The sequence below is a fragment of the Streptomyces sp. NPDC051677 genome, from assembly GCF_044453465.1.
GTDB lineage: Bacteria > Actinomycetota > Actinomycetes > Streptomycetales > Streptomycetaceae > Streptomyces.
Map to the genome: position 1 here is coordinate 66,409 of NZ_JBITCT010000025.1, position 56,267 is coordinate 122,675.

General features: G+C 69.7%; 54 protein-coding genes and 3 tRNA genes (2 of these 57 only partly in view). 26 read left to right on the top strand and 31 right to left on the bottom strand.

What is annotated here, in order from left to right; genetic code table 11:
- Positions 1 to 1,297, bottom strand: partial view of a 3-hydroxyacyl-CoA dehydrogenase gene (locus ACIBAF_RS27300; RefSeq protein ID WP_399466462.1) — the 5' portion only. The gene continues 218 nt to the left of window position 1, outside the view; 1,297 of the gene's 1,515 nt are visible here — the first part of the coding sequence; its start codon is at positions 1,295 to 1,297; its stop codon lies beyond the left edge, outside the window.
- Positions 1,298 to 1,456: 159 nt separating this feature from the next.
- Here ACIBAF_RS27300 and paaN point away from each other — a divergent pair, with 159 nt between their 5' ends.
- Positions 1,457 to 3,151 carry a phenylacetic acid degradation protein PaaN gene (gene paaN, locus ACIBAF_RS27305; RefSeq protein WP_399466463.1) on the top strand — a complete coding sequence of 565 codons (1,695 nt, stop codon included), beginning with the start codon at positions 1,457 to 1,459 and terminating at the stop codon, positions 3,149 to 3,151.
- Between the two features lie 32 nt (positions 3,152 to 3,183).
- On the opposite strand, the gene ACIBAF_RS27310 is transcribed toward paaN, so the two are convergent.
- From ACIBAF_RS27310 to ACIBAF_RS27320, 3 genes are read right to left on the bottom strand one after another with little or no spacing between them, the layout of a single operon-like run.
- Positions 3,184 to 3,972: a TrmH family RNA methyltransferase gene (locus tag ACIBAF_RS27310; protein ID WP_399466465.1), complete on the bottom strand. Its 789-nt coding sequence runs from the start codon at positions 3,970 to 3,972 to the stop codon at positions 3,184 to 3,186.
- Complete coding sequence (locus tag ACIBAF_RS27315; protein WP_399466467.1) at positions 3,969 to 5,180, bottom strand: HTTM domain-containing protein; 1,212 nt, start codon at positions 5,178 to 5,180, stop codon at positions 3,969 to 3,971. The genes ACIBAF_RS27310 and ACIBAF_RS27315 overlap by 4 nt, the downstream gene beginning before the upstream one ends.
- Positions 5,177 to 6,166, bottom strand: a complete 990-nt coding sequence (locus ACIBAF_RS27320; protein ID WP_399466469.1) for a DUF5819 family protein — start codon at positions 6,164 to 6,166, stop codon at positions 5,177 to 5,179. The genes ACIBAF_RS27315 and ACIBAF_RS27320 overlap by 4 nt, the downstream gene beginning before the upstream one ends.
- A 289-nt stretch (positions 6,167 to 6,455) precedes the next feature.
- Here ACIBAF_RS27320 and paaA point away from each other — a divergent pair, with 289 nt between their 5' ends.
- From paaA to ACIBAF_RS27350, 6 genes are all read left to right on the top strand, one after another.
- Positions 6,456 to 7,484, top strand: coding sequence for a 1,2-phenylacetyl-CoA epoxidase subunit PaaA (paaA, locus tag ACIBAF_RS27325; protein WP_399466471.1), 1,029 nt, complete (start codon positions 6,456 to 6,458; stop codon positions 7,482 to 7,484).
- Positions 7,481 to 7,768 (top strand): 1,2-phenylacetyl-CoA epoxidase subunit PaaB, encoded by a 288-nt coding sequence (gene paaB, locus ACIBAF_RS27330; protein WP_319337667.1) that lies wholly within the window; start codon positions 7,481 to 7,483, stop codon positions 7,766 to 7,768. Before paaA ends, paaB begins: the two co-directional genes overlap by 4 nt.
- Positions 7,765 to 8,493, top strand: a complete 729-nt coding sequence (gene paaC, locus ACIBAF_RS27335; RefSeq protein WP_399466473.1) for a 1,2-phenylacetyl-CoA epoxidase subunit PaaC — start codon at positions 7,765 to 7,767, stop codon at positions 8,491 to 8,493. The genes paaB and paaC overlap by 4 nt, the downstream gene beginning before the upstream one ends.
- A complete protein-coding gene (paaD, locus tag ACIBAF_RS27340) occupies positions 8,487 to 9,032 on the top strand; it encodes a 1,2-phenylacetyl-CoA epoxidase subunit PaaD (protein WP_399466475.1) in 546 nt (181 codons plus the stop codon). The genes paaC and paaD overlap by 7 nt, the downstream gene beginning before the upstream one ends.
- Positions 9,032 to 10,093 (top strand): 2Fe-2S iron-sulfur cluster-binding protein, encoded by a 1,062-nt coding sequence (locus ACIBAF_RS27345; RefSeq protein WP_399466477.1) that lies wholly within the window; start codon positions 9,032 to 9,034, stop codon positions 10,091 to 10,093. The genes paaD and ACIBAF_RS27345 overlap by 1 nt, the downstream gene beginning before the upstream one ends.
- Positions 10,094 to 10,184: 91 nt before the next feature.
- Positions 10,185 to 11,351, top strand: coding sequence for an acyl-CoA dehydrogenase family protein (locus ACIBAF_RS27350; protein ID WP_399466478.1), 1,167 nt, complete (start codon positions 10,185 to 10,187; stop codon positions 11,349 to 11,351).
- 54 nt (positions 11,352 to 11,405) lie between these two features.
- Here ACIBAF_RS27350 and ACIBAF_RS27355 read toward each other — a convergent pair whose 3' ends face one another.
- The 4 genes from ACIBAF_RS27355 to ACIBAF_RS27370 form a co-directional block, all read right to left on the bottom strand.
- On the bottom strand, positions 11,406 to 11,735 hold the full coding sequence (locus tag ACIBAF_RS27355) for a rhodanese-like domain-containing protein (RefSeq protein WP_399466559.1): 330 nt from the start codon (positions 11,733 to 11,735) through the stop codon (positions 11,406 to 11,408).
- 112 nt (positions 11,736 to 11,847) lie between these two features.
- Positions 11,848 to 12,645, bottom strand: a complete 798-nt coding sequence (locus ACIBAF_RS27360; protein WP_399466480.1) for a hypothetical protein — start codon at positions 12,643 to 12,645, stop codon at positions 11,848 to 11,850.
- A 325-nt stretch (positions 12,646 to 12,970) separates the two neighbouring features.
- Positions 12,971 to 14,491, bottom strand: coding sequence for a DUF2252 domain-containing protein (locus tag ACIBAF_RS27365; RefSeq protein ID WP_399466482.1), 1,521 nt, complete (start codon positions 14,489 to 14,491; stop codon positions 12,971 to 12,973).
- Between the two features lie 441 nt (positions 14,492 to 14,932).
- A tRNA-Leu gene (locus ACIBAF_RS27370) sits at positions 14,933 to 15,019 on the bottom strand.
- Between the two features lie 447 nt (positions 15,020 to 15,466).
- Here ACIBAF_RS27370 and ACIBAF_RS27375 point away from each other — a divergent pair.
- The 6 genes from ACIBAF_RS27375 to pknB all read left to right on the top strand — a co-directional run bounded on the left by ACIBAF_RS27375 (position 15,467) and on the right by pknB (position 23,629).
- Entirely contained in the window at positions 15,467 to 16,360 is an 894-nt protein-coding gene (locus tag ACIBAF_RS27375; protein ID WP_399466483.1) for an FhaA domain-containing protein, read from the top strand.
- Between the two features lie 10 nt (positions 16,361 to 16,370).
- A complete protein-coding gene (locus ACIBAF_RS27380; RefSeq protein ID WP_069769333.1) occupies positions 16,371 to 16,889 on the top strand; it encodes an FHA domain-containing protein in 519 nt (172 codons plus the stop codon).
- 140 nt (positions 16,890 to 17,029) lie between these two features.
- Positions 17,030 to 18,553 carry a Stp1/IreP family PP2C-type Ser/Thr phosphatase gene (locus ACIBAF_RS27385; protein ID WP_399466486.1) on the top strand — a complete coding sequence of 508 codons (1,524 nt, stop codon included), beginning with the start codon at positions 17,030 to 17,032 and terminating at the stop codon, positions 18,551 to 18,553.
- Positions 18,554 to 18,580: 27 nt separating this feature from the next.
- Positions 18,581 to 20,020: an FtsW/RodA/SpoVE family cell cycle protein gene (locus ACIBAF_RS27390; protein ID WP_399466487.1), complete on the top strand. Its 1,440-nt coding sequence runs from the start codon at positions 18,581 to 18,583 to the stop codon at positions 20,018 to 20,020.
- On the top strand, positions 20,017 to 21,486 hold the full coding sequence (locus ACIBAF_RS27395) for a penicillin-binding transpeptidase domain-containing protein (protein WP_399466489.1): 1,470 nt from the start codon (positions 20,017 to 20,019) through the stop codon (positions 21,484 to 21,486). The genes ACIBAF_RS27390 and ACIBAF_RS27395 overlap by 4 nt, the downstream gene beginning before the upstream one ends.
- A gap of 169 nt (positions 21,487 to 21,655) precedes the next feature.
- Positions 21,656 to 23,629, top strand: a complete 1,974-nt coding sequence (gene pknB / locus ACIBAF_RS27400; RefSeq protein WP_399466491.1) for a Stk1 family PASTA domain-containing Ser/Thr kinase — start codon at positions 21,656 to 21,658, stop codon at positions 23,627 to 23,629.
- 95 nt (positions 23,630 to 23,724) lie between these two features.
- On the opposite strand, the gene ACIBAF_RS27405 is transcribed toward pknB, so the two are convergent.
- Genes ACIBAF_RS27405 through ACIBAF_RS27430 form a run of 6 tightly spaced genes read right to left on the bottom strand, consistent with a single transcriptional unit; the run spans position 23,725 to position 27,969 of the window.
- The gene (locus ACIBAF_RS27405) at positions 23,725 to 24,480 is read right to left on the bottom strand and encodes a class E sortase (protein WP_399466493.1); all 756 of its coding nucleotides are present in this window, start codon (positions 24,478 to 24,480) and stop codon (positions 23,725 to 23,727) included.
- Positions 24,481 to 24,525: 45 nt separating this feature from the next.
- A complete protein-coding gene (locus ACIBAF_RS27410; RefSeq protein WP_399466494.1) occupies positions 24,526 to 25,593 on the bottom strand; it encodes a class E sortase in 1,068 nt (355 codons plus the stop codon).
- Positions 25,590 to 26,228, bottom strand: a complete 639-nt coding sequence (locus tag ACIBAF_RS27415; protein WP_399466495.1) for an aminodeoxychorismate/anthranilate synthase component II — start codon at positions 26,226 to 26,228, stop codon at positions 25,590 to 25,592. Before ACIBAF_RS27415 ends, ACIBAF_RS27410 begins: the two co-directional genes overlap by 4 nt.
- A complete protein-coding gene (locus ACIBAF_RS27420; protein WP_319676302.1) occupies positions 26,225 to 26,422 on the bottom strand; it encodes a hypothetical protein in 198 nt (65 codons plus the stop codon). The genes ACIBAF_RS27415 and ACIBAF_RS27420 overlap by 4 nt, the downstream gene beginning before the upstream one ends.
- A gap of 16 nt (positions 26,423 to 26,438) precedes the next feature.
- Positions 26,439 to 27,122, bottom strand: a complete 684-nt coding sequence (locus ACIBAF_RS27425; protein WP_399466561.1) for a class E sortase — start codon at positions 27,120 to 27,122, stop codon at positions 26,439 to 26,441.
- 22 nt (positions 27,123 to 27,144) lie between these two features.
- The gene (locus ACIBAF_RS27430) at positions 27,145 to 27,969 is read right to left on the bottom strand and encodes a DUF881 domain-containing protein (protein ID WP_399466497.1); all 825 of its coding nucleotides are present in this window, start codon (positions 27,967 to 27,969) and stop codon (positions 27,145 to 27,147) included.
- 140 nt (positions 27,970 to 28,109) lie between these two features.
- Between ACIBAF_RS27430 and crgA the strand changes: the two genes are divergently transcribed.
- Positions 28,110 to 28,364 carry a cell division protein CrgA gene (gene crgA, locus ACIBAF_RS27435; RefSeq protein WP_079661149.1) on the top strand — a complete coding sequence of 85 codons (255 nt, stop codon included), beginning with the start codon at positions 28,110 to 28,112 and terminating at the stop codon, positions 28,362 to 28,364.
- 256 nt (positions 28,365 to 28,620) lie between these two features.
- On the opposite strand, the gene ACIBAF_RS27440 is transcribed toward crgA, so the two are convergent.
- Together ACIBAF_RS27440 and ACIBAF_RS27445 are read right to left on the bottom strand one after the other, a co-directional pair.
- Positions 28,621 to 29,520: a rhomboid family intramembrane serine protease gene (locus ACIBAF_RS27440; protein ID WP_399466499.1), complete on the bottom strand. Its 900-nt coding sequence runs from the start codon at positions 29,518 to 29,520 to the stop codon at positions 28,621 to 28,623.
- Between the two features lie 171 nt (positions 29,521 to 29,691).
- Positions 29,692 to 30,225 carry a peptidylprolyl isomerase gene (locus tag ACIBAF_RS27445; protein WP_399466500.1) on the bottom strand — a complete coding sequence of 178 codons (534 nt, stop codon included), beginning with the start codon at positions 30,223 to 30,225 and terminating at the stop codon, positions 29,692 to 29,694.
- A gap of 296 nt (positions 30,226 to 30,521) precedes the next feature.
- Between ACIBAF_RS27445 and ACIBAF_RS27450 the strand changes: the two genes are divergently transcribed.
- Positions 30,522 to 31,250: a DUF5324 family protein gene (locus tag ACIBAF_RS27450; RefSeq protein WP_399466501.1), complete on the top strand. Its 729-nt coding sequence runs from the start codon at positions 30,522 to 30,524 to the stop codon at positions 31,248 to 31,250.
- Positions 31,251 to 31,320: 70 nt separating this feature from the next.
- Here ACIBAF_RS27450 and ACIBAF_RS27455 read toward each other — a convergent pair.
- Positions 31,321 to 31,393: transfer RNA gene (locus ACIBAF_RS27455), tRNA-Ala, on the bottom strand.
- A gap of 181 nt (positions 31,394 to 31,574) precedes the next feature.
- Between ACIBAF_RS27455 and ACIBAF_RS27460 the strand changes: the two genes are divergently transcribed.
- Together ACIBAF_RS27460 and ACIBAF_RS27465 are read left to right on the top strand one after the other, a co-directional pair.
- Positions 31,575 to 32,123, top strand: a complete 549-nt coding sequence (locus ACIBAF_RS27460) for a DNA-binding protein (RefSeq protein ID WP_319337508.1) — start codon at positions 31,575 to 31,577, stop codon at positions 32,121 to 32,123.
- Positions 32,124 to 32,288: 165 nt separating this feature from the next.
- On the top strand, positions 32,289 to 33,965 hold the full coding sequence (locus ACIBAF_RS27465; RefSeq protein ID WP_399466503.1) for a protein kinase: 1,677 nt from the start codon (positions 32,289 to 32,291) through the stop codon (positions 33,963 to 33,965).
- On the opposite strand, the gene ACIBAF_RS27470 is transcribed toward ACIBAF_RS27465, so the two are convergent.
- Both ACIBAF_RS27470 and ACIBAF_RS27475 read right to left on the bottom strand, forming a co-directional pair.
- Positions 33,929 to 35,320, bottom strand: coding sequence for a hypothetical protein (locus ACIBAF_RS27470; RefSeq protein WP_399466504.1), 1,392 nt, complete (start codon positions 35,318 to 35,320; stop codon positions 33,929 to 33,931). The two genes, ACIBAF_RS27465 and ACIBAF_RS27470, sit on opposite strands and share 37 nt — an antisense overlap.
- A 251-nt stretch (positions 35,321 to 35,571) precedes the next feature.
- Positions 35,572 to 35,700, bottom strand: coding sequence for a DLW-39 family protein (locus ACIBAF_RS27475; RefSeq protein ID WP_003999697.1), 129 nt, complete (start codon positions 35,698 to 35,700; stop codon positions 35,572 to 35,574).
- A gap of 359 nt (positions 35,701 to 36,059) precedes the next feature.
- Between ACIBAF_RS27475 and ACIBAF_RS27480 the strand changes: the two genes are divergently transcribed.
- Positions 36,060 to 36,434 (top strand): DUF6344 domain-containing protein, encoded by a 375-nt coding sequence (locus tag ACIBAF_RS27480; RefSeq protein WP_399466506.1) that lies wholly within the window; start codon positions 36,060 to 36,062, stop codon positions 36,432 to 36,434.
- A gap of 234 nt (positions 36,435 to 36,668) precedes the next feature.
- Here the strand turns inward: ACIBAF_RS27480 and ACIBAF_RS27485 are convergent, their stop codons facing one another.
- The 3 genes from ACIBAF_RS27485 to ACIBAF_RS27495 all read right to left on the bottom strand — a co-directional run bounded on the left by ACIBAF_RS27485 (position 36,669) and on the right by ACIBAF_RS27495 (position 38,290).
- Positions 36,669 to 36,932 carry a helix-turn-helix domain-containing protein gene (locus tag ACIBAF_RS27485; RefSeq protein ID WP_399466508.1) on the bottom strand — a complete coding sequence of 88 codons (264 nt, stop codon included), beginning with the start codon at positions 36,930 to 36,932 and terminating at the stop codon, positions 36,669 to 36,671.
- Positions 36,932 to 37,546, bottom strand: a complete 615-nt coding sequence (locus ACIBAF_RS27490) for a hypothetical protein (protein WP_399466509.1) — start codon at positions 37,544 to 37,546, stop codon at positions 36,932 to 36,934. Before ACIBAF_RS27490 ends, ACIBAF_RS27485 begins: the two co-directional genes overlap by 1 nt.
- 174 nt (positions 37,547 to 37,720) lie before the next feature.
- Positions 37,721 to 38,290, bottom strand: coding sequence for a TetR/AcrR family transcriptional regulator (locus ACIBAF_RS27495; RefSeq protein ID WP_399466510.1), 570 nt, complete (start codon positions 38,288 to 38,290; stop codon positions 37,721 to 37,723).
- Between the two features lie 123 nt (positions 38,291 to 38,413).
- On the opposite strand from ACIBAF_RS27495, the gene ACIBAF_RS27500 reads away from it, so the two are divergent.
- Positions 38,414 to 39,121, top strand: a complete 708-nt coding sequence (locus tag ACIBAF_RS27500) for an alpha/beta fold hydrolase (protein WP_399466512.1) — start codon at positions 38,414 to 38,416, stop codon at positions 39,119 to 39,121.
- A gap of 143 nt (positions 39,122 to 39,264) precedes the next feature.
- Positions 39,265 to 39,408, top strand: a complete 144-nt coding sequence (locus ACIBAF_RS27505; RefSeq protein ID WP_399466513.1) for a hypothetical protein — start codon at positions 39,265 to 39,267, stop codon at positions 39,406 to 39,408.
- Between the two features lie 78 nt (positions 39,409 to 39,486).
- Here the strand turns inward: ACIBAF_RS27505 and ACIBAF_RS27510 are convergent.
- The 9 genes from ACIBAF_RS27510 to dnaA all read right to left on the bottom strand — a co-directional run bounded on the left by ACIBAF_RS27510 (position 39,487) and on the right by dnaA (position 52,448).
- A tRNA-Ile gene (locus ACIBAF_RS27510) sits at positions 39,487 to 39,563 on the bottom strand.
- A gap of 124 nt (positions 39,564 to 39,687) precedes the next feature.
- Positions 39,688 to 40,488 carry a DUF3566 domain-containing protein gene (locus ACIBAF_RS27515; RefSeq protein WP_399466515.1) on the bottom strand — a complete coding sequence of 267 codons (801 nt, stop codon included), beginning with the start codon at positions 40,486 to 40,488 and terminating at the stop codon, positions 39,688 to 39,690.
- Positions 40,489 to 40,507: 19 nt separating this feature from the next.
- Positions 40,508 to 43,102, bottom strand: a complete 2,595-nt coding sequence (gene gyrA, locus ACIBAF_RS27520; protein WP_399466516.1) for a DNA gyrase subunit A — start codon at positions 43,100 to 43,102, stop codon at positions 40,508 to 40,510.
- A 42-nt stretch (positions 43,103 to 43,144) separates the two neighbouring features.
- A complete protein-coding gene (gene gyrB / locus ACIBAF_RS27525; RefSeq protein ID WP_399466518.1) occupies positions 43,145 to 45,205 on the bottom strand; it encodes a DNA topoisomerase (ATP-hydrolyzing) subunit B in 2,061 nt (686 codons plus the stop codon).
- A gap of 397 nt (positions 45,206 to 45,602) precedes the next feature.
- Complete coding sequence (locus ACIBAF_RS27530) at positions 45,603 to 46,139, bottom strand: DUF721 domain-containing protein (protein WP_399466519.1); 537 nt, start codon at positions 46,137 to 46,139, stop codon at positions 45,603 to 45,605.
- Entirely contained in the window at positions 46,136 to 47,257 is a 1,122-nt protein-coding gene (recF, locus tag ACIBAF_RS27535) for a DNA replication/repair protein RecF (protein ID WP_399466521.1), read from the bottom strand. Before recF ends, ACIBAF_RS27530 begins: the two co-directional genes overlap by 4 nt.
- Positions 47,258 to 47,309: 52 nt before the next feature.
- Positions 47,310 to 48,185 carry a phosphogluconate dehydrogenase (NAD(+)-dependent, decarboxylating) gene (gene gnd / locus ACIBAF_RS27540; protein WP_399466523.1) on the bottom strand — a complete coding sequence of 292 codons (876 nt, stop codon included), beginning with the start codon at positions 48,183 to 48,185 and terminating at the stop codon, positions 47,310 to 47,312.
- A 201-nt stretch (positions 48,186 to 48,386) separates the two neighbouring features.
- Entirely contained in the window at positions 48,387 to 49,517 is a 1,131-nt protein-coding gene (gene dnaN / locus ACIBAF_RS27545) for a DNA polymerase III subunit beta (RefSeq protein ID WP_079661164.1), read from the bottom strand.
- A 924-nt stretch (positions 49,518 to 50,441) separates the two neighbouring features.
- A complete protein-coding gene (dnaA, locus tag ACIBAF_RS27550; protein ID WP_399466525.1) occupies positions 50,442 to 52,448 on the bottom strand; it encodes a chromosomal replication initiator protein DnaA in 2,007 nt (668 codons plus the stop codon).
- A 377-nt stretch (positions 52,449 to 52,825) separates the two neighbouring features.
- Here dnaA and rpmH point away from each other — a divergent pair, with 377 nt between their 5' ends.
- The 6 genes from rpmH to rsmG form a co-directional block, all read left to right on the top strand.
- On the top strand, positions 52,826 to 52,963 hold the full coding sequence (gene rpmH / locus ACIBAF_RS27555; protein ID WP_005482975.1) for a 50S ribosomal protein L34: 138 nt from the start codon (positions 52,826 to 52,828) through the stop codon (positions 52,961 to 52,963).
- 21 nt (positions 52,964 to 52,984) lie between these two features.
- Complete coding sequence (gene rnpA / locus ACIBAF_RS27560) at positions 52,985 to 53,356, top strand: ribonuclease P protein component (protein WP_078615780.1); 372 nt, start codon at positions 52,985 to 52,987, stop codon at positions 53,354 to 53,356.
- On the top strand, positions 53,353 to 53,706 hold the full coding sequence (gene yidD / locus ACIBAF_RS27565) for a membrane protein insertion efficiency factor YidD (RefSeq protein WP_399466526.1): 354 nt from the start codon (positions 53,353 to 53,355) through the stop codon (positions 53,704 to 53,706). The genes rnpA and yidD overlap by 4 nt, the downstream gene beginning before the upstream one ends.
- Positions 53,707 to 53,709: 3 nt before the next feature.
- Positions 53,710 to 54,987, top strand: coding sequence for a membrane protein insertase YidC (yidC, locus tag ACIBAF_RS27570; RefSeq protein ID WP_399466528.1), 1,278 nt, complete (start codon positions 53,710 to 53,712; stop codon positions 54,985 to 54,987).
- Positions 54,988 to 55,002: 15 nt separating this feature from the next.
- A complete protein-coding gene (locus ACIBAF_RS27575; RefSeq protein ID WP_319337478.1) occupies positions 55,003 to 55,515 on the top strand; it encodes a R3H domain-containing nucleic acid-binding protein in 513 nt (170 codons plus the stop codon).
- 119 nt (positions 55,516 to 55,634) lie between these two features.
- Positions 55,635 to 56,267 carry the 5' portion of a 16S rRNA (guanine(527)-N(7))-methyltransferase RsmG gene (gene rsmG / locus ACIBAF_RS27580; protein WP_399466530.1) on the top strand. Its footprint extends 84 nt past the window's final position, so 633 of the gene's 717 nt are visible here — the first part of the coding sequence; its start codon is at positions 55,635 to 55,637; its stop codon lies beyond the right edge, outside the window.

Consider the following 56,267-nt stretch of genomic DNA (forward strand, 5'->3'; position numbering starts at 1 on the left):
CGACGGCGTCGTGCGCGAGGTCGACGATCCGCGCGACCGTACGGGCGACGATCATGCCGGGGACGTCGCCGATGACGCTGACGTCCTTGCCGAGCGCCTGGAACAGGCCGATCGCCTCGGACATGGTCTGGGTGGAGGTGTCCTGGGAGGCGGACAGGGCGATGCGGGTGGCCTTGCGGTAGTCGAGGGCGAGGTCGAAGTAGACGACGTCCCGGAACTCCACGGAGGTCTGGCCGTCGGCGAGGGCGAGCTGACCGTCGCCGGGGAGCACCAGACGGCTGCCGTGGTCCTCTTCCTCCTCGCGGACCTGGATGCCCGCCTCGCGGATCAGCGCGAGCAGTTCGGAGGCGGGGCCCAGGTTGCCCTCGGCGACGACGTAGGCGGGCGGCTGGGCCTTCTCCGCGGTGTGCGGCTCGGCCGGCTCGGCGCCCTCCCGGTAGTCGTACCAGCCGTGGCCGCTCTTGCGGCCCAGCCGGCCCGACTCGACCAGGCGGCGCTGGGCGAGCGAGGGCGTGAAACGCACGTCCTGGAAGAAGGACTGCCACACGGAGTGGGTGACCGACTCGTTGACGTCCTGCCCGATCAGGTCGGTCAGCTCGAAGGCGCCCATCCTGAAGCCGCCCGACTCGCGCAGGACGGCGTCGATGGTGGCCGGGTCGGCGCCCTGGGCCTCGTAGACGGCGAACGCCTCGGCGTAGAAGGGCCGCGCGATGCGGTTGACGATGAAGCCGGGGGTGTCGGCGCAGGCGACCGGCGTCTTGCCCCAGGTGCGGGCGGTCTCGTACGCGCGCGTGGCCGACGTGACGTCGGTGGCGTACCCGGAGACGACCTCGACGAGCGGCAACAGCGGCGCGGGGTTGAAGAAGTGCAGTCCCACGAAGCGGCCGGGGTTGCGCAGGGCGCCGGCGATGGCGGTCACCGACAGGGAGGACGTGTTGGTGGCGAGGAGGCAGTCCTCGCCGACGACGTCCTCCAGCTGCCGCAGCAGCTCCTGCTTGACCTCCAGGCGCTCGACCACGGCCTCGACGACCAGGGAGCAGTCCGCGAGGTCGGCGAGGCTCTCCGCGGCCCGCAGACGGGCACGTGCCTCGTCCCGGTCGGCGGCGGCCAGGCGGTCCTTCTCGACGAGCCGGTCGAGGCGCGCGCCGATCGCGGCGGCCGCCTCCCGGGCCCGTCCGGGAACGGCGTCGTACAGCCGCACCGGGTGGCCGGCGACCAGCGCGACCTGGGCGATGCCCTGGCCCATGGTGCCGGCGCCGACGACGGCCACGGGGCTGCTGAGGTCGAGTGCTGTCATGTGCGCGATCCTCCCGCACGGAGTTTTCCACAGATGCGGCAGGCCCCCTTGTCCCGACCGATCGTTCGGTTACTCTAACCCTGACTGGCCGTTCCTGCCCAGGGTTCCGCCAGGTCATGGGCTCGAAGAAGAGTTCTCACGACGAGGAGTTGGTCCCGCATGGCCACCGCCGAACTGACCACGCACGATCTGATCGCCCAGCACCGGCCCACCCTCGACCAGGCCCTGGAAACGATCCGCACCCGGGCGTACTGGTCCCCGCACCCGGAACACCCCAAGGCCTACGGGGAGAACGGCAGCCTGGACGCGGCGGCGGGCAAGGCCGCCTTCGAAGCCGTGCTGAACACCCGCCTCGACCTCGGCCAGCCCGGCACCGACGACTGGGTGGGCAACGAGGTCTCGCCGTACGGCATCGAGCTGGGCGTGACCTACCCGCACCCGGACCTGGAGACGCTGCTGCCCGCCATGCGGGCCGGACAGCGCGCCTGGCGGGACGCCGGCCCGGAGCTGCGCGCGGTGGTCTGCCTGGAGATCCTCAAGCGGATCAGCGAACGCACGCACGAGTTCACCCACGCGGTCATGCACACCTCCGGCCAGGCCTTCATGATGGCGTTCCAGGCGGGCGGCCCGCACGCCCAGGACCGCGGCCTGGAGGCGGTCGCCTACGCATACGCCGAGCAGGTCCGCACCCCGGGGACGGCGGAGTGGACCAAGCCGCAGGGCAAGCGCGACCCGCTGTCGATGACCAAGAGCTTCACGCCGGTCCCGCGCGGCACCGCCCTGCTCATCGGCTGCAACACCTTCCCCACGTGGAACGGCTACCCCGGCCTGTTCGCCTCCCTGGCCACCGGCAACGCGGTCCTGGTCAAGCCCCACCCGCGCGCGGTGCTGCCGCTCGCGCTGACCGTGGGCATCGCGCGCGAGGCACTCGCCGCGGCCGGCTTCGACCCGAACCTGGTCGCCCTGGCCGCCGAGCGGCCCGGCGAGGGCATCGCCAAGACCCTGGCCACCCGCCCCGAGATCAGGATCATCGACTACACCGGCTCGACCGCCTTCGGCGACTGGCTGGAGGCCAACGCCCGCCAGGCGCAGGTCTTCACCGAGAAGGCCGGCGTCAACACCGTGGTCGTGGAGTCCACCGCGAACTACAAGGGCATGCTCGCCAACCTGGCGTTCTCGCTGTCCCTGTACAGCGGCCAGATGTGCACCACCCCGCAGAACCTGCTGATCCCCCGCGAGGGCATCCGCACCGACGAGGGCCCGAAGACCTTCGACGAGGTCGTCGCCGACCTCGCCCGCGCGGTCGACGGCCTCCTCGGCGACGACGCGCGCGCGAACGGCCTGCTCGGCGCGATCGTCAACCCGGACGTCAAGGCCCGCCTGGAGGCCGCGGCGGGCCTCGGCGAGGTCGCCCTCGCCTCCCGTGAGGTGAGCAACCCGGAATTCCCGGACGCGGTCGTACGCACCCCTGTCATCGTCAAGCTGGACGGGGCCAAGCCGGACGACGAGGCCGCCTACATGAGCGAGTGCTTCGGCCCGGTCTCCTTCGCCGTCGCCGTCGACTCCGCGGCCGACGCGGTCGCCCTGCTGCGGCGCACGGTGCGCGAGCAGGGTGCGATGACGGTCGGCGCGTACACCACCGACGAGGAAGTCGAGGAGGCGATCCAGGAGGTCTGCCTGGAGGAGTCCGCCCAGCTGTCCTTCAACCTCACCGGCGGGGTCTACGTCAACCAGACGGCCGCGTTCTCCGACTTCCACGGCTCGGGCGGCAACCCGGCGGCCAACGCGGCCCTCACCGACGGCGCGTTCGTCGCCAACCGGTTCCGGGTGGTGGAGGTCCGCAGGGACGTCTAGGGACGTCCAAGGGCGTCCAGAGCCGCCGCCGTCTAGGGGCTGGGCTGAGGGACGTGCGGTGCGCCCCCGGTGGCGCTCCAGTGGTACAGCGTCATGGCCACACTGGTCGCGAGGTTGTAGCTGGAGACCTGGGGGCGCATCGGCAGGGCGAGGAGATGATCGGCACGCGCGCGCAGCTCCGCGGACAGCCCGCTGCGCTCGGAGCCGAAAGCGAGGAGGGCGTCGTCCGGCAGCTTGACGCCCCGGATGTCGTCGCCCTCCGGGTCCAGCGCGAACACCGGACCGGCCGGCAGCTCGTCGACGGTCAGCCGCTCCACGGCGGTCGCGAAGTGCAGCCCCGCCCCGCCGCGCACGACCGTCGGATGCCAGGGATCGAGCGTGCCGGTAGTGACCACCCCGGTCACCCCGAACCCGGCGGCCAGCCGGATCACCGCCCCCGCGTTGCCCAGGTTGCGCGGGTTGTCGAGGACCACCACGGGGGCGCTGCGGGGCGCGTGCGCCAGCCGCTCCAGGTTGTCCTCCCGCAAGGGCCGCACGGCCAGGGCCGCGACCGCGGTGGGATGCGGCCGCGGCACCAGCGAGGCGTACGTCGCCTCCGGGACCTCCGTCAGGAGCCCCGCCAGCGTCTCGCGCACGTCGGGAGCGAGCTCGTCGGCGAGCGCGAGCGTCGCCCGCCGGTCGGCCGTGACCGCCACCGGCACCTCCGCCCCGAAACGCACGGCGTGCTTGAGGGCGTGGAAACCGTCGAGCAGGACGGAGGCGTCGGCGAGCCTGCGCCACCGGCTAAGCGGATCGCGGCCGGCGCTCCCGGGGTCGGTCATGCCGTGAACCCTACGCGCGCGTGCTCGGGTTCCTCCTGGGCCGGCGGCTTCGCCGTCGCCGTACGGCCGCCGCCGGAGAACAGCCGTCCACGCGCGCGTGCCGCCCAGCCGCCCAGCCGCTGCAGGAACGGCGTCGGCAGGAACACGGCGTCCGTCGCGATCATCGCCAGCGAGAAGAACGGCAGGCCCAGCACCACGGCGATCACCGCGTGCTCGACCATCATCAATGCCAGCAGGACGTTCTTCAGCCGCCGGTTGAACAGGGTGAACGGGAAGGCCACCTGCACGATGACGGTCCCGTACGTCGCGAGCAGGACCATCGTGCCGCTGCCGGCCAGCAGGTCGGCGAGCGCGGGCCAGGGCGAGAAGTAGTCCAGGTGCAGCGGGTAGTACACGGCGGTGCCGTCCTGCCAGCGCGAGCCCTGGATCTTGTACCAGCCGGCCGTCGCGTAGATCAGACAGGCCTCGGTCATGATCACGACCAAAGCGCCGTTGTGCAGGATGTTGCCGATCACGTCGAGCAGGATCCGGGGCTCCGTCGACTTCCGCAGACGGCCGACGGCCCACCACAGGCCCTGCGCGACCCACGCCGTCCACAGAAGCGCCGGAATGCTCCACTCACTGTGGAAGCGGCCTGCGACCGTCACCGTGACCAGCACGAACCCGGCCGCGGCCCACAGGACGGGACCGACCCGGTCCGGGACCCGCTCCCCACGCGCGCGTGCCGCCTGCTCGCGCCGCGCCCGCCGCGCGTCCAGCGACCACACCTGACCGCAGCGCATGAACACGAGGTAGATCGACATCAGGTGCAGGACGTTGTCGCCGCCGTCACCCATGAAGACGCTGCGGTTCTGCAGCGAGAGCACACCGACCATGAACAGCACCGACATCGCACGGGTGCGCCAGCCCAGCAGCAGCAGCGCGCTGGAGAGCAGCGCGAGCGCGTACACGGCCTCGAACCAGCCCCGGCCGTCCGACCACATCAGGGCCGTGAACGCGCCGTTGGAGTCGATCAGCTGCCGGGCCAGCTCCCAGTCCCACGGGCCGTCGGGACCGTAGAGCTCCAGGCGGTGAGGGAACTCGCGCACCAGGAACAGCAGCCAGGTGGCGCTGAAGCCGATCCGGACCACAGCACTCTGGTAGGGCCCGAGCGCCGACTCGGTGACGCGGGCGATGGCGGTGGACACCGACAAGGAGAACCGGTTCACCTCGCGCCTCCCTCGATGGCGCCGTCCGGCACCGACCACCAGGGCAGCTCGCGGTACACCGGGCTCATCGACACCTTCTCGTCGCTCCACTTCGGCGGGGTCACATTGGTGGTCTGCGAACGGAGCTGGACCCGCTCGACGACACCGCCGTCACCGGCCGCGCCGCCACGCTCCAGCCGCAGCACCACGATGCGGCGCAGATACGTCTCCGAGAGCGCGCCGCGTATGCCCACCGCGCCGTTGTCGCTGCCGTGCGTGGACGTGTAGAAGTCCCAGGCGCGGCGCAGCTCGTTCTGCTGGGTGTGGCTCGGCAGCAGGTTGCCGTCGATGGCCCGCCCGTCCTGCGCGGACAGGTCGTACCAGCCGGTCGTCCTCGACCCGCCGCCCGCGGTCCGGACCTCGGCGCGGACCTGGACGGCGATGTTCTGCTGCAACGGGTTCGGCGCGAACAGCTTCCAGTTCTGCTCGAACTCCGGGTAGATCCATTCGTCGATCGCCTTGCCGTGCGCCTTGGTGACCGTGTTCGACGGCGCGACGTGCAGGAACACCATCCCGACATGCACACACACGGCGACCGCGACGACGGCGAGCGCCAGCGCGGCGCCGATCTGATAGCGCGGGGAGAGCGCGGCCACACCGGTGCGGGGCTCCGGGCGAGGGGGCTCGGGGCGAGGGTGCTCGGCCACGAGACCGGTGGCGGGGACGACACCGGTGGACGGGACGACGGCAGGCCAGGCGACGGGGCCGGTCAGCTCGACTCCAGGGCCTGATGCGGCGCCGGTCTGAGGAGTGACGGACTCGGCCCGGGGGCCGGGAACGGCGCCCTCCGCGGGGGACGCCCCGGTCACGGCGCTTGTTTCCGCTGCCGTTTCCGATTCCGCTGCCGATTCCGCCGCCGTCTCCGTGCCGGCCGTCGACTCTTCGTCCGCCTCCCCTGACGTGTTCGTCCTCTGCGGAGCGCCAGAGCCTCCGTCGTACGCGTCCATTCCGCCCCGTTCCCCGATCCCGGTCGTCTTCGCGCTGCGTCGCGCAATCGCGAACGGTACTCAGCCTCACCCGTTCGGCGCAGCCCTCCCCCCGCGGCGCCCGGACCGGGGCGGGGCGGGGTGGGGTGGGTTGTCCACAGGGGACGCCCGCAGGTTATCCACAGCGGTTGACACCTTACGACGGCCGTCCCACCATGGAATCGCACGGACCGAACGATCGGTCGGGAGAAGGCTCGGGCAGAGCCGCGGCCAGGGCACTGAGCTCAGGCCCAAGGTGAAGGGGGACCGCATGGCGACAGCAGCCGCGCACCAGACGGCCCGCACACAGCCGCACACCGCACCCAACAGCGCAAGCGACGGAAGCGGCGCCGACGAGGCGTACGAGCGCGCCTTCGACGCCACCGTGGCCACCGACGAGCGCATCGAGCCACGCGACTGGATGCCCGACGCCTACCGCGCGACGCTGGTACGCCAGATCGCCCAGCACGCCCACTCCGAGATCATCGGCATGCAGCCGGAAGCCAACTGGATCACCCGCGCGCCCTCCCTGCGCCGCAAGGCCATCCTGATGGCCAAGGTCCAGGACGAAGCGGGCCACGGCCTCTACCTGTACAGCGCGGCCGAAACCCTCGGCACCGGACGCGAGGAACTCCTCGACAAGCTCCACACCGGCCGCCAGAAATACTCCTCCATCTTCAACTACCCCACGCTGACCTGGGCGGACGTCGGCGCGATCGGCTGGCTGGTCGACGGCGCCGCGATCACCAACCAGGTCCCCCTGTGCCGCTGCTCCTACGGCCCGTACGCGCGCGCGATGGTCCGCATCTGCAAGGAGGAGTCCTTCCACCAGCGCCAGGGCTACGAACTGCTGCTCGCCCTCAGCCGCGGCACCACGGAGCAGCACGCGATGGCGCAGGACGCGGTGAACCGCTGGTGGTGGCCGTCGCTGATGATGTTCGGCCCGCCCGACGACGAGTCCGCGCACTCCGCGCAGTCCATGGCCTGGAAGATCAAGCGCCACTCGAACGACGAACTACGCCGACGCTTCGTCGACATCTGCGTCCCCCAAGCGGAATCCCTCGGCCTCACCCTCCCCGACCCCGACCTGAAGTGGAACGAGGAGCAGGGCCACCACGACTTCGGCCCCATCGACTGGACCGAGTTCAAGGAAGTCCTCAAGGGCAACGGCCCCTGCAACGAACAGCGGATAACGCAACGCAGGCGCGCACACGACGAGGGCGCATGGGTACGAGAAGCGGCCGCGGCCCACGCGGCCAAGCGCACCAGCGGGACGAAAACGGAAATGGAGCAGGCATGACGAACACCGACTGGCCCCTGTGGGAGGTCTTCGTGCGCTCCCGGCGCGGCCTCTCCCACACCCACGCCGGCAGCCTGCACGCACCGGACGCCGAGTTCGCCCTGCGCAACGCCCGCGACCTCTACACCCGGCGCGGCGAAGGCGTCTCGATCTGGGTCGTGCCCTCCTCGGCGGTCACGGCCTCCTCGCCCGACGAGAAGGACCCGTTCTTCGAACCGGCCGCCGACAAGCCGTACCGACACCCGACGTTCTACGAGATCCCGGAGGGGGTGAAGCACCTGTGACCACGCCGACGAACACACACACCAACGCCGCCGCCCTCGCCCTCGGCGACGACGCCCTGGTGCTCTCCCACCGCCTGGGGGAATGGATGGGCCACGCGCCCGTCCTCGAGGAGGAGGTCGCGCTCGCCAACATCGCACTCGACCTCCTGGGCCAGGCCCGGATCCTGCTGTCGATGGCCGGCGACGAGGACGAGTTGGCCTACCTGCGCGAGGAACGCGCCTTCCGCAACCTCCAGTTGGTCGAACAGCCCAACGGCGACTTCGCCCACACCATCGCCCGCCAGCTGTACTTCTCCACCTACCAGCACCTGCTGTACGCACAACTGGCGACCGGCGCAGGCCTGTTCGCGGGGCTCGCGGCGAAGGCCGTCAAGGAGGTCGCCTACCACCGCGACCACGCCGAGCAGTGGACACTGCGGCTCGGCGACGGCACCGAGCTCAGCCACGAGCGGATGCAGCGCGCCTGCGACGCGCTGTGGCGGTTCACCGGAGAGATGTTCCGCCCAGTGCACGGCCTCGACCTCGACGGGACCGACCTGGGCTCGGCCTGGCTGGAGTCGGTGAAGGACGTACTGGGACGGGCCGGCCTCACGGTGCCCGAAGGGCCGCGCACCGGAGCCTGGAGCGCCGGCGCGGGCCGCGAAGGCCTGCACACCGAGTCGTTCGGCCGGATGCTCGCCGAGATGCAACACCTGCACCGCAGCCACCCGGGGGCGTCATGGTGACGCTCACCCCGCTGGAGGCGGAACTCCTCGCGGTCGCCGGCTCGGTGCCCGACCCCGAGCTGCCCGTGCTCACCCTGCAGGAACTCGGTGTGCTGCGCGCGGTGCACCTACGCGACACGGACACCGTCGAAGTCGAACTGACCCCCACCTACACCGGCTGCCCCGCGATCGAGGCGATGTCCGCGGACATCGAAAAGGCGCTGCACGAGCACGGGGTGCGGGACGTCACCGTGCGCACCGTGCTCACACCCGCCTGGTCGACCGACGACATCTCCGCCGAAGGACGCCGCAAACTACGGGACTTCGGCATCGCCCCACCACGCAGCACCCGGTCCGCTCCGGGCCCGGTGACCCTGACGCTGGGCCCGACGCACACCCTCCACAGCGAACCGGAAAACGTGCCGGACGAACCGGTCCGCTGCCCGCACTGCGGTTGCGCCGACACCGAACTGCTCAGCCGCTTCTCCTCCACCGCCTGCAAGGCACTACGGCGCTGCCTCGCCTGCCGAGAACCCTTCGACCACTTCAAGGAGTTGTGATGGCCCGCTTCCACCCGCTCCAGGTGGCCGCGGTGGACCGCCTCACGGACGACTCCGTCGCCCTCACCCTCATGGTCCCCGACGAGCTCCGCGAGGAGTACCGGCACACCCCAGGACAGCATCTCGCCCTGCGCCGCGTGGTCGACGGAACCGAGGTCCGGCGCACCTACTCCATCTGCTCGCCCGCACCCGACCCCGACAGCGAGGGACCCGGCACCCTGCGGGTGGGCGTGCGCCTGGTCGAGGACGGAGCCTTCTCGACGTACGCGCTCAAGGAGATCAACCCCGGCGACCAGCTGGAGGTGATGACTCCGGCCGGCCGGTTCACCCTCGACCCCGCCCCCGGGCTGTACGCGGCGATCGTCGGCGGCAGCGGCATCACCCCGGTGCTGTCGATCGCCTCGACACTGCTGGCCCGCGAGCCCGCAGCGCGGTTCTGCCTCATACGCAGCGACCGGACGGCCGCCTCGACGATGTTCTTGGAGGAGGTCGCCGACCTCAAGGACCGCTTCCCCGAGCGACTGCACCTGGTCACCGTGCTCTCCCGCGAGGAACAGCAGGCAGGGCTGCCCTCCGGGCGGCTGGACCAGGAACGGCTCACCGGGCTGCTCCCGTCGCTGCTGCCGGTGGAACACGTCGCAGGATGGTTCCTGTGCGGACCGTTCGGGCTCGTACAGGGCGCCGAGCGGGCACTGCGGGAGCTCGGGGTCGCGCGGTCCCGGATCCACGAGGAGATCTTCCACGTCGACGTCGCGACCCCGCCGGTGCGCACGGCCGCCCCCGCACACAGCACCGTGACCGCCCGGCTCGACGGCCGCGGCGGAAGCTGGCCCGTACGCGACGGGGAGTCGGTCCTCGAGACGGTGCTGCGCAACCGGCCCGACGCGCCCTACGCCTGCAAGGGCGGCGTGTGCGGAACCTGCCGGGCCTTCCTGGTCTCCGGCGAGGTCCGCATGGACCGCAACTTCGCGCTGGAGCCGGAGGAGACGGACTCCGGGTACGTGCTGGCGTGCCAGTCGCATCCGCTGACGGAGGCGGTGGAGGTGGACTTCGACCGGTGAGGAGCGGGGCCCCGGCTACTGTTCCCTTCTTCTAGAACCTGTTCTATCTTGACGCTCCGTCAGATCAGCTGACCCGTCGGGAGGACAGGCCGTGGACTTCACCTTCACCGAGGAGCAGCAGGCGGCAGCCGAGGCAGCGCGGGGAGTATTCGCCGCGGTCGCTCCCGACAGCGTGCCGAGCCCGGCGCTCACCAAGGGCGCCGTGGCCGACGGCTTCGACCGCGCACTGTGGTCCAGGCTCGCCGCGGCGGACCTGCTGAGCCTGCTCCTCGACGAGGAGTCCGGCGGATCGGGCCTCGATGCGATCGCGCTCTGCCTCGTCCTGCGCGAGTCGGCGAAAGTGCTGGCACGAACACCGCTACTGGAGAACAGCGCCGCCATGGCCGCCGTACAGGCCTACGGCAGCCCGGAGTTGAGGTCGACGCTCCTCACCCGCGCCGGGCGGGGCGAAGTCGTCCTGACCGTCGCCACGAACGGCCGCACGGGCCACGACCCGGCCGAACTAGCCGTCACCGCCCGCCAGGACGGCACCAACGCCATCAACGGCGCGGGAGACTCCGGCGGTCAGTGGCTGCTGGACGGGGTGCAGACGGCAGTGTCGTGGGCGCACGACGCCGACTTCGTCGTCGTACCGGCGCGCACCGGCGACGACCGGAGCATCCTCGCCGTCGTCCCCCGCGAACACGAAGGAGTCGAACTCGCCGAGCAGATCTCCACCACCGGCGAACGGCTCGGCGAACTACGCCTCGACTCGGCGCGGATCGCCGACCGGGACGTCATCACCGCCGACGGCGCCTGGGAGTGGCTGCGCACCCTGCTGACCACCGGCACCTGCGCCCTGGCACTCGGTCTGGGCGAACGCGTACTGGCGATGACCAGCGACTACGCCGGCAAGCGGGAACAGTTCGGGCACCCCATCGCCAGCTTCCAGGCCGTCGCCGTCCAGGCCGCCGACCGCTACATCGACCTGCGCGCAATGGAGGTCACCCTGTGGCAGGCCGCCTGGCGGATCACCTCCGGGGCGCCGGGAGCACTGCCCGCCTCGGGTGACGTCGCCGTGGCCAAGATCTGGGCCTCGGAGGGCGTACGGCGCATCGTGCAGACCGCTCAGCATCTGCACGGGGGCTTCGGCGCCGACGTCGACTACCCACTGCACCGCTACCACGCCTGGGCCAAGCACCTGGAACTGTCGCTCGGCCCCGCCGCGGCACACGAGGAGACACTCGGCGACCTACTGGCCGCCCACCCCCTCGGCTGACCGACGGCGACACACCCACACAGCACCCGCCGCCGGCCGCCACTCTCCAGCCGCCTACAGAACGAAGCCCGGCCGGCCCTCGTCCGTGACGACGAGACGGCCCGCGGCGGCCCAGATCTGCATGCCGCCGTCGACGTTCACGGCGTCCAGGCCCTGCTGGACGAGATACATCGTGACCTGGGCCGAACGACCGCCGGAACGGCAGATCACATGGACCCGCCCGTCCTGCGGAGCCGCCTCGGTCAGCTCGCCATAGCGGGCGACGAAGTCGCTGATGGGGATGTGCAGTGCCCCTTCGGCATGGCCCGCCTGCCACTCGTCGTCCTCACGGACGTCCAGCAGGAAGTCGCCGTCCTTGAGGTCTCCGACCTCGACCGTGGGCACACCAGCTCCGAAACTCATGCCCCCGACGCTACCCGACCGGGCACCGGCCACGACGGCCCCACCAGCCAGGCAGCACACCAGCCAGGCAGTCCGGCAGCACGGCAGCCCGGCACTAACCCACCAGCTCGGCCAGCTCCGCCTCGCGGGCGGCCACATCGGCGAGAAGTTTGTCGGCGATCTCGTCCAGGAGGCGATCGGGATCGTCCGGAGCCATCCGCAGCATCGAGCCGATCGCACTCTCCTCAAGTTCCCTGGCGACCAGCGTGAGCATCTCCTTGCGCTGAGCAAGCCACTCGAGGCGAGCGTAAAGCTCGTCACTCGGACTCGGGCTGCGCTCCGCGGGCACCGGACCAGCCGCCCACTCCTCGGCCAACTCACGTAGAAGCGCCTCGTCGCCGCGGGCATAGGCCGCGTTCACACGAGTGATGAACTCCTCGCGCCGGGCCCGCTCGGCGTCCTCCTGCGCCAGGTCGGGGTGGGCCTTGCGGGCCAGTTCGCGGTACAGCTTGCGGGCCTCCTCGCTGGGCCGCACCCGCTCCGGGGGCCTCACCGACTGCTCCGTGAGCATCGCCGCGGCCTCCGGAAACAGCCCCTCCCCGTCCATCCAGCCGTGGAACAGCTCCTCCACCCCGGGCATCGGCATCACCCGCGCCCGCGCCTCGGCGGCCTTGCGCAGGTCCTCGGGATCACCGGTGCGGGCGGCCCTGGCCTCGGCGATCTGCGCGTCCAGCTCGTCGAGCCGGGTGTACATCGGACCGAGTTTCTGGTGGTGGAGCCGCGAGAAGTTCTCGACCTCGACGCGGAAGGTCTCCACCGCGATCTCGAACTCGATCAACGCCTGCTCGGCGGCCCGCACGGCCTGCTCCAGCCGCGCCTCGGGCCGGGGCTGCTCAGCTTCGGGGGTCGTCACCCGACCAGCCTAGGCCAACGCCACCCCAACCACCGCTGCCAACCATCCACTACCGAGGGGGGCTCCCCCTCCCTCCCCCCTCCCCCTCCCCGCCCTCGCCCCCACCCCGCCCACCCCACACCCGCCCGCCCCGCCTCGCGATCTCGGCGGACCGCCACCGGTGTCATCTCGGCCCACCGTCACCGCCGCCGGTGTCATCTCGGCGAACCGCCACCGCCACCGCCACCGCCACCGGCGTCCCGGGGCGGCAGGCGGACTCGCGGGTCCGCCCGCCGAGGCCGATGTACTTCGATGAACTTCGGTGAACCCTCCTCACACCCCTGTCTCACACCCCCGTCTCGGCTGCGATCCGCCCTGCCCGGACCGCTGTCACAAGGTCCGTGTGGTCGGCTTCGGTGCGGTCGGCGTAGGTGACGGCGAACGTGGCGATCGCGTCGTCAAGTTCTTCGTTCTTGCCGCAGTAGCCGGCGATCAGGCGTGGGTCGGCGCTGTGGGAGTGGGCGCGGGCCAGGAGGGCGCCGGTCATGCGGCCGTAGTCGTCGACCTGGTCGGCGGCGAGCGCGGACGGGTCGACGCTGCCCTTGCGGTTGCGGAACTGTCGTACCTGGAAGGGGCGACCGTCGACGGTCGTCCAGCCCAGAAGTATGTCGCTGACGACCTGCATGCGCTTCTGCCCGATCACCACCCGGCGACCTTCGTGGTCCACCTCCGGCGCCTCGAAGCCGGCCGTCAGCAGGTGCGGGACCAGGGCCGACGCGCGGGCCTCCTTCACCTGGAGGATCAGCGGTTCGCCCCGGTGGTCGAGCAGCAGCACCACGTACGACCTGGTGCCGACGCTGCCGGTGCCGACGATACGGAAGGCGACGTCGTGGACGGCGTGACGGGCGAGGAGGGGGTGGCGGTCCTCGGACAGGGTGGTCAGGTAGTGCTCCAGGGACGCGGCCACGGCGGCGGCCTCCGCGTCCGGGACTCGGCGCAGCACCGGCGCCGCGTCGACGAAGCGGCGGCCGCCGTTCTCTGTCGGCTCGGTCGATTTCGCCGCGAACCGACCGCTGGTGTTGGCCCGCGCTTTCTCCGAGACCCGTTCCAGGGTGCCCAGCAGGTCGTGGGCGTCGGTGTGGGAGACGAGCTCTTCGTCGGCGATGGCGTTCCATGCGTCCAGCACCGGCAGCCTGGCCAGGAGCCGCATGGTGCGGCGGTAGGAGCCGGCCGCGCCGTGCGCTGCTCTGCGGCAGGTGTCCTCGTCCGCGCCGGCCTCCCGGCCTGCGAGCACCAGGGAGGCGGCGAGGCGCTTGAGGTCCCATTCCCAGGGGCCGTCGACCGTCTCGTCGAAGTCGTTGAGGTCGATGACCAGCCCGCCCCGGGCGTCGCCGTACAGACCGAAGTTGGCGGCGTGGGCGTCGCCGCAGATCTGCGCGCGGATCCCGGTCATCGGGGTGCGGGCCAGGTCGTATGCCATGAGTCCCGCCGAGCCGCGCAGGAACGCGAACGGGGTGGCCGCCATCCGGCCGACCCTTATCGGCGTCAGCTCCGGGATGCGGCCCTGGTTGGATTCCTCGACCGCCGTCACGGCGTCCGGTCGGGAGTCGTGCAGCTCGAGTGCGGCGTGCGCCGACCGGGATACCCGGCCGCGCAGCGCCCTGCCCTCTTCCTTGGGCGACCGCGAACCCGCTCCCGCCCCCGCCGCCGGCCCGTCGGCAGACGGCTCGACGGGCCACTCCGCGAACCCACGCACCCGGGGAAGCCTGCGCGCCCCACCCGTCTCCATCCCGGTCCCTGCACCGGTGCCAGCGTCGCCGCCCACCCCGATACCGACGCCGACACCACCGACTGCCTCGGTCGCCATGACCGCCTCCCCCGCACACATACGTCCATTGGCTCGACGAGCCGAACATCAACTCGTGCCGACCGTACAGCCCGGCGGCCACAGGGCGGCAGACCCTGTGGATAACTCCCCATCTGTGGACAAGTCCTCTGCCGGCCCCCGCCGGCCAGCAGGTGTTTCACGTGAAACATCGCACCCGACCAGAAAGCTCACCCCCACGTCCTGACTGCCGGAGCGTGGTCGCCGTCGGGGTGGTCTTCGCCATACGTGCAACGCCAGGTCGCGGTCCGGGCGAGCCCGGTGCAGCCCGCTACGCCCTCGTCTGCGGCCGGTCGCCACCCTGAGATGTTCCTCACACACCGTGAGCAACTGTGGCCAGTACTGGCCTGCGCCCGCTGCTGTGGGCAACTGCCCTGGGATACGCGAAAGCCCCGCAGGTCCTAGACCTGCGGGGCTTTCAGCTGGTGCGCGAGGGGGGAGTTGAACCCCCACGCCCTTGCGGGCACTGGAACCTGAATCCAGCGCGTCTGCCTATTCCGCCACCCGCGCATTGGGTGTGTCCTCGGGCTTGTGGGCTTTTCGGCCCGCCGCCTTCCGACATGCAGAACATTAGCACGCGGTCCAGGGTGCGTTCACATCCCTATTTCGCGGGCAGGGAGCAGGTGGGGGACGGTCGGCGACCCCGTACGTCTCCGCGGTGACTGGTTCACGTATCAACCTCGTACCTATGGCGACCGTCTCCCCAGGAGCCGGGCGAGGAGCACAGTCAGGTGCGGGACACTGGTCCACGGCCGCCTCTACGATCCTGGACAGAAGCGAGAGTCCGAAGCAGGTGCGCACGAGGTCGTCGACACCCGTCGACGGGGCCGACAGGGGGAACCAGCCGATTCACCGGCGCGTGGATACGATCAGTAAGCAGTACCAGGTAAGCGACAACGTGACCGGCAAGGTAAGCGGCACGGCACAGGACGGCAGCCACTACGGAGGAGGTGCCCCATGGGAGTTCTGAAGAAGTTCGAGCAGCGTCTCGAGGGTCTGGTCAACGGCACCTTCGCCAAGGTCTTCAAGTCCGAGGTCCAGCCCGTCGAGATCGCCGGCGCGCTCCAGCGTGAGTGCGACAACAACGCGACCATCTGGAACCGCGACCGCACGGTCGTCCCCAACGACTTCATCGTGGAGCTGAGCACGCCGGACTACGAGCGGCTCAGCCCCTACTCCGGCCAGCTCGGCGACGAGCTCGCCGGCATGGTGCGCGACTACGCCAAGCAGCAGCGCTACACCTTCATGGGACCGATCAAGGTCAACCTGGAGAAGGCGGACGACCTCGACACCGGCCTGTACCGGGTGCGCAGCCGTACGCTCGCCTCCTCCAGCAGCCAGGCGCCGGAGCAGGCGCCCGCAGCCGGCGGCAGACAGCGGCCCGGCGGACCGGGCAGCGCTTCTTATCTCAGCGCCGGCGCCGGAGCGGCCGCTCCGCCGATGCCGTCCGCTCCGCCGCCCGGCGCCCCCGGCGCCCGTCCCGGCGGTTACGGCTACCCGCCCGCCGCGGGCGCGCAGCGCCCCGGCGGGGCAGGCGGGGGCCTGGCCGGGGCTCCGCAGCCCGGGTCCCGCACCCGCCACTGGATCGAGATCAACGGCGCCCGCCACCAGATCTCCCGCGCGACGCTCGTGCTGGGCCGCAGCACCGAGGCCGACGTGCGGATCGACGACCCCGGCGTCTCGCGCCGGCACTGCGAGATCCGGACCGGTTCGCCCTCGACGATCCAGGATCTCGGTTCCACCAACGGCATCGTGGTGGACGGGCAGCACACCACCCGCGCTACGCTCCGCGACGGCTCGCGGATCGTCGTGGGCAGCACCACCATCATTTACCGGCAAGCCGAAGGGTGAAGCGGGGGCAATGTCAGAGCTGACCCTCACGGTCATGCGGCTGGGTTTCCTGGCCGTACTGTGGCTGTTCGTGATCGTGGCCGTGCAGGTCATCCGCAGCGACCTGTTCGGTACGCGTGTCACCCAGCGCGGGTCGCGCCGGGAGGCGGGGCGGGCGCAGCAGCAGGCCCAGCGCCAGCAGGCGCCCCCGCAGCAGCGCCAGCAGCCGGCCGCCGCCGGTCGGACGCGCCGTAACGCACCGACGAAGCTGGTCGTGTCCGAGGGCACCCTCACCGGCACCACCGTCGCGCTCCAGGGCCAGACCATCACGCTGGGCCGGGCGCACGACAGCACGATCGTGCTGGACGACGACTACGCCTCCAGCCGCCATGCCAGGATCTACCCGGACCGCGACGGTCAGTGGATCGTCGAGGACCTGGGCTCCACCAACGGCACGTATCTCGACCGATCGCGGCTGACGACTCCCACACCGATCCCGCTGGGCGCGCCGATCCGTATCGGCAAGACCGTCATCGAGCTTCGGAAGTAGTGCTGCATCATGAGTGAGCGCGAGCGGAGCGAGCACGCGGCGGCGGCCGGCACTCAGGGCCCCGGTGTGCTCCCGAGCGGAGGGTGGGCAGTGTGGCTCGACACGACCGGCTGTACCCGGGGCCGACGGGCGAGGTGCGCATGAGTCTGTCACTGCGTTTCGCCGCCGGATCGCACAAGGGCATGATCCGGGAGGGCAACGAGGACTCCGGTTACGCCGGTCCGCGCCTGCTCGCCATCGCCGACGGCATGGGCGGCGCCGCCGCGGGTGAGGTCGCCTCCTCGGAGGCCATCTCCACCATCGTCGCCCTCGACGACGACGTCCCCGGCTCCGACGTCCTGACCTCGCTCGGCACCGCCGTCCAGCGCGCCAACGACCAGTTGCGCAGCCTGGTCGAGGAGGATCCCCAGCTCGAGGGCATGGGGACCACCCTGACCGCGCTGCTGTGGACCGGGCAGCGCCTCGGTCTGGTGCATGTCGGCGACTCGCGCGCGTACCTGCTGCGTGACGGGGTGCTGACGCAGATCACGCAGGACCACACCTGGGTGCAGCGCCTCGTCGACGAGGGCCGCATCACCGAGGAAGAGGCCACCACCCATCCGCAGCGCTCGCTGTTGATGCGCGCGCTGGGCAGCGGTGAGCACGTCGAGCCGGACCTCTCCATCCGTGAGGTCCGGGCCGGCGACCGGTATCTGATCTGCTCCGACGGGCTGTCCGGGGTCGTCTCGCACCAGACGCTCGAGGACACTCTCGCCAGCTACCAGGGCCCGCAGGAGACGGTGCAGGAGCTGATCCAGCTCGCGCTGCGCGGCGGTGGCCCCGACAACATCACCGTGATCGTCGCCGACGTCCTCGACCTGGACACCGGGGACACACTCGCCGGGCAGCTGTCCGACACCCCGGTGGTGGTCGGCGCGGTCGCCGAGAACCAGCTCCAGCTGCACGACAACGGCATCATGCAGACGCCGGCGGGCCGGGCCTCCGGTCTCGGTCGCAGGCAGCAGGGGCACGGCGGGGGCGGCGAGTTCGGGCCGCCCGGCTCGGGCGGCGACATCACCGGCTTCATCCCCACGGACGGCTTCGGCGACTACACCGACGACGACTTCGTGAAGCCGCGCAAGAGCCGTAAGTGGCTGAAGAGATCCTTCTACAGCGTGCTCGCGCTCGCCGTGATCGGCGGCGGCCTGTACGGCGGCTGGCGCTGGACGCAGACGCAGTACTACGTCGGCACCAAGGACGAGCACGTCGCCCTGTACCGGGGCATCAGCCAGGACCTGGCGTGGGTGTCGCTGTCGAAGGTCGAGAAGGACCACCCCGAGATCGAACTCAAGTACCTCCCGGAGTACCAGCAGAAGCTGGTCGAGTCGACGATCGCCGAGGGCAATCTGTCCGCCGCGCAGAAGAAGATCGACGAGCTGGCCGTCCAGGCCTCCGCCTGCAAGAAGCAGGCCGACGCCACCCCGGCGGGCAAGACCGGCTCGAAGACCGGCACGGGCGAGGCCGGCGGCACCACGGGAACCACCCCCACGTCGCTCACGTCCAAGGCATCGCCGAGCCCCTCGGCAACCGCGTCCCCGTCCGTATCCGCGACCGCCACTCCCACCCCCGGCCCCAGCCTTTCGGAGGAAGAGCAGAAGGTCGTCTCGCGGTGCGGTGAGCAGTAGGCAAGCCGTGAGAGGCCCTGTCACACGATGAGCAGTACTACCAACTCGCCGACGCACCACACGTCCACGATCGGCTCGATCGGTACGCCGAGCCGGCGCAACACCGAGCTCGCGCTGCTGGTGTTCGCCGTCGTCATCCCGGTCTTCGCCTACGCCAATGTGGGCCTGGCCATCAACGAGCAGGTGCCGTCCGGCCTTCTGGCCTACGGGCTCGGCCTCGGTCTGCTGGCCGGCGTCGCCCATCTCGTCGTCCGCAAGTTCGCGCCGTACGCCGACCCGCTGCTGCTGCCGCTGGCCACGCTGCTGAACGGGCTGGGCCTGGTCGCCATCTGGCGCCTCGACCAGTCGAAGTACCTGCAGCAGGCCGAGCAGGCCGGTACGGCCGCGCCGCGGCAGCTGCTGTACACGGCGATGGGCATCGCCCTGTTCATCGTGGTGCTGATCTTCCTCAAGGACCACCGCGTCCTGCAGCGGTACACGTACATCTCGATGGTCGGCGCGATCTTCCTGCTGTTGCTGCCGCTCGTGCCGGGTCTGGGCCAGAACATCTACGGCGCCAAGATCTGGATCTCGGTGGCCGGTTTCTCCATCCAGCCCGGTGAGTTCGCGAAGATCGTGCTGGCGATCTTCTTCGCCGGCTATCTGATGGTGAAGCGCGACGCCCTGGCCCTGGCGAGCCGCCGTTTCCTCGGTCTCTACCTGCCGCGCGGCCGCGACCTCGGTCCGATCATCGTCGTCTGGCTGATCTCGATCCTGATCCTGGTCTTCGAGACGGACCTCGGCACCTCGCTGCTGTTCTTCGGCATGTTCGTGATCATGCTGTACGTGGCCACGGAGCGGACCAGCTGGATCGTGTTCGGTCTGCTGATGTCCGCGGTCGGCGCGGTCGGTGTGGCCAGCGTCGAGCCGCACGTGGAGCAGCGCGTCCAGGCCTGGCTCGACCCGATGAAGGAGTACAAGCTCTCCCAGGCCGGTGTCGGCGGCCACTCCGAGCAGGCCATGCAGGCGCTGTGGGCGTTCGGCTCCGGCGGCACGCTCGGTACCGGCTGGGGTCAGGGCCACTCCGAGCTGATCAAGTTCGCTGCCAACTCCGACTTCATCCTGGCCACGTTCGGCGAGGAGCTGGGGCTGGCCGGCATCATGGCGCTGCTGCTGCTGTACGGCCTGATCGCGGAGCGCGGCGTGCGGACCGCCCTCGCCGCCCGCGACCCGTTCGGCAAGCTGCTCGCGATCGGCCTCTCCGGTGCGTTCGCCCTGCAGGTGTTCGTCGTCGCCGGCGGTGTGATGGGGCTCATCCCGCTCACCGGTATGACGATGCCCTTCCTGGCGTACGGCGGTTCCTCCGTCATCGCCAACTGGGCGCTGATCGGCATCCTGATCAGAATCAGCGACACCGCGCGCCGCCCGGCGCCCGCCCCCGCCTCCAACCCCGACGCCGAGATGACCCAGGTGGTCCGCCCGTCATGAACAAGCCACTTCGCCGGATCGCGGTCTTCTGCGGCCTTCTCGTGCTGACCCTGCTGCTGCGGGACAACTACCTGCAGTACGTCAAGGCGGACACCCTCGCCAGCGACACCCAGAACCGCCGCGTCAACATCACGCGCTACTCCACCCCGCGCGGCGACATCATCGTCGACGGCAAGGCCATCACCGGTTCGGTGGAGACCAGCGGCGACTACAAGTACAAGCGCACCTGGACGAACGGCGCCATGTGGGCGCCGGTCACCGGCCGTTCCTCGCAGGCGTTCGGCGCCAACCAGCTGGAGAAGCTGGAGGACGGCATCCTCAGCGGCAACGACGACCGGCTCTTCTTCCGCAACACCCTGGACATGATCACGGGCAAGGAGAAGGAGGGCGGCAGCGTCGTCACCACCCTCAACGCCGCCGCGCAGAAGGCCGCGTACGACGGGCTCGCCGGGAAGAAGGGCGCGGTCGCCGCGATCGAGCCGTCCACCGGCAAGATCCTCGCGCTGGTCTCCGCGCCGTCGTACGACCCGTCGAAGTTCGCCGGGTCCTCCGACAAGGACCAGGAGGCGTGGAACGCGGTCCAGAAGAAGAACAACCCCGACGACCCGATGCTGAACCGGGCGCTGCGCGAGACCTACCCGCCGGGCTCCACGTTCAAGGTGGTCACGGCCGCGGCAGCGCTGGAGAACGGCGAGGTCGATGGGATCGACTCCAAGACCACCTCCCCGGACCCGTTCCCGCTGCCGCAGTCCACGCAGAAGCTCGGCAACGAGCACGGCGCCTGCGAGAACGCCACGCTGCGCTACGCACTCATGGTGTCCTGCAACACCGTCTTCGCGAAGATGGCCGACAACGTCGGCAACGAGAAGATGATCGCGCAGGCCGAGAAGTTCGGTTTCAACGAGGCCAAGCTGGACACCCCGGTGCGCGCCGCCGAGTCCGTCTACCCCAAGGACAACCAGCCGCAGAACGCGCTGGACGGCATCGGCCAGGGCTCCAACGCCGCGACCCCGCTGCAGATGGCGATGGTCGCCTCGGCGGTCGCCAACGACGGCAAGCTGATGAAGCCGTACATGGTGGACGAGCTCAAGGCCCCGAACCTGGACACCCTGGAGACGACCGAGCCCCAGCAGCTGTCCCAGGCCGTCTCCTCCAAGACCGCGCAGGCCCTGCAGGAGATGATGGAGACGGTCGTCAACGACCCGCAGGGCACCGGCGGCAAGGCCAAGATCAGCGGCGCGATCGTCGGCGGCAAGACCGGTACCGCCCAGCACGGCCTCAACAACAGCGAGAAGCCGTACGCCTGGTTCATCTCGTACGCGAAGCTGTCCGACGGCAGCGCGCCGGTGGCCGTCGCGGTCGTCGTCGAGGACGGCGCCGCCAACCGTGACGACATCACCGGCGGCGGTCTGGCCGGTCCGATCGCAAGGGACGTGATGAAGGCAGTCATCGACAGCAAGAAGTGACCCCCATCACGTCGCCTACACATCGGTGCACGTTGCGATACCGGTCCTGTATCGGGTGACGGGCTTGGCCAGGTCACACTGCTCCGTCCAGGTACGGTAAGCCCGGACGGCAGCCTCCGGCCGCACACGTGTGCCGGTCGGGACCGACGGAGAGGGCTGGTAGGTAGCTATGGAAGAGCCGCGTCGCCTCGGCGGCCGGTACGAGCTGGGCCATGTGCTCGGCCGTGGTGGCATGGCCGAGGTCTACCTCGCGCATGACACCCGCCTCGGCCGCACCGTGGCGGTGAAGACGCTGCGCGCGGACCTCGCGCGCGACCCTTCCTTCCAAGCCCGGTTCCGCCGGGAGGCCCAGTCTGCCGCCTCGCTGAACCACCCCGCGATCGTCGCGGTCTACGACACGGGCGAGGATTACATCGACGGGGTCTCGATCCCGTACATCGTGATGGAGTACGTCGACGGCTCCACGCTCCGCGAGCTGCTCCACTCCGGCCGCAAGCTGCTGCCGGAGCGGACGCTGGAGATGACCATCGGCATCCTCCAGGCCCTGGAGTACTCGCACAGAGCCGGCATCGTCCACCGCGACATCAAGCCGGCGAACGTCATGCTGACGCGCAACGGCCAGGTCAAGGTCATGGACTTCGGCATCGCCCGCGCGATGGGCGACTCCGGCATGACGATGACGCAGACGTCCGCGGTCATCGGCACCGCCCAGTACCTCTCGCCGGAGCAGGCCAAGGGCGAGCAGGTCGACGCGCGCTCCGACCTGTACTCGACGGGCTGTCTGCTCTACGAGCTGCTGACGGTACGGCCGCCGTTCGTGGGGGACTCCCCGGTCGCGGTGGCGTACCAGCACGTCCGGGAGGAACCGCAGCCGCCGAGCGTCTTCGACCCCGAGATCACCCCCGAGATGGACGCCATCGTCCTGAAGGCGCTGGTCAAGGACCCGAACTACCGCTACCAGTCGGCCGACGAGATGCGCCTGGACATCGAGGCCTGCCTCGACGGCCAGCCGGTCGCGGCGACGGCGGCGATGGGCTCGGTCGGCTACGGCGGGTACGGCGACGACCAGGCGACCACGGCCATGCGCTCCGCGGACGCCGGCGCCACGTCGATGCTGCCGCCCATGAACCCGGACGACGGCGGCTACGGCTACGACGACCGTCCCGCCCGGCGCCGTCAGAAGAAGTCGAACGCCTCGACGATCCTGCTGGTCCTCGCCGCGGTGCTGGTGCTCGTCGGCGCGATCCTGATCGGCAAGTGGGTGTTCACGGGCGACGGCGCCGCGGACAAGCCGTTCGCGGTCCCGAACTTCGTGAACAAGACGCAGGCCGAGGCCACGACGATGGCCAAGAACGTCGACCTGAAGGCGGTCTTCACCCAGAAGGCCTGCGAGAGCACCGCCAAGAACAACATCTGCTCGCAGGACCCGGCGTTCGGCCAGAAGGTCAACAAGGGCGACACGGTCAACCTGGTGGTGTCGACGGGCGCGCCGAAGGTGGTCGTGCCGAGTGTCCTCGGCAAGACCCAGGACGAGGCCAAGACGCTCCTGGAGGGCGACAAGTACCAGTTCGTCGTGGAGACGAAGGAAGAGGTCTCCACCGAGGAGGCCGGCACCGTCCTTGAGCAGAAACCGGGGCTCGGCGAAGAGGTGGAGAAGGGCACGACCATCACCCTCACCATCGCCAAGGCCGAGGAGAAGGCGACCGTCCCCGACGTCTCCAACAAGAGCTGTGACCAGGCCAAGCAGCAGATGCAGCAGAACGACCTGCAGGGCAACTGCGTCGAGGTCGACACCCAGGACCCGAACCAGGTCGGCAAGGTCATCCAGACCGTCCCGTCCATCGGATCCCAGGCCGACAAGGGCTCCACGGTCCAGATCCAGATCGGCAAGAGCAGCCAGCCCCAGCAGACCCAGGTGCCGGGCAACCTCCAGGGCATGAGCGTGAAGGACGCCAAGAGGGCGCTGCAGGACGCGGGCCTGAACGTCGGCCAGATCGCGGGCTCCTCGGACGACGACGCCCAGGTCATCAGCTCGGACCCGGCCCCCGGCAGCACCGTCAACAGGGGGCAGACGGTCAATCTGATCGCCTTCAAGAACAACAACGGCGGCAACGGCGGCGGCTTCGGAGGCAGCCAGGGTTAGCCCCGTGCGGTGAACGACGTGGGCCCCACCGGAAACCTCCGGTGGGGCCCACGCTCTTGCCGAGCCTCGGTCGGCTCAGATCGGCTCAGGTCGGCTCAGCCGAGTTCCTTCGGCGGCGTGCGGTCCGCGTCGACCTTCTCGACCCGTTCCAGCTCGCCCCACACCACGTACCGGTAGCGGCTCGTGTACACCGGCGTGCAGGTGGTCAGGGTGATGTAGTGGCCGGCCTTCTTCTTGCCGGACTCCTTGGGGATCTGGCCGAGGACCTCGACGTTGTACTTCGAGGTCTCGGGAAGGACCGCGTACACCTTGTAGACGTACCAGTTGTCCCGCGTCTCGAAGACGATCGGGTCGCCCTTCTCCACCTTGTCGATGTTGTGGAACTTCGCGCCGTGGCCGTCGCGGTGGGCGGCGAGCGTGAAGTTGCCCTCCTTGCCGCTCGTCGGGAGGACGGCCTTGAGGGGGTCGGTGTAGTAGCCGGCGACGCCCTCGTTGAGGATCTTCGACGAGGTGCCCTGCTCGACCAGCACCTCGCCGTTCTTCATCGCGGGCACGTGGAGGAAGCCGATGCCGTCCTTGGTGTCGAGCGCCCCGGGGCCGGTGTCCTCCTGCGCCCAGTTGTCGCGCACCTTGTCGCCCTGCCGGTCGGCGTGCCGGTCGGCGACGACGTTGGTCCACCACAGGGAGTAGACGACGAACAGGCCGAGCACCAGGCCGGCCGTGATGAGAAGCTCACCGAAGACGCTGACGGCCAGCGCGATCCGGCCGCCCGCGCGGCGCCGCGGCGGGGGCTCGGACGCGTCCACGCGCGCGTGCTCTTCGTGCTCGGTGTCGCCGGTGGTCGCTGCCACGTTCACTCTGCCCCTACTCGACTGCACGCCTACTCGCTTGCCCGCCTACTCGACGAGCGCATCCGGCTTGCCCTTGCTGCGCGGCCGTTCCTCGACCATCTTGCCCCAGACGATCAAGCGGTACTTGCTGGTGAACTCCGGGGTGCAGGTGGTGAGCGTGATGTACCGGCCCGGGCCGGTGAACCCGGAGCCCGGCGGGACCGGGTCGAGGACGCTCGTGTTGCTCGGCGCGGTCACCGGCAGCGAGGACGTCATCTTGTAGACGAAGTACTCGTTCTGCGTCTCGACGACCATCTCGTCGCCCGCCTGCAGCCTGTTGATGTACCGGAACGGCTCGCCGTGCGTGTTGCGGTGGCCCGCGAGCCCGAAGTTGCCGGTTTTCGCGTCGGGCATCGCCGTCGTCAGCGCGCCCTCGCCGTAGTGCCCGACCATGCCCTTGTCGAGCACCTTCTTGTTGCTGACGCCCTCGGCGATCGGCACCACCACGTCCAGCTTGGGGATGTGGAGGATCGCGAAGCCCTGCCCCGGCGAGAACACCCCGGGGGCGCCCTTGCCGCTGGCCCAGTCGTCCTGGAGGCTGCTCGCCTCCTTGTCGGCCTGCGCGTGGGCCCGCACGTTCGTCCACCACAGCTGGTAGGAGACGAACAGCAGCATCAGCACGCCCGTGGTGATGAACACCTCGCCGACCGCCCGGCTGGCGACCACGGCCGCGCTCGGCTTGCGGGCCCGCTCCCGGCGGCGGGCCTCGACGCGCGACAGCGGCCGCTCGTCCTGCGCCGGCGCGTCGGCCCCGTTGTACGACTCGGCCACCTCGCCGGGACCGCCATGACGCCCACGGCGGCCCTTGGCGGCCTTTCTGCGGGCCGCGCGGCCACCGGCCGGGGATCCAGGGGCGGGAGAGGCTCCTGGGACGCCAGAGGCCGATATGGACTCGCCGCCGAGCGTGGACGCCGGCGACGGCGGTATCCGCAGCGCCACCGTCTCCTCGTCGATGGGCGGCAGGTACGGCTCCCCCGCATAGGGCCCGGGCCCGGCGCCGTACTGATCACCGCCGAAGGACTCGTACGGCGCGGTGCCGTACGAGTCCTCGCGCTCGGGGCGCAGCGCGGTCACGCCGTGGCCCTGCCCACCACCGGGGCGAGCCCCGCCGACCTCGCCACCGCGCCCTGGTCGCCGCACTCCACCAGCCAGTTGGCCAGCATCCGGTGCCCGTGCTCGGTCAGCACCGACTCCGGGTGGAACTGCACGCCCTCGACGGGCAGTTCACGGTGGCGCAGGCCCATGATGATCCCGTCGTGCGTACGCGCGGTGACCTCGAGCTCGGCCGGGACCGTCTGCGGCTCGGCGGCCAGCGAGTGGTAGCGGGTCGCGGTGAAGGGCGTCGGCAGGCCCGCGAAGACGCCCTTGCCGCCGTGCTCCACCAGCGAGGTCTTGCCGTGCAGCAGCTCCGGCGCCCGGTCCACGACACCGCCGTACGCCACCTGCATCGACTGCATGCCGAGGCAGACGCCGAAGACGGGGACGGCGGTGGTCGCGCAGTGGCGGACCATCTCGATGCAGACGCCGGCCTCCTCGGGCGTGCCCGGGCCCGGGGACAGCAGGACGCCGTCGAAGCCGTCCTGGGCGTGGGCCGTGGAGACCTCGTCGTTGCGCAGGACCTCGCACTCGGCGCCCAGCTGGTACAGGTACTGGACCAGGTTGAAGACGAAGCTGTCGTAGTTGTCGACGACGAGAATGCGCGCGCTCACTGGTTGTCCACCGTCACATCGTTGAAGGGAAGCAGCGGTTCGGCCCATGGGAAGACGTACTGGAACAGCGCGTACACCACGGCGACGACCAGCACGATCGAGAGCAGCGCCTTCACCCACGCGTTTCCCGGCAGATGCCGCCAGATCCAGCCGTACATGCCGTCCCTTCCGTCGCACCACGGCACCTGACTCACGCCGTACGCCACCAGACTAACGGCGGAGAGCCTTCGGTTCGCCTGCCTCCACAGGCTGTGTGGAGTCCAGGTGCGCCCAGACGATCAGCCGGTGACTGTGCCCCCATTCCGGATCGCACGTGGTCAACGTCAGGTACCGGCCCGGACGCGTGTACCCCGACTTACGTGGCACAGCGTCGATCACCTCGACGTCCGAGGGCACGGTTTTGTAAGGGCCTTTGTCGATCCGATACGTGAACCAGGTCGTGCCGTCCGTCAGCACCACCGCGTCCCCGCGCCTGAGCTTAGGGAAGTCCTTGAACGGGTCGCCGTAGGTACGGCGGTGACCTGCGACGGAGAAGTTCCCGGTCTGCCCGAGGCGCGCCGTCCCGGCGTAGTGCCCGAGCCCCTTCTTCAGGGTGCCGGTCGCCGTGCCTTCGAGGACCGGCTTGTTCCACGTGAAACCAAGGCGCGGGATGTACATCACCGCGAAGGGCCGGCCGCTGCGGTACGGCGCCGGCTGCGCGGTGGCGGCGGGGCTCGCGCTCGGGGCGGGGCCTGCGCTCTGCCGGGCCCACTGGTCGTGCAGGTCGTCGATCTGGTCGTCCATGACGCGGTCGGCCTGGACGCCGGTCCAGAACAGCACGTAGACGACGAAGAGGACGATGACGGCGCCTACGGTGATGCACAGCTCGCTGAACGTCCTGACGATCACCCGCACCGACACAGGCGCCCCCCAGCGGCTACTTCACAGGCTTGGCGTAGTGCAGATCCACTGTGCCCGAGTAGCCCGGCAGAGTCACCGTCCCGTCCTCGGTGACTTTCCAGCCGAGGCCGTACACGTTCACGTAGACCATGTAGTTCTGGATCGCCGGGGAGTCCGCCAGCGCCTGCTGGAGCTTCTCCGGGTCGCCGACCGCCTGGATCTTGTACGGGGGTGAGTAGACGCGGCCCTGGAGGATCAGGGTGTTGCCGACGCAGCGGACGGCGCTGGTGGAGATCAGCCGCTGGTCCATGACCTTGATGCCCTGGGCGCCGCCCTGCCAGAGGGCGTTCACCACGGCCTGGAGGTCCTGCTGGTGGATGACCAGGTAGTCGGGCTGGGGTTCCGGGTAGCCGGGGAGCTTGGCGGTGGCGTTCGGCGGCGCGTCGTTGAGGGTGACCGTGACGGCCTTGCCCTTGAGCTTCTGGGTGCCGGCGTTCTTCTCCAGTCCCGCGAGCTTGTCGTCCTGGGCTTTGGTGCTGCCGTCGTCGGCTTCGGCCAGGGACTCCACGTCGTCGCGCAGGGCGCCGTTCGCCTCGTCGAGCTCGCCGTTCTTCTGACTGCGTTCCTCGATGAGGTCGGACAGCCTCAGCAGGGAGGCGTCCGTGCGGATGTTGGTGCCCTTGGCGGTGTTGAAACTGGTGAAGAAGAGGAGGCCGGCGAGAGCGAAGACACCGACGGTGAGCACCCGAACGGGCCGGAAGCCGCCCCGGCGTCCGGAATCGCCGGAATCGCCGGAATCGGGGGAGGAGGCGGGGGCGGAACCCGTTGTACCCGTCCCGGGAGAGTCGGCAGAATTGCTCAACGTACCCTTATCTCCTTCGGCGCCGTAGAAGCACTACGCTAACGGACGCCCGGGGGAGCCCCTCAGTCCCCTAGTACGCAGCCCCCGAGCCCGACCCAGCACCTGCGCGGCCACGCAGCGCATCGACAGGAGAGACCCTCGTGCCGAAGTCACGTATCCGCAAGAAGGCCGACTACACGCCGCCCCCGGCGAAGCAGGCGACCGCCATCAAGCTGAACAGCCGTGCCTGGGTCGCGCCCGTGATGCTGGCCATGTTCCTGATCGGGCTCGCCTGGATCGTGGTCTTCTACGTCACCGACGGCTCGATGCCGATCGACCAGCTCGACAACTGGAACATCGTGGTGGGCTTCGGGTTCATCGCGGCCGGCTTCGGCGTCTCCACACAGTGGAAGTAGGGCACGCCCGGTAGCTCTGCCCAGGGCTATCCACTGAGTTATCCACAGCGGTTTTCCACATGGGGAAAAGAAAGACGATCTGTGGATAACTCATCGGAGGTTGACGCCGGTGTGACGTAACTACCGGCCGTCACCCTCACTCGAAAAACTGTTCGCCCCCTGCCTGACCTGCGCGAACGCGGGTCGATGGCAGGGGGCGCAGCTGTTCCCGCACGTTGTGCACAAGATTCGACACAGACTGTGGACAACGGCGCGCTCAGGTGAGCTGAGCGGTCCTCAGGAGCGTCACGACCACGACGGCGGCCAGCATCAGCGCGCAGGTCCCGTACTGCACGAGGGCACGGCGCTCGCGTGGGGCGTGGACCATGGCGGCGCCGATGACGACGCCGGCGACCAGGCCGCCGATGTGCGCCTGCCAGGCGATACCGCTCCACCCGAACGTGATGACCAGGTTGATCACCAGCAGGGCGATGACCGGCCGCATGTCGAGGCGCTGGCGCCGCACCAGCACGGCGAGCGCGCCGAACAGACCGAAGATGGCCCCGGAGGCGCCGAGCGAGGCCTGGTTGGGCTCGGCGATCAGGTAGGTCAGCGCGCTGCCGGCGAGACCGGAGACCAGGTACAGCGCCAGGAACCGGGCCCGGCCGAGGGCCGCTTCGAGCGGGCCGCCGATCCACCACAGGCTGAGCATGTTGGACAGGATGTGGATGATGCTGCCGTGCAGGAACATCGAGGTCAGCAGCCGGTACCACTGCCCTTCGGCGACGCCCTGGAGCTCGCCGTACCCGAGGGCGGGCATGATCGCGCGGCCGATCATGTCGAACCGGTCGGTGAAACTGTCGCCGACGGCCTGCTGAAGGACGAACATCGCCGCGTTCAGGCCGATGAGGATCTTGGTGAGCAGGTGGGGGTCGGCGGCGACCGTGCCCCCCGCGAGCGTGCGGGGCTGCGAGGCGCTGGGCGGGTGCCCCGTGCCGGAGCCCTCGCGGACGCAGGAGGGGCACTGGAATCCGACGGAGGCGCTGACCATGCACTCGGGGCAGATCGGGCGCTCGCAGCGGGTGCAGCGAATGCCGGTCTCCCGGTCGGGGTGCCGGTAGCAGACGGGCAGGCCGCTGTGCGCGTCGTCCTGCCGGCTGCCAGGCGCCTGGTCCATGGGCTCCCCTAAACAAGTGGAAGAGGTCGTGATCGGAGTCGTGATCTGATCGGGGTCGTGGTCGGAAAGGAACCGCCCTGCACATCCTGACGGACGAGCAGGGCGTTAGGTTCCCGGGTTCCCCACGGTTCGCCAGGGGCGTTTCCGCCTCGGACCTGGCGCGTCTCCGCCTCAGACCTGGCGGGTCTCGACGGCGACCGACTCGATGACGACGTCCTTCAGCGGACGGTCGGTGCGCGGGTTGGTCTGGACGGCCGTGATGGCGTCCACGACCTTCTGGCCGGCCGGGTCGGTGACCTCGCCGAAGATGGTGTGCTTGCGGTTCAGCCAGGCCGTCGGGGAGACGGTGATGAAGAACTGCGAGCCGTTGGTGCCCGGACCGGCGTTGGCCATGGCCAGCAGGTAGGGCCTGTCGAACCGCAGGTCGGGGTGGAACTCGTCCTCGAACTGGTAGCCGGGGCCGCCGGTGCCGTTGCCCAGCGGGTCACCGCCCTGGATCATGAATCCGCTGATCACCCGGTGGAAGACCGTGCCGTCGTAGAGCTTGTCCGAGGACCTCACGCCCGTCTCCGGGTTGACCCACTCGCGCCCGCCGGTGGCGAGGTCGACGAAGTTCTTGACCGTCTTCGGGGCGTGGTCCGGGAAGAGCCGGACCTCGATGTCGCCGTGGTTGGTCTTCAGGGTGGCGTACAGCTGCTCGGCCACGATCTGCCTTCCGTTGTCTTCCTGTGACCCCCCGATCCTCGCACGCTCGGCGCGGTACGCCGGCGTACCGCCCGTTCCTGCACCGGAACCGTCGCTTCGGGTACGGAAATGCACTCGACTCGCCCCGGACGGGAGCGGGCGGGGCCAATCCGTGGCATCGTCGGTTTTGTCGGCCTGTCGACGATATGCCCGTCCACCGTATGCCCGTCCACACATGCCGGGACGGCGCACGGCAGGCATGATCCGTAAAAGGGTGGAAAGTCGAAATACCGTACGCCACCGAGGAGGAGGATCCCGTGACCCGCATCGACAGCGTGCGCGCCGCGACCGGCTCGGCGAAGGACAGCGTGCTGCACGCCGCGGAAGTGGTGGCGCCCTACGCCGACACGGCCAAGGAGCGGGCCGCGCTTTACGCGCATGAGGCCCGCGTACGGCTCGCGCCCAAGGTGTCGCAGGCCGCTGAACAGGCCCGCGTCCAGTACGACGCCCATGTCGCCCCGCGTCTGGAACACGCGATGGAACAGGCGAAGACGCATGTCCCGCCGAAGGTAGACCTGGCCGCGCAGGAAGCGGCCGCCCATACCCGCCTGGCGGCCCGGCAGGCCGCCGACTACTCGCGACCGCGGATCGAGCAGGCGGTGGCCGCGGCCGGGCCCGTCAAGGACGAGGCCGCCGCCCGTGGCGTCGCCGCGCTGGCCGCCCTGCGCGGTCAGGTGACGCCGAAGGAGATCGAGAGGCTGGCGCGCAAGCACCGGCGTCGGGCCAAGACGGGGCGGCTCGCCAGGGCACTGGCCGTGCTCGGCGCCGTGGCCGGCGGCGCCTACGCGGCCTGGAAGTGGTGGGACAAGCAGGCCAACCCGGACTGGCTCGTCGAGCCGCCGGCGGCCACCGAGGTACCCGCCGCAGGCGGCCTGACCGCGGTGGACGGCAGCGCCGACCCGTCGGCCCTCGACCCCGAGGTACAGGCCAAGGAGGCCGAGAAGGACACCGAGAACGAGGCGGCGAACCGCGAGGACCGTAGTTGAGCGGTACCGCCCGCACATCGAAAAAGACCCCTCCCGTCTGCGTTTCCGCAGGTGGGAGGGGTCTTGTGCGTGGAGCCTAGGGGAGTCGAACCCCTGACATCTGCCATGCAAAGACAGCGCTCTACCAACTGAGCTAAGGCCCCGGAAGGGGACGTCCGGCCGGAAGTATCTCGCACCGGCGGGCGCCGCAGACCAGAGTACCGGGTCACCCGGGGTATCTCGCAAAAAGATTGGGCTCCCCGCGGATGACCACTCTCCGTAAGATGCTCGGACGTGGTTCGCTACAGCGAACCGCGGTTTCTGGGGAAGCGATGGGGAGACGCAATGGACGCCGCACAGCAGGAAGCGACCGCGAGAGCGCGGGAACTGCAGCGGAACTGGTACGGGGAGCCGCTGGGGGCGCTCTTCCGTAAGCTCATCGACGATCTTGGTCTCAACCAGGCTCGTCTCGCGGGGGTACTGGGACTGTCGGCGCCGATGCTGTCGCAGCTGATGAGCGGTCAGCGGGCGAAGATCGGCAACCCGGCGGTGGTGCAGCGGGTGCAGCTGCTCCAGGAGTTGGCGGCGCAGGTCGCGGACGGCAGCGTCAGCGCCGCCGAGGCGACCGAGCGCATGGACGAGATCAAGCGGTCGCAGGGGGGCTCCGTGCTCAGCAACACCACGCAGACGACGAGCAGTTCGGGAGCGCCCACGGTCAAGCGGGTCGTCCGCGAGATCCAGTCGCTGCTGCGCTCGGTGGCCGCCGCCGGCGACATCATCGACGCCGCCGACACCCTCGCCCCGACCCACCCGGAACTGGCAGAGTTCCTCCGGGTGTACGGCGCCGGTCGCACCTCCGACGCGGTCACGCACTACCAGTCCCACCAGAGCTGAGCCGTCGGCCCGGTCGCCGAAGGGGGTTCGGCAGCCGGGCGGTCGGCCGCTCGGGGGGCGCGGCACAACACAGCGAGGACACGGGGGTCGTATCGCTCATCACGGGGGTAGCAAGGGGGGAACCGAGGGGGACACGGGGACCAGGGGGAGGAGCGAGGCACTGCCATGGGTGAGGTCTTCGCCGGACGGTACGAACTGGCCGACCCGATCGGACGCGGAGGGGTCGGCGCGGTCTGGCGCGCCTGGGACCACCGCCGCCGTCGCTACGTGGCCGCCAAGGTGCTCCAGCAGAGCGACGCGCACGCGCTGTTGCGCTTCGTGCGCGAGCAGGCACTGCGGATCGACCACCCCCATGTGCTCGCGCCCGCCAGCTGGGCCGCCGACGACGACAAGGTCCTGTTCACCATGGACCTCGTCGGCGGCGGTTCGCTGGTCCACCTCGTCGGCGACTACGGGCCCCTCCCCCCGGCCTTCGTGTGCACCCTGCTCGACCAGCTGCTCTCCGGGCTCACCGCGGTCCACGCGGAAGGCGTCGTGCACCGCGACATCAAACCCGCCAACATCCTGCTGGAGGCCACCGGAACGGCCCGCCCACGGCTGCGGCTGTCCGACTTCGGCATCGCGATGCGGCTGGGCGAGCCCCGCCTGACCGAGACCAACCTCGTGGTGGGGACGCCCGGTTACCTCGCGCCCGAGCAGATGATGGGCGCCGACCCGGACTTCCCGGCCGACCTGTTCGCCGTCGGCCTGGTCGCCCTGTATCTGCTGGAGGGCGCCAAGCCGGACGCCAAGGCGCTCGTCCAGTACTTCGCGGAACACGGCACGCCGGGCGCTCCGAAGAGCGTGCCGGAGCCGCTGTGGCAGGTCGTCGCCACCCTGCTCCAGCCGGACCCGCAGGCGCGTTTCCGTACGGCGACGGGGGCGCGCAAGGCGCTCGCGGCCGCCGTCGAGCTCCTGCCCGAGCCCGGCCCGGACGACGAGATGATCGAGATCTTCGACCAACTCGGCCCGCTGCCCAAGGGATTCGGCCCCGACGGACCGTCCACACCGAGGCCGCGAGCCGGATCCGGAACGGGAACGGGAGCAGGAGACGGAGCAGGAGCTGGAGCTGGAGCAGGGACCGGAGCAGGAACCGGAGCGGGCTCCGTGCCCACCCGCCCGAACACCCCTCCCGCCCCCGCCCACCCGGGCACCGGCCCGCTGCCCTCCCGTCCGCACGCGGCCCCCGATCCGGCCCCCGCGAACAGCGGATCGTTTCCCTCAGGGTCGTTTCCTTCCGGTCCGGGAAGGGCGACCGATCCGGCCCACCCGGGCACGGGCGGCCTGCCCTCCCGGACGGACGGGACTCCCACACCGTCCACCGCGGCGGCCCGCCCCGGCGCCGGCGCCGTACCCCTGCCGCCCGCGCCACTGCGCGCCCCGGACTCCGCGCCGACTCCCACCCCCACCTCCGCTCCAGCGCCCGCTCATGTCCCTTCCATGTCGGACACCGGCAGCTTCCACCTGCCGCCTCCGCAGTCCCCCACTCCGTATCCGCCGGCCTCTTCCGCGCCTGCGTACGAGTCCCAGCACCAGGCCCTGCACGAGTCCCCGTACGAGTCCACGTTCGCGTTGCCCTCCCGTGGGCCGCGCGCCGAGGTGTCCACGGCCTCGTACACCGCCCAGGACCCTCAGGTTCCGCAGCCCGCCGCCGCGCAGGCGGTTGTGCCACCGGGCGGGCGGCGCGGTCATCGCGCCGCCCGCCGGGGGCGTCCCGGACCGCCCGCGAAGGTCGCGGTGCCGCTGCTGCTCCTCGCGCTGGTCTGCTACGCCGTGGGGTTCTGGGCGCTGGCCCGCATCTGAGCGGCGGCCTTGCGCCGGGCGGTCAGCGTCCACACCCCCAGCACCGTCAGCAGCGCACTCCCGGCGCCGAGGCCGCCCACGGCGACCGCCTGCATCACCGGGTCACCGCCCGACGCGCCGCCCCCCGCCGCGCTGCCGCCCGCCGAGGGCTCCGGGTCCGGCGCGCCGACGTCGAAGAACCCGCGCGGCGCCGACTGTGCCGAGTACCCGGGTCCGTCCTGCGTGCTGCCGCTCACCCGGACGCGCAGGGTGAGCCCGTAGGGCCCCTCGCCGAAACGTTGGGCCACCTGCGAGGCCAGGTGCACCACGAGGTAGTACGAGCCGGCGAACCGCAGCGAGTTCGTCGGATCGGTGGGCGCGTACCGGTTGACGTACCGGACCGGCGGCACAGGCGGCAGCGAGGCCGACTTCTGGGTGCCGCCGAAGCCGACGCTCGCGTCCTTCACCTCGGCTCGCACCGGGTTGTAGAGGGTCAGGTCCAGGGCGTCGACCACATACCCGGAGTCCGTGTCCGCACTGCCCAGGTCGACGGCGGCGGACACCTGCCGGCCCCAGTCGACGGGCACCTTGTAGAAGAGGGTCTGCCCCGGGACGATCTCGTCGCTCCACACGCCCTGCTGCACGGCGGTCGCCCTGGCGAAGCCTGCCCCGCCCCGCACGGCCACCGGCTCGGCGACGGGCGGCGTGGGCGTCGCGGAGTCCCACTGCTCGGGCACGCTCGTGGCGGCCGCGTTCTTCACGGGCGCCTCGGAGACGGCCGCGAGCTCCAGCTCCCAGGGGTCCGTGACACCGGTGCCGGTGCCAGTGCCAGTACTGGTGTTGGTGCCGGTTCGCTCGACGACGACGTAGTACGTGCCGGGGTCCTGGCACAGCCCTTTGCCGGGCCTGAGCTCGCGCGCGCCCCAGGCCGTGATCGGCTGCGGGCTCTTGGACGCGCCCACGCCGGCCGAGTCGTTGGAGCATCGGACGCCGTCGGCGTCCTGCACGGACACGCTGATCCCGTCGCCGACGGACAGGGCGGCCCCCGCGGGCGGGATCGCCGTCACGGAGACGTACACGTTCGAGGCACCGTCGAGTTCGAGCCGGTAATAGGCCTTCGCCCGCTTCTCCTGGCCCTGATCCTGGCCCTGCTCCTGATTCTGGCCCCGGCCTGGGCTGGGGCTCTGGCTCTGGCTCTGGCTCTGGAGGGAGCTTCGGTACGTCGCGCCGGGGTCCAGGCGTACGGCGTCGCTGGTGCCCGTCGCCGCCGGGGCGTTGCGGACGTCGTCGGCGAAGGCGTACGACGGGACGTCCGGCGCGGCGACGGCGACCGGCCCGGGCAGCGCCGCCGACGACGCGCAGAGCACCGCTCCCACGGCAGTGATCCGCGCGACGGCCCGCCGCACAGCCGTCCCACGCCTCGCAAGCCCCGCACGCCGGGCCATCGATCCCGCCCCCTCGCCTTCGACCGAACGTGGGCCATCCTGCCCCGCCCGCGCGCGCGTCACCCACGCATCCGGCACGAGCGTCCGAAATGCCCGCCTCTAACCGCGGTCCCGGGAACACGCAACACAAAACCCCGACCGCGAGCGGCGGCCGGGGTCTGCTCAGTCTTCGGTATCGATACTCACGAACCCGTGGGCACGGAGTCAGTCGCCTCCGTCCACAGATCCTGCTCGGCGCGATCCGCCTGGATCTGGCGGTACACGAGGAGCCCGCCGATGGCGGCCAGTGCGACCAGGAGAAGCTTCTTCACCGCGCGACCTCGTCTTTCCTTGACGTAGGGGACCTCTGGCGCCCGACTATACACACCGGCCGATACCGATCGGTGACCTACGTCCGCCGCTCAACTCCCGCCCTCGGCAGCCCAGTAGAAGTGGATGGCACCACTCCGATCGGAGGGTGATCACACCTCCACAGAGGGTGAGATTCGCCCCTGCTCGCCCGGATTGCTCACCTTTCAGCGCCTCACCTCCCCTTTTGTGACCTCTTGCGTCCATACGAGTGGTGTTCATCGGAACAACGCCACGCCGCGAGCGTCGGTCCACCACTTCGCGGCCTCCATACACATCATGAGGAAAGTACGCAAATCGCCCAACCCGAAAGTGAGGGGCCATGCCCGAGAACCGGGTCATGAAGCTGTGGACCACGATCGTCACCGCCTTCCTCGCGCTGTGCACAGCGCTCGGACTCATCACGACGACCGCCGCGACGGCGGTGGCCCGGACCGAGCCGACGCACGGCAGCGAGAGCGGCGCCACCACGCACACGACGGCCTGGCCGACGATCTCGGCCCCCCGGGTCTGGCCCCAAGCCCGTTCCCTGCCGCCCACGATGAAACAGCGCATCCGCGCCGAGGCGCACGGCAAGTCCCCCAGCTGCCGCCACCGCGGCCTCCCGGACACGGACCCGGCCGAGCACACCACGACCACCTGCGCCCCCGCGGACCCGGCCGAACCAGCCGAACCGGCCATCCCCCTCCAGCGCTGAGCGCCCCCGCTCCCCGACGTGACGGCGAACTTGCGTACAGCCCGCACGAACCAGGCCCGGCAGCTCCCCCAGGAGCCACCGGGCCTTCGCCGTGCGTCGTCGCCGGTCTCAGCGGCGGGTGAGCCACCGGCCCAGGCCGATCACCGAGGTGATCACGACGGCCAGGACGACCGCGATCGCGATCTTCGTGCCGGTGTCCATGACGTTGAACACAGGGGTCTCCTTTTCGGGCGGTCAGGGCTTTCGAGGGCTTCCGGAGGACGGTCCGGGGCGGTAGCTGAGCAGGTCTCCCGGCTGGCACTGCAGGACTTCGCAGATCCGGGTGAGGGTGGTGAACCGGATCGCTTTGGCGCGTCCGTTCTTGAGCACGGACAGGTTGACGTTGGTCACGCCGACGCGGTGGGCGAGTTCGGTGACGGTCATGCCGCGCTCGCTGAGCAGCTTGTCGAGGTGCACCTCGATGTCATGGCCGTCGTGGTCGTCGTCGGCGGCGGCCATCAGACGACCCCTTCAAGGTCCTCGCGCATGGACGCGCCGACCCGGGTGATCCGGGCGAAGGTCAGCAGGCCGAGCCCGGTCAGTACGGCCAGGTAAGGGGCCGTCCACATGTTCAGCCAGGTCCCGACCTCGAAGTCCGCGTCCTTGGCCAGTGCCGCGAGCAGGGCCGCTCTGGCGTTGGCCTCGGCGATCTCTGCGACGAGGCTCCCGATCAGCAGCCACCAGCCGAGCAGGCGAAGCCGGGATGCCGTCCGCACGGTGTAGACGCCGTCGCGGGCCGCTCCCTGCAGGAGTCGGTGCAGCAGGAAGAGGCCGCTGATCAGCAGCAGCGTCGACGGCAGTTCGCCGAGCTCGTTCAGGAGCCGCAGGCCGGCGTCGGGCGCCTCGGCGCAGTAGCGGGGGATCGAGTCGACCTGTGCCCCGCCCTCGGGGGCCAACGCGCCGGGGGCCACCGAGCTGGTGGTCGACTCGTCGGCGATGCAGATGTCGAGGTCCCCCCAACTGCCGTGCACGACCGAGATGATGAGCCCCGCCGTCGAGAGAGCCAACAGCAGGCGCAGGACGACGGACACGACCGTGGCCATGGGTTCGAGCAGCTTCCGGTCTTCGGTCATGGCGCCCCGCCTCGCTTATCGTTTATCGATGTTATCGAGAAACGATAAGCGGCGGGGCGGGGCGAAGCAACCCCTGCACGAAGAAGATCGCCGGCGTCGTCACCCGGACACACGGGAGGCCCCCGACCATGACTGGTCGCGGGCCTCCGCCGGGTTCTCACGCCGGCGTCTCGGTCAGGCCTCCTCGGCGGGGAACACCTCGTCGACAGCTCGGCGCAGCGTTTCGCGGACGACCGCCGGGTCGCCGAGTTCCGCTGCCTGGAACGCGCCGTCGTGCAGCAGGACGAGTACGCGGGCGGCGTGCTCGGGGTCCGAATGACCCAGGTCGGCAGAGAGTTCGCGGAACACCTCGAACAGCCAGGTGCGTTGGTCGTCGATGACCGCGCGCACCGGATGGGTGCGATCGGGGTACTCGGCGGCCGCGTTGAGGAACTGGCAGCCGCGGAAGCCGTCTTCGAGGGTCGCGTCGCCGAGCACAGCCATCACCGCACGGATCGCCTCGCGCGGCGACTCGACGTCTCGCGCATGGCCGACAGCGCCCCGGATCCCCTCGGCGGTCGTCGTGAGGTAAGCGGAGACCAGGTCGTCCTTGCTGGGGTAGTGCCGATAGAAGGTAGCGCGCGTGACCTGGGCCTCGGTGATGAGGCGTTCGACGCCGACAGCGTGGATGCCCTCCGCATAGAACAGGCGGGACGCGGTGCGCAGCAGCCGGTCCTTGGGGTGGAGCTCCGAGGCAGTCGTCATACACCGATCATAAAGAAAGACCAGTCGTTCTGGGGGTCACCCTGATCACGTTGCCGCACCTAAAGAGAACGACTAGTCTTTCTCGCAGAAAGACCGATCGTTCTCTTCGAGAGGTACGGAACCATGAGCACCACCCCCACGATCGTTTTCGTCCACGGCGCCTTCGGTGACTCCGGCATGTGGAAGGGCGCCATCGCCAAACTCCAGGCACAGGGCTACACCACCCTCGCCGTCTCGAACCCGCTCCGCGGCCTGGAGTCCGACGCCCAGTACGCGGCCACCGTCGCCAAGACCGTGGACGGCCCGGTCATCCTGGTCGGCCACTCCTACGCCGGCGCGATCATCACCCGCGCCGCCCGCGACGCGTCGAACGTCGAGGCCCTGGTCTACGTGGCCGCCTTCCAGCCCGACGAGGGCGAGAGCTGCCTGGAGAACGCCTCTCGCTTCCCCGGCGCCAAGATGGGCCCGGACACCACCATCGCCACCGAGCACGAGGGCGAGCCGGAGCTGCGCATCCTGCCTGAGCACTACCAGGACGTCATAGCCGGCGACCTGCCTGCCGAGGTCACCGACGTCCTCGCGGTCACCCAGCGCTCGGTGCGTGTGCAGGCCCTGACGGCGGAGCTGTCCGGCCAGCCGGCCTGGCGCACCCTACCGTCGTGGGCAGTCGTCGCGACCCAGGACAACGCCATCCCCGGCCAGGCACAGGAGTTCATGGCCGAGCGCGCCGGATCGCACATCGTGCGCGTGGAGGCGTCACACGCGGTAGCCATCTCGCAGCCCGACACGGTGGCCGACCTCGTCATCGAGGCTGCCAAGGCCACCCGCTGACCCCCTCCGTCACCACCACAGCCACTTCCGGCTCCAGTGAGGGCGGAAGCAATTCGGCGCGGATGAGCCTGCCGTGGGCAAGAGAGGCCCGCTCACGATCGCGTGAGCGGGCCTCTCACCTGTTTCGAGCCGGCGGACTCTTCTTGCCCATAACGCAGGAAGGTTGGCCACCCACCCCCGTCGCCGCCTACATCACCATGGACGTGTACACGCACGTGGTGGGCGACAGCGAGAGGGAGGCTGTGACGATGCTCGCAGAGCTGCTCGAAGACCCGCTCGCCGGCTGACCGCAGCCGTTCGCCCTCGTTGGTGTCAACCATGGGTGTCAAAAGACCCCCGGACCGCTGGTCCGGGGGTCTTTTCGCTGGTGGGGCTAACAGGATTTGAACCTGTGGCCTCATCCTTATCAGGGATGCGCTCTAACCAACTGAGCTATAGCCCCGCCGCGCTCTGCGGTGTGTGTCCCGCGCGCTGACTCCTGAAGATTAGCGCACGACGTGGGCAGTCCCAAAATCGATAGTCGCGGGACCCTCGGGCGAGGTTTGAAACCGCTGCGACGACAAAGCTCACTCGTCCTCGGCGAGCGTCAGCTCGACGCCGCCGACGAAGCCGGCGGAGAGGTTGTAGATGAACGCGCCGAGCGTCGCGAGGGCCGTCGCGAGGACGACGTCGATGACCGCGATGATCGACGTGAACATCAGGACGTGGGGGAGCGACAGGAACGCCTGGAGGTCGAAGCCGTTCGACTCGTTCGAGCCGGTCGCCTCCGCGATCGTGCCGCCGACCGACGAGAAGACGCCCATCGCGTCCATGACCATCCACAGCACGGCGGCCGCGACGATGGTGCAGATGCCGAGCGCGATGGAGAGCAGGAAGCTGACCTTCATCACCGACCACGGGTCGGCCTTCGACACCCGCAGCCGCGCCTTGCGCACGCGGGGCGTGGTGCGGGCGCCGGTCCGCGGACGCCGTACGGCGCCGGCCGGCGCGGGGGGCGCCTGCGTCGGGTAGGCCTGCGGCGGGTGGTAGGGCCCGGCGGGCTGCTGCGGCTGCCGTTCCCCGGGCAACGGCGAGCCTTCGGCAGGCTGTTTGGCCTGCGCGCCGCGAGTGTCCGTCACGGTTCCCCCCTGGGATCCCTTTGATCCTTGCGTGTCCGGCGAGGACGAGGGCGAAGGCGAGGGCGAGTCAGCCGCGGGCGCCTTGATGGCCTTCAGCTGGGTCGTGTGGGTGTCCGCCGGACGCCCGTCACCGCCCCCGGCGCCCCGCGCGTCGGTCGTACGCGCGTCCCCCGCCGGCGCGGCGGAGCCACGGCCGCCGCCGTTCTTTTCCGTACCGGCAGACGTACCGGCGCCCGTGGCTCCGCTCACGATGACTCACTCCTCGGTGCTACTCGGTCGAGGGCGACTCACCCTCGTCCGTGCCGGTGGTCGTGGCTGCCTCGGCGGACTCGTCCACGGCGCCTTCGCCGTCGACCTCTTCCGCCTCGCGCCCCGCTTCGGCGTTACGTGCGATGCCGACGACGGCATCGCGCTTGCCCAGGTTGATCAGTTGGACGCCCATGGTGTCACGGCCCGTCTCCCTGACCTCGTTGACTCGCGTACGAATCACACCGCCGGACAGCGTGATGGCGAGGATCTCGTCGGTCTCCTCGACCACCAGCGCGCCGACGAGAGAACCACGGTCCTCGACGATCTTGGCGGCCTTGATACCGAGGCCGCCGCGACCCTGAACGCGGTACTCGTCGACGGCGGTCCGCTTCGCGTACCCGCCGTCTGTGGCAGTGAACACGAACGTACCGGGTCGAACAACATTCATCGAGAGCAGCTGGTCGCCCTCGCGGAAGCTCATGCCCTTGACGCCCGAGGTGGCACGGCCCATGGGCCGCAGCGCCTCGTCCGTGGCGGTGAACCTGATCGACTGCGCCTTCTTGCTGATCAGAAGCAGATCATCCTCGGCCGAGACGAGTTCGGCTCCGATCAGTTCGTCGTCCGAACCGTCCTCCGTCTCACGGAGGTTGATCGCGATGACACCACCGGCACGCGGCGAATCGTAATCCTTCAGAGGCGTCTTCTTCACCAGACCGCCCTTGGTGGCCAGGACCAGGTACGGCGCCGCCTCGTAGTCGCGGATCGCGAGGATCTCGGCGATCGCCTCGTCCGGCTGGAAGGCCAGCAGGTTCGCGACGTGCTGTCCACGCGCGTCACGCCCGGCGTCGGGCAGCTCGTAGGCCTTCGCCCGGTAGACGCGGCCCTTGTTGGTGAAGAACAGCAGCCAGTGGTGCGTGGTGGAGACGAAGAAGTGGTCGACGATGTCGTCTTCCTTCAGCTTCGCGCCCCGTACGCCCTTGCCGCCGCGCTTCTGGGAGCGGTAGTCGTCCGTCTTCGTGCGCTTGACGTAGCCCCCGCGCGAGATGGTGACGACGATGTCCTCCTCGGCGATCAGGTCCTCGATGGACATGTCACCGTCGTAGGGCACCAGCATCGTCTTGCGGTCGTCGCCGTACTTCTCGACGATCGCGGCGAGTTCCTCGCTCACGATGCCGCGCTGACGGACCGGGGACGCGAGGATCTGGTTGTACTCGTTGATCTTCGCCTGGAGTTCGTCGTGCTCCTGGACGATCTTCTGGCGCTCCAGGGCGGCGAGGCGGCGCAGCTGCATCTCGAGGATGGCGTTGGCCTGGATCTCGTCGATCTCCAGGAGGCTCATCAGGCCCCCGCGTGCGATCTCGACGGTGTCGCTGCGCCGGATCAGCGCGATGACCTCGTCGATGGCGTCCAGGGCCTTCAGCAGGCCGCGCAGGATGTGCGCCCGCTCCTCGGCCTTGCGCAGTCGGAACTTCGTACGGCGGACGACGACCTCGATCTGGTGCGTCACCCAGTGGCGGATGAACGCGTCGAGCGAGAGCGTGCGCGGAACGCCGTCGACCAGCGCCAGCATGTTGGCGCCGAAGTTCGTCTGCAGGTCCGTGTGCTTGTACAGGTTGTTCAGGACGACCTTGGCGACCGCGTCCCGCTTCAGCACGATGACCAGCCGCTGGCCGGTGCGCGAGGACGTCTCGTCACGGACGTCCGCGATGCCGCCGATCTTGCCGTCCTTGACCAGGTCGGCGATCTTCTGCGCGAGGTTGTCGGGGTTGACCTGGTAGGGCAGCTCCGTGACCACCAGGCACTGGCGGTTCTGGATCTCCTCGACCTCGACGACTGCCCGCATGGTGATCGAGCCGCGGCCCGTGCGGTACGCCTCCTCGATGCCCTTACGGCCCACCACCAGGGCGCCGGTCGGGAAGTCGGGGCCCTTGATGCGCTCGATCAGCGCGTCCAGGAGCTCCTCGTGCGAGGCTTCCGGGTTCTCCAGGTACCACTGGGCGCCCGAGGCGACCTCGCGCAGGTTGTGCGAGGGGATGTTGGTCGCCATGCCGACCGCGATACCGGCCGAGCCGTTGATCAGCAGGTTGGGGAAGCGGGCCGGCAGGACGGTCGGCTCCTGGGAGCGGCCGTCGTAGTTGTCCGTGAAGTCGACGGTCTCCTCGTCGATGTCACGGACCATCTCCATCGACAGCGGCGCCATCTTGCACTCGGTGTAGCGCATGGCGGCCGCCGGGTCGTTGCCCGGAGAGCCGAAGTTGCCGTTGGAGTCGACCAGCGGCATCCGCATCGACCACGGCTGCGCGAGGCGGACCAGCGCGTCGTAGATCGAGGAGTCGCCGTGCGGGTGGTAGTTGCCCATGACGTCGCCGACGACGCGAGCGCACTTGTAGAAGCCGCGCTCGGGGCGGTAGCCGCCGTCGTACATCGCGTACAGGACGCGGCGGTGGACGGGCTTGAGGCCGTCGCGGACGTCCGGCAGCGCGCGGGAGACGATGACGGACATCGCGTAGTCGAGGTACGAGCGCTGCATCTCCGTCTCGAGCCCGACGGGCTCGATGCGCATGGCGATGTCGCCGCCCTCTTCAGGGGTGACGGGAGTGTTCTCGTCGGTCATTGCTGGTGGGGATCCTTCCTGGTGCGGTCAGCTGAGACCGACTCAGATGTCGAGGAAGCGGACGTCCTTGGCGTTGCGCTGGATGAAGGCGCGGCGCGCCTCGACGTCCTCGCCCATGAGGACCGAGAACAGGTCGTCGGCCTGGGCGGCGTCGTCGAGGGTGACCTGGCCGAGGACGCGGTGCTCCTGGTCCATCGTGGTGACGCGCAGCTCCTCGGCGTTCATCTCGCCGAGGCCCTTGAAGCGCTGGATGGAGTCCTCGCGGACCCGCTTGCCGCGCTGGCGGCCCATCTCGATCAGCGCGTCGCGCTCGCGGTCGGAGTAGGCGTACTCGATGTCGTCCCGGCCCCACTTGATCTTGTAGAGCGGGGGACGGGAGAGGTACACGTGCCCGGCCTCGACCAGCGGCCGCATGAAGCGGAACAGGAAGGTCAGCAGCAGGGTGCTGATGTGCTGGCCGTCGACGTCGGCGTCCGCCATCAAGATGATCTTGTGATAGCGGAGCTTCTCGATGTCGAAGTCCTCGTGCACGCCCGTGCCGAACGCGGAGATCAGCGCCTGGATCTCCTGGTTCTGCAGGATCTTGTCGATCCGCGCCTTCTCGACGTTGAGGATCTTGCCTCGGATCGGGAGGATCGCCTGGTACTGCGGGTTGCGGCCGGACTTGGCCGAGCCGCCGGCGGAGTCACCCTCGACGATGAAGATCTCGCACTTGGTGGGGTCGTTCGACTGGCAGTCGGAGAGCTTGCCCGGCAGGGACGCCGACTCCAGCAGCCCCTTACGGCGGGTCAGGTCGCGGGCCTTGCGGGCCGCCACGCGCGCGGTGGCCGCCTGGATGCCCTTGCGGACGATGTCCGCCGCCTCGACCGGGTTGCGGTCCAGCCAGTCGTTGAGGTGCTCGTAGACCGCCTTCTGGACGAAGGTCTTCGCCTCCGTGTTGCCCAGCTTGGTCTTGGTCTGGCCCTCGAACTGCGGCTCGCTCAGCTTCACCGAGATGATCGCGGTCAGACCCTCGCGGATGTCGTCGCCCGTGAGGTTGTCGTCCTTCTCGCGCAGCAGCTTCTTGTCGCGCGCGTACTTGTTGACGAGGTTCGTCAACGCCGCGCGGAAGCCCTCTTCGTGGGTACCGCCCTCATGCGTGTGGATGATGTTGGCGAAGGAGTACACGCCCTCGCTGTAACCGCTGTTCCACTGCATGGCGACCTCGAGGGACAGGCTCTTGTCCTTGTCCTCCGCCTCCAGGTCGATGACGGTGGGGTGCACCGCGTCTCCCTTGCGGGAGTTGAGGTACTTCACGAAGTCGACGATGCCGCCCTCGTAGTGGTACGTGACGGTCTTGACCTCGTCCTTCTCGTCCGCACCCGCCTCGTCCGCGCCGGCGGTGGCCTTCGCCGACTCGCGCTCGTCAGTGAGTTTGATCGTCAAACCCTTGTTGAGGAACGCCATCTCCTGGAAGCGCCGCGAGAGCGTCTCGAAGGAGTACTCGGTGGTCTCGAAGATGTCCGCGTCGGCCCAGAAGGTGACCGAGGTGCCGGTCTGCTCGATGGCCTCGTGCTTGGCGAGCGGCGCCGTGGGGACGCCCATCTTGTAGTCCTGCGTCCAGCGGTGACCGTCCGTGCGCACCTCGACGGAGACCTTGCTCGACAGGGCGTTCACGACCGAGACGCCGACGCCGTGCAGACCGCCGGAGACCGCGTAGCCGCCGCCGCCGAACTTGCCGCCCGCGTGCAGCACGGTGAGCACGACCTCGACGGCCGGCTTGCCCTCGGAGGGGACGATGCCGACGGGGATGCCGCGGCCGTTGTCGATGACGCGGACGCCGCCGTCGGCCAGGATCGTCACGTCGATGGTGTCCGCGTGGCCGGCCAGCGCCTCGTCGACCGAGTTGTCGACGACCTCGTACACGAGGTGGTGCAGACCGCGCTCACCGGTCGAGCCGATGTACATACCGGGTCGCTTGCGGACCGCGTCCAGACCCTCGAGGACGGTAATGGCGCTGGCGTCGTACGAGGCGGTGACCTCGTGGCTCGAGGTGCTTGCCTCGCTGTTCGCGCCGGCGTCGGTGGACGGGATGTTCTCGTTGGGGTTGCCGGAATCGGCCACGAAGCGCCCTTTCTGGCACAGCACTAGCCAGGCTCGTCGGCAGGTTGCCGGAGCGGCTGCGGCATGTTGCGTTGGTAAGCCTTGATCAGCGTTGCTCAGCTTTTCCCGGGCGGTCCCCACGTTCGGGGCGGGATTGGCTCCAGTCTACCGGTAGCACCGACAGTGATGGGGGTTTGCCGGTACCTGAGTCCGCATGTGCCGCCCTCAACCGGTCTCTTCCGGGTCCCGATATGTGGAAGGGGGCTCCAAGAGGCTCACGGAGGCACTCAGCGCTTCCGGGTGTCAACCCTTGGCTACTTGGGAGTCAGGTCCGGATACGCCCCCGCAGGCGGGCGCACAGAACGAAGGCCGGGCGGTCACCTCGGACCCGTCCCGGCCTTCGCACACGTGACGCACGTCACCCGTAGGTGTCGCCGGGACCGGTGCTTCCAGGGGCCCTGAGGGGGCCGTAGCGGCGCTGGGGGCCACCGGGGCCGAGTACCTTGATCAACCGCACCGCGCCATGCCCCAGATCCTCGTTGAGGCGGGCGACCAGCGTCGGGGCGAGCAGCCTCAGGTTCGTCGCCCAGGCCGTGGAGTCGCAGCGCACGATCAGCACCCGCTCGTCCTCGTCGTAGCGCTCCGGCACGCAGTGCTTGGCCACGTCCTCGCCGACGATCTGCGGCCACCGGCCCATCACACCGCCCACCGCAGCCGGCGCCTCCCAGCCGCGCTCGGTGAGCAGCCGGTTGATCGCGGCGCCCAGCGCCATCGGGTCGCGGCCGTCCGCGCGCGCGCCGGAGCGCAGACCGCCCCCGCGCCGGGCCTGCTTCTTCTGCTGTGCCGCGTCCCCACGCGCGCGCGCCTGCTCGCGGGCCGCCCTGAGCGCCACGCGCGCGAGGTCGACGCCGGACGGCTCGGGCGCCTTCTTCGGGGCCGGCTCGTCGGCGCTCATACCCGCTCCACCGTCCCCTCGGACACCGTGTACCGCGCCCCGGCCAGCACATGCGGTACGTCGTCGTCGACGGCCGCCGTCACCAGCACCTGCTCGCCGGGCGCGACCAGTTCGGCCAGCCGCTCCCGCCGCCGGGCGTCCAGTTCGGCGAAGACGTCGTCCAGGACCAGCACCGGCTCGTTGCCCTCGGCCCGCAGCAGGTCGTAGGAGGCCAGCCGCAGGGCGAGCGCGTAGGACCAGGACTCGCCGTGGGAGGCGTATCCCTTGGCGGGCATGGGGCCGAGTTTGAGAATCACATCGTCCCGATGAGGCCCTGCGAGGGTGACGCCCCGCTCGATCTCCTGCTTGCGGACGTCCCCGAGCGCGGCCATCAACTGCCCGTAGAGGTCCTCACGCGTGTGCGCCTCACCCGGCGCCGACGGCTTGTACTCCAGGGCGACCGGACCGCCGCCCGGGGCCAGTTGCTCGTACGCCTTGTCCGCCAGCGGCTGGAGCGCGGCCACCAGGTCGAGCCGCTGGGCGAGCAGTTCGGCGCCCACGCGCGCGAGATGCTGGTCCCACACGTCGAGCGTCGACAGGTCCATGGAGCGACCCCCGTGCCGCCGCGCCAGCGCGGCGGACTTCAGGAGCGTGTTGCGCTGCTTGAGCACCCGCTCGTAGTCGGAGCGCACGCCCGCCATGCGCGGGGAGCGCGCGGTGATCAGCTCGTCCAGGAAGCGACGCCGCTCACCGGGATCGCCCTTGATCAGCGCGAGGTCCTCGGGCGCGAACAGCACGGTCCGTACGATGCCCAGCACGTCACGGGGCCTGACCTGCGAGGACCTGTTGATGCGGGCGCGGTTGGCCTTGCCCGGGTTCAGCTCCAGCTCGACCAGCTGCTGCCGCTCGCCCTGCTTGACCTGCGCCCGGATGATCGCGCGGTCGGCGCCCATGCGGACCAGGGGCGCGTCCGAGGCGACCCGGTGACTGCCCAGGGTGGCGAGGTAGCCGACGGCCTCGACGAGGTTGGTCTTGCCCTGCCCGTTGGGGCCCACGAAGGCGGTGACGCCCGGGTCGAGCGGAACTTCGACCCGGGCGTACGAGCGGAAGTCGGCCAGCGACAGATGCGTGACGTGCATGGTCGTTCGCCGACCTCCCCCAGGGTTGTGGATCGCGGGGCGACCCTGTGGATTACTTCTTCTCGACGGCGTGGCCGCCGAACTGGTTGCGCAGCGCGGCGATCATCTTCATCTGCGGCGAGTCCTCCTGACGGGAGGCGAACCGCGCGAACAGCGAGGCCGTGATCGCGGGCAGCGGCACGGCGTGGTCGATCGCGGCCTCCACGGTCCAGCGGCCCTCGCCGGAGTCCTGTGCGAAGCCGCGCAGCTTGTCCAGGTGCTCGTCCTCGTCGAGGGCGTTGACGGCCAGTTCGAGCAGCCAGGAACGGATGACCGTGCCCTCCTGCCAGGAGCGGAAGACCTCACGCACGTCCGTGACGGAGTCGACTTTCTCCAGGAGCTCCCAGCCCTCGGCGTAGGCCTGCATCATGGCGTACTCGATGCCGTTGTGGACCATCTTCGCGAAGTGGCCGGCGCCGACCTTGCCGGCGTGCACCGCGCCGAAGTCGCCCTCGGGCTTGAGCGCGTCGAAGACCGGCTGCACCTTGGCGACGTGCTCCTTCTCGCCGCCGTACATCAGCGCGTAGCCGTTCTCCAGGCCCCAGACGCCGCCGGAGACGCCGCAGTCGACGAAGCCGATGCCCTTGGCGGCCAGCTCCTCGGCGTGCTTCTCGTCGTCCGTCCAGCGGGAGTTGCCGCCGTCCACGACGACGTCACCCGGCTCCAGCAGCTCGGCGAGCTCGTCGACGGTCGACTGCGTGGCCGCGCCGGCCGGGACCATCACCCAGACCACGCGCGGGGCCGCGAGGCCGTCCACGAGCTCTTTGAGGCTGTGGACGTCCGCGAGGTCCGGGTTGCGGTCGAATCCGACGACGGTGTGGCCGGCGCGGCGGATCCGCTCGCGCATGTTGCCGCCCATCTTGCCGAGGCCGACGAGACCGAGCTCCATCAGTTGTTCCTTAGGTCGCTGTGTGGCGTGTGGGGCACCTTCGTACCCATGTCCGAGCCTAAACCCGGACGGTCACGCACACCTGTGGGCATACGCGCTCAGACGTACGGTCCCACCTGGGGATTCACCGAAGGCTTCTCCCCCATGACCGCCCCGGTCGTCCACCGTCTGTGGACAACCGGTCGGACCACGGCGTCGGCGTCAGCCGCTGAGGCGCACCGGCATGATCAGGTACTTGTAGGCCTCGTCGGCCTCCGCGTCCAGCGCCGGCTTGCCGCTGAGCAGCGCGGGCTTCGTGGACGTCGTGAAGGACAGCTGGGCGACGGGCGAGTCGATGGCGCTCAGGCCGTCCAGCAGGAAGGTCGGGTTGAAGGCGATCGAGATGTCGTCGCCCTCCAGTTGGGCGTCGACACGCTCCACAGCCTGTGCGTCGTCGCTGGAGCCGGCCTCCAGGATGAGCACGCCCTGCTCGAAGCTCAGCCGCACCGGGGTGTTGCGCTCGGCGACCAGGGCCACGCGCTTGACGGCCTCCACGAAGGGGGCGGTCTCGATCACGGCGACGGAGTTGAACTCGGTCGGGAACAGCGTGCGGTACTTCGGGAGGTCGCCCTCCAGGAGGCGGGTGGTCGTACGCCGGCCCGCGCCCTCGAAGCCGATCAGGCCCTCGCCCGAGCCGGAGCCGGACAGCGCCAGGATGACGCTGTCGCCGCTCGTGAGCGCCTTGGCGGTGTCCAGGAGCGTCTTGGCGGGCACCAGGGCGACCGCGGAGGCCTCCGGGTTCTCCGGCTTCCACAGGAACTCGCGGACCGCGAAGCGGTAGCGGTCGGTGGAGGCCAGCGTGACCGTGTCGCCCTCGATCTCGATGCGCACACCGGTGAGGACGGGCAGCGTGTCGTCACGCCCGGCGGCGATGGCGACCTGGGCGGCCGCGGAGGCGAAGACCTCGCCGGGGACCGTGCCCGTCGCGTTCGGCATCTGCGGCAGGGACGGGTACTCCTCCACCGGCAGGGTGTGGAGGGTGAACCGCGAGGAGCCGCAGACCACCGTCGCCCGTACACCGTCTGTGGAGATCTCCACCGGTCGGTTGGGCAGGGCGCGGCAGATGTCCGCGAGCAGGCGGCCGGAGACGAGGACCGTGCCCTCCTCCTCGACCTCGGCCTCCACGGAGACCCGCGCCGAGACCTCGTAGTCGAAGCTGGACAGGCTCAGCTGGCCGTCCTCGGACTTCAGCAGCAGGCCGGCGAGGACAGGCGCCGGCGGGCGGGCCGGGAGGCTGCGCGCCGCCCAGGCCACGGCCTCCGCGAGTACGTCGCGTTCCACCCGGATCTTCACTCTTGCCGCCTCCTGCTGTTGCCGGCGCTTCTCGCCCTGCCTGGCCTTCGTCATCTGTCTCGGTGTGGTCGGTCCCGTCGAGGGGAAGGACCATCGGGGACCAGTCTGACGCACCGCACTGTCAGTCGGTGCCCCTCGGGGTCAAGTCGTGACGAGGGGCGGCCGGGCAGCGAAGAGCGAGTTGTGCACAGGCCCCGCTTCGAAACGGATTCCCAGCTCTCTCTAGTTGTCAGTAGTAGTAGGGCCTGTGGATACCGTGGATAACCCCGTTTTCGCAGCTCAGGGGCTGTTTTTTATCCACTGGCCCTGTGGGCGGAGGCGGTGGATAACCGGCGTCTTCTGTGGAGAACAGAAAGTTCTGCACACCCCATGCACAGGGAGGGGCGACTTGTCCCCAGCGCCGTCCCCAGCTTTACCCGTCTTTCCCACAGGGCAACCCGGCAACTTCGTGTGACGCCTTTCACTCGAGCTGGTGATGAGGCGCGTCGGGTTGCCGAACAGTGGACAGACTTGTGGAGAAGCCGGAGATCGCTGGGGACAACCGGCCCCAGCCTGTGGGTTGCCGGTGGACAACTTCATGCACAGCCTGTGGATCATTTCTTCGTCCACAGCCTGTGGAGATCCTTCGTCCACGAATCCACAGCCTGTTGACCTGGTCCGATCGTCCCTCACCCGGGACGCCTGTGGATACAGTCTGGACAACTTCCCGGTCCCCAGGGTGTGGACGGGAAAAAGTCACCGAATCTGTGGAGAGTGGCCGTAACCCGGCCAGTAATCGAACAACGGGTGAGCGGCGGACGGCCGTCGCCGAGCGTCGCCGAGCCCCGCAGACCCCCGTGCCCGGCCTCCGGAACGACGAAAAGCGCCCCCGGATGTCCTCCGGGGGCGCCCTCGGCGAGGTTCGCGACGCGTGCCGCGGCGCCGTCAGCCGTTCTTGATGCGGTTGGTCAGCTCGGTCACCTGGTTGTAGATGGAGCGCCGCTCGGCCATCAGATTGCGGATCTTGCGGTCCGCGTGCATGACCGTCGTGTGGTCACGGCCGCCGAACAGCGCGCCGATCTTCGGCAGCGACAGGTCCGTCAGCTCGCGGCACAGGTACATGGCGATCTGCCGGGCCGTGACCAGCTGGCGGCCGCGCGAGCTGCCGCACAGGTCCTCGATGGTGAGGCCGAAGTAGTCGGCGGTCGCGCTCATGATGGCCGTCGAGGTGATCTCCGGCGTGGAGTCGTCACCGCCGGGGATCAGGTCCTTCAGAACGATCTCGGTCAGCCCCAGGTCCACCGGCTGCCGGTTGAGCGACGCGAACGCCGTCACCCGGATCAGCGCGCCCTCCAGCTCCCGGATGTTGCGCGAGATCCGGGAGGCGATGAACTCCAGTACCTCCGGCGGGGCGTTCAGCTGCTCCTGCACCGCCTTCTTGCGCAGGATCGCGATCCGGGTCTCCAGCTCGGGCGGCTGGACGTCGGTGATCAGGCCCCACTCGAAACGGTTCCTCAACCGGTCCTCCAGCGTCACCAGCTGCTTCGGCGGCCGGTCGCTGGACAGCACGATCTGCTTGTTGGCGTTGTGGAGCGTGTTGAAGGTGTGGAAGAACTCCTCCTGCGTCGACTCCTTGTCCGCGAGGAACTGGATGTCGTCGACGAGCAGGATGTCCATCTCGCGGTACCGCTTGCGGAAGCTGTCGCCCTTGCCGTCGCGGATGGAGTTGATGAACTCGTTGGTGAACTCCTCGGAGCTCACGTACCGCACGCGCGTGCCGGGGTAGAGGCTTCGCGCGTAGTGCCCGATGGCGTGCAGCAGGTGCGTCTTGCCGAGACCCGACTCCCCATAGATGAACAGGGGGTTGTAGGCCTTCGCGGGCGCCTCGGCGACGGCGACGGCGGCCGCGTGCGCGAACCGGTTGGAGGCGCCGATGACGAAGGTGTCGAAGAGGTACTTCGGGTTCAGCCGCGCGGTCGGCTCACCGGGGCCGGCCTTCGCCGAGGACTGCACGCCCGACGGCCCGGGACCGCCCGAGCCCTGCTGGCCGGGTCCGCCCGGGCCGCCGCGGTGCGGATGCCCGGGACCGGCCTGCGGCTCGGGCAGCTCACGCCGGCCCGGCTCGCGCTGGTCGTAGTCGGAGCGCGACGACTCGTACTCCGCACGCTTCTGCTCGTACGGCGACGGATCGTAGGGCGGCCGCTCCATCGACTGGGGGCGGTAGTCCTGCGACGGCGGACCGTAGGAGTCGTGCGACGGGGAACCGTACGGGTCCTGGGAGGCGGGCCCGCCGTACTGGTCCTGCGACGAAGGCGACGCGTAGGGGTCGCGCTCGGGGAAACCGAGCCGCTGCTGCTGCCAGCTGTACTCGTCCTGCTGGGGCCGCGGCCAGGCGCCGGGCTCGGGGCGCTGGTACTCCGACGGGTACGCCGGCCGCGCGGTGGGCAGCGGGTCCGGGCGTGAGGGGAGCTGGTCGCCGGGCGTCGGCGGCAGCTGGTCGGCGCGGTGGCGGCCGTAGCCCTCGTACTGGCTGTCGTACGCCTGGTCGTATCCGCCGTCGTAGCGGCCGTCCTGCTGTCCGTCCCGCGGTCCGTCGTACGGGCCGGACGGGAGTTCGGGCTCCTCGTAGCGGGGCTGCTGCTGGACAGGGGGCGCCGGCGGGGCCGGGGGCTCGCCGGCGGAGTCGTCGACGGTGATCGCGATACGGATCGGTCGGCCGCACTCGCGGCTCAGCGTCTCGCTGACGATCGGGGCGAGGCGCCCCTCGAGGACGCCCTTCGCGAATTCGTTCGGTACGGCGAGCAGGGCGGTGTCCGCGACCAGCGCGAGCGGCTGACAGCGCCGGATCCAGTGCTCGTCCTTCACCTCGACACCCTGGCCCCGGCCCTCACCGAGGAGCTGCTCCAGTACTCGTGGCCACACTGCGGCAAGATCGGCAGGTACGTCAGCCACAGGGCACGCTCTCTCGTGGGTCCCACGAACGTGTGGTTGTGGGACGGCGGGGATTCATATCGGGCGGGGGCAGGGACAAAGGAACGAATCGGAGTTCAGCCAAGGTAGTCAGGGCGACGGCTGCGGTTCAAGTTGTTGTCCCCAGCCTGTGGATAGTGTCTCCCCGTGACTGCCGGTTTGACCGGATGGCGTAGCCGCGCGTACCGTAACCAGGTCGAGTTGTCGATGGCTGCTGCCGCCTGCCTCCGATGGGCACAGATCGCGTCAGGTGATCGGGAAGCGGTGCACTCGGGCGTTGACCGCGAGCTACCTCGTGGGCGCACGGTGACAGCCAGGACGGCACCCCGCCACCACCGATTGATTTCTGGAGCCCCCGAGTGAGCAAGCGCACCTTCCAGCCGAACAACCGCCGTCGCGCCAAGACCCACGGCTTCCGCCTGCGGATGCGCACCCGTGCCGGCCGCGCGATTCTCGCGAACCGCCGCAGCAAGGGTCGCGCGAGCCTGTCCGCCTGATCCTGATCAGGTCATGACGTCGTGCTGCCTACCGAGCATCGGCTGAGGCGGCGCGAGGACTTCGCGACCGCAGTACGACGGGGCCGTCGGGCCGGACGCCCGACTCTCGTCGTCCATCTTCGTAGCGGTGCCACGGACCCGCACGCGCCTGGGGAGAGCGCTCCCCCGACGCGTGCGGGTTTCGTCGTGAGCAAGGCCGTGGGAGGCGCAGTCGTGCGCAACAAGGTGAAGCGCAGACTGCGTCACCTGATGCGCGACCGAGTCACTCTGTTCCCCCCCGGTAGCCTGGTAGTCGTACGGGCGCTGCCCGGGGCGGGCGACGCCGACCACGCACAGCTGGCCCAAGACCTGGATGCCGCCCTGCAACGGCTACTGGGAGGGGGCGCGCGATGAAGTACCCGCTACTGGCTCTGATCAAGCTCTACCAGTGGACGATCAGCCCACTGCTCGGGCCGGTGTGCAAGTACTACCCGTCGTGCTCCCACTACGGCTACACGGCCATCGACCGGCACGGCGCGATCAAGGGAACCGCACTCACGGCCTGGCGCATCCTGCGGTGCAATCCGTGGTCGCTGGGTGGAGTGGATCATGTTCCGCCGCGTAAGCGCCCGCGGTGGCACGAAATGTTGCGTGACGCCTGGCGTGCACGCAGGGGCGGGACCTCCGCCGCCGAAACGGCCACCGAAGAGAACCTCCCTTCGGGCCCGGCCGCAGAGACACCGTCCCATGCCCAAGGAGCATGATTAGTGGACACGATTGCCAGCCTCTTCAGCTTCATCACGACACCTGTCTCCTGGGTCATCGTCCAGTTCCACAAGGTGTACGGCGCCATCTTCGGCCCCGACACCGGGTGGGCCTGGGGCCTGTCCATCGTGTCTCTGGTGATCCTGATCCGTATCTGCCTGATCCCGCTCTTCGTGAAGCAGATCAAGTCGACGCGGGCCATGCAGACGCTCCAGCCCGAGATGAAGAAGATCCAGGAGCGCTACAAGAACGACAAACAGCGTCAGTCCGAAGAGATGATGAAGCTGTACAAGGAGACGGGCACCAACCCGCTCTCCTCGTGCCTTCCCATCCTGGCGCAGTCCCCGTTCTTCTTCGCCCTGTACCACGTGCTCAATGGCATCGCGACGGGCTCGACGATCGGCGTCATCAACGAGTCGCTGCTCGCCAGCGCCCGTAAGGCGCACATCTTCGGCGCTCCGCTGGCCGCGAAGTTCACCGACGGCTCGGCGAAGGTGGAGTCGCTCGGCGCCTCGCTGACGGACGTCCGCGTCGTCACCGCGATCATGATCGTGCTGATGTCGGCGTCGCAGTTCTTCACCCAGCGCCAGCTGATGACGAAGAACGTCGACACCTCGGTGAAGACGCCGTTCATGCAGCAGCAGAAGATGCTGATGTACGTCTTCCCGGTCATGTTCGCCGTCTTCGGCATCAACTTCCCCGTCGGTGTCCTCGTCTACTGGCTGACCACCAACGTGTGGACCATGGGCCAGCAGATGTACGTGATCCGCAACAACCCGACGCCGGGTTCCAAGGCTCAGGCCGCGTACCTGGAGCGTCTGTACAAGCACGTCACGCACCACGGCAAGACCCGCAGCCGCGGTGAGAGGGCCATCGTCAAGGCCATCGTGGCCAAGGGCCGTGACCGCAACGACGCCGAGCGCAAGTTCATCAACGGTCTGACCAAGGTGGGCTTCGCGGCCCAGGCCGACGGCACCGTGATCAAGAGCGAGGCCCAGGCAGCCGTCCAGGCCGAGGACGGCGCGCCGACCAGCGCCGCCGCCAAGCGCCAGCAGCCCAAGCGGCAGTCGAAGTCCCAGCGCCAGTCCACGGCCCCCAAGGCGGCCGGCGAGACCACCTCGACCACCTCGCTGAGCAAATCCGACGAGCCGGAGGACACCAAGCCCTCCGGCGCCGCGAAGCAGGCCGCTCCCAAGCCCGGCACCGGAGGCCGCAGCAAGGCCCAGTCCGGGCAGCGCAAGGGCGGCCCGCAGCGCCCCAAGTCCCCGTCCAAGAAGTAAGAAGGAGCCCATCCCGTGACGGAAGGCACCACCTCCGCCGCCGCCGAGGGTGCAGACACCCTGACCCGCCTGGAGCAGGAGGGCGAGATCGCGGCGGACTACCTCGAGGGTCTGCTGGACATCGCCGATCTCGACGGCGACATCGACATGGACGTCGAGGCCGACCGCGCCTCTGTGTCGATCATCAGCGACGCGGGCACCCGTGACCTGCACAAGCTGGTCGGCCGGGACGGCGAGGTGCTGGAGGCGCTGCAGGAGCTCACGCGCCTGGCCGTGCACCGGGAGACCGGCGACCGCAGCCGTCTGATGCTGGACATCGCGGGCTACCGTGCCAAGAAGCGCGCCGAGCTCTCCGAGCTGGGCGCCAAGGCCGCGGCCGACGCGAAGAACAGCGGTGAACCGGTGAAGATGAAGCCGATGACGCCGTTCGAGCGCAAGGTTGTGCACGACGCGGTCAAAGCCGCCGGACTGCGCAGTGAGTCCGAGGGCGAGGAGCCGCAGCGCTTCGTCGTCGTGCTGCCCAACTGATTCGGTACGTACGTATGCCCGGCCCCGTCTGTTGCGCAGACGGGGCCGGTCTTTGTCAGCCTGGTAGTTCTGGTGGTCGGCGCTCGAAGCGCTGATGCGGTACGGAAGGACGGTCCCCCGTGACGGAGGCAGCGGAGCTCCCCCCTGCGCCCGAAGTGGCACGTGAGGTATTCGGCGATCGCTTCGGTGATGCGGTCCGATACGCCGAGCTCCTGGCCGAGGCAGGTGTGCAGCGTGGGCTCATCGGCCCACGAGAGGTGCCCCGCCTGTGGGAGAGGCACATTCTGAACTGCGCGGTGCTCTCCGAGGTCGTGCCCGAGGGCGTGACCGTGTGCGACGTCGGCTCGGGTGCCGGCCTCCCCGGCATTCCGCTGGCGCTCGTCCGGGAAGACCTGAAGATCACCCTGCTGGAGCCGCTTCTGCGGCGCACTAACTTCCTCACCGAGGTCGTCGAACTCCTCGGCCTCGACCATGTGACCGTGGAGCGGGGCCGTGCCGAGGAGGTCATGGGCAAGGTGCCGCCGGTGCATGTGGTGACCGCCCGTGCCGTGGCGCCCCTGGACCGCCTGGCCGCCTGGGGTATTCCGCTGCTGCGTCCCTACGGCGAGATGCTCGCCCTCAAGGGCGACGCCGCCGAGGAAGAGCTGAAGAGCGCCTCCTCGGCACTGAACAAGCTCGGTGCCGTGAGCACCTCGATCCTGCAGGTCGGCGAGGGCGTCGTCGATCCACTGTCCACGGTGGTGCGGGTCGAG

Excerpts from the sequence above, each read along its gene's own strand:
- paaN (WP_399466463.1), top strand. The coding sequence starts at position 1,457 with ATGGCCACCGCCGAACTGACCACGCACGATCTGATCGCCCAGCACCGG.
- ACIBAF_RS27310 (WP_399466465.1), bottom strand. The coding sequence starts at position 3,972 with ATGACCGACCCCGGGAGCGCCGGCCGCGATCCGCTTAGCCGGTGGCGC.
- ACIBAF_RS27320 (WP_399466469.1), bottom strand. The coding sequence starts at position 6,166 with ATGGACGCGTACGACGGAGGCTCTGGCGCTCCGCAGAGGACGAACACG.
- paaA (WP_399466471.1), top strand. The coding sequence starts at position 6,456 with ATGGCGACAGCAGCCGCGCACCAGACGGCCCGCACACAGCCGCACACC.
- paaB (WP_319337667.1), top strand. The coding sequence starts at position 7,481 with ATGACGAACACCGACTGGCCCCTGTGGGAGGTCTTCGTGCGCTCCCGG.
- paaD (WP_399466475.1), top strand. The coding sequence starts at position 8,487 with ATGGTGACGCTCACCCCGCTGGAGGCGGAACTCCTCGCGGTCGCCGGC.
- ACIBAF_RS27345 (WP_399466477.1), top strand. The coding sequence starts at position 9,032 with ATGGCCCGCTTCCACCCGCTCCAGGTGGCCGCGGTGGACCGCCTCACG.
- ACIBAF_RS27365 (WP_399466482.1), bottom strand. The coding sequence starts at position 14,491 with ATGGCGACCGAGGCAGTCGGTGGTGTCGGCGTCGGTATCGGGGTGGGC.
- ACIBAF_RS27375 (WP_399466483.1), top strand. The coding sequence starts at position 15,467 with ATGGGAGTTCTGAAGAAGTTCGAGCAGCGTCTCGAGGGTCTGGTCAAC.
- ACIBAF_RS27380 (WP_069769333.1), top strand. The coding sequence starts at position 16,371 with ATGTCAGAGCTGACCCTCACGGTCATGCGGCTGGGTTTCCTGGCCGTA.
- ACIBAF_RS27385 (WP_399466486.1), top strand. The coding sequence starts at position 17,030 with ATGAGTCTGTCACTGCGTTTCGCCGCCGGATCGCACAAGGGCATGATC.
- ACIBAF_RS27390 (WP_399466487.1), top strand. The coding sequence starts at position 18,581 with ATGAGCAGTACTACCAACTCGCCGACGCACCACACGTCCACGATCGGC.
- ACIBAF_RS27395 (WP_399466489.1), top strand. The coding sequence starts at position 20,017 with ATGAACAAGCCACTTCGCCGGATCGCGGTCTTCTGCGGCCTTCTCGTG.
- pknB (WP_399466491.1), top strand. The coding sequence starts at position 21,656 with ATGGAAGAGCCGCGTCGCCTCGGCGGCCGGTACGAGCTGGGCCATGTG.
- ACIBAF_RS27440 (WP_399466499.1), bottom strand. The coding sequence starts at position 29,520 with ATGGACCAGGCGCCTGGCAGCCGGCAGGACGACGCGCACAGCGGCCTG.
- ACIBAF_RS27460 (WP_319337508.1), top strand. The coding sequence starts at position 31,575 with ATGGACGCCGCACAGCAGGAAGCGACCGCGAGAGCGCGGGAACTGCAG.
- ACIBAF_RS27465 (WP_399466503.1), top strand. The coding sequence starts at position 32,289 with ATGGGTGAGGTCTTCGCCGGACGGTACGAACTGGCCGACCCGATCGGA.
- ACIBAF_RS27480 (WP_399466506.1), top strand. The coding sequence starts at position 36,060 with ATGCCCGAGAACCGGGTCATGAAGCTGTGGACCACGATCGTCACCGCC.
- ACIBAF_RS27485 (WP_399466508.1), bottom strand. The coding sequence starts at position 36,932 with ATGGCCGCCGCCGACGACGACCACGACGGCCATGACATCGAGGTGCAC.
- ACIBAF_RS27490 (WP_399466509.1), bottom strand. The coding sequence starts at position 37,546 with ATGACCGAAGACCGGAAGCTGCTCGAACCCATGGCCACGGTCGTGTCC.
- ACIBAF_RS27495 (WP_399466510.1), bottom strand. The coding sequence starts at position 38,290 with ATGACGACTGCCTCGGAGCTCCACCCCAAGGACCGGCTGCTGCGCACC.
- ACIBAF_RS27500 (WP_399466512.1), top strand. The coding sequence starts at position 38,414 with ATGAGCACCACCCCCACGATCGTTTTCGTCCACGGCGCCTTCGGTGAC.
- gyrA (WP_399466516.1), bottom strand. The coding sequence starts at position 43,102 with ATGACCGACGAGAACACTCCCGTCACCCCTGAAGAGGGCGGCGACATC.
- ACIBAF_RS27530 (WP_399466519.1), bottom strand. The coding sequence starts at position 46,139 with ATGAGCGCCGACGAGCCGGCCCCGAAGAAGGCGCCCGAGCCGTCCGGC.
- recF (WP_399466521.1), bottom strand. The coding sequence starts at position 47,257 with ATGCACGTCACGCATCTGTCGCTGGCCGACTTCCGCTCGTACGCCCGG.
- gnd (WP_399466523.1), bottom strand. The coding sequence starts at position 48,185 with ATGGAGCTCGGTCTCGTCGGCCTCGGCAAGATGGGCGGCAACATGCGC.
- yidD (WP_399466526.1), top strand. The coding sequence starts at position 53,353 with ATGAAGTACCCGCTACTGGCTCTGATCAAGCTCTACCAGTGGACGATC.